The following is a 57,671-nucleotide window of genomic DNA, read 5'->3' on the forward strand; positions in this document are numbered from 1 at the left end:
TGGCAACCAGGATAATGATACAATTTCCGGCAACGCCGATCAAGATACCATCTATGGGGGTGAGGGAAATGATTTACTCGATGGGAACTCCGGGGATGATGTTTTGTTTGGAGACAACGGAGACGATACCCTCGATGGCGGAGAAGGCAATGATCAACTCACAGGCGGAAATGGCAATGATTTGTTAGTCGGGGCAGAAGGTGCGGATACTCTCACAGGTGGGGAAGGGAGCGATCGCTTTGTTCTCGTCGTTGGATATGGTGTTGATCTGATTAATGATTTTGTCGATAGTCAGGATATTATTGTTCTTGATGGGGGTTTAACCTTCGATCAATTAACATTAACCCAGGTTAATAATTCTACAGTGATTGAAGTGAACCGAACCCCTCTAGCTACCCTCAATAATATTGAAATCAGTTTACTGACAGCCGAAGACTTTAGCACTTCTATCTCGTTTGCTTGAGTTTGAGCGAGTAGGGAGAATTCATCAATTACCCCTACTATTCCCCTGCGATGTTTCATATCAAACGATGAATTTTCGAGGAGAGCAGACGGCTTTTAATGTTTATCCACCCGTTAACAAAGTTCTCAAAACTTGATAAATAAAAGTCAAAATCGCAATCCCCACAATCGAGATTAGCAAAATAAACAGCATCAAACCGCCCACTAAAATAATCACAAACAACCGATCAGCTTTTTCTCCCATTTCCGGCGCATTCATGTGGGCTTCTAAGAGATCAACATTTTTAACGTTCGCTTTCCAGGCGACATCAAAAAAATCTCCGAACACAGGGACAGTCCCAACTAGAGTTTCTGTTGCGATATTAGAAGCCATGCGAAGCAGTGTTTCTCTCGGAACACCCAGTTGAAATGCTTGCAAAACAATGTAAGCTGATAACAGACCTCCAGCTATATCTCCACCTCCAGGTATCAGTCCGATAATCGGATCAAGACCAATTCTATAGGTCGTACCCGGAACTCGAATGGCATTGTCGAGGAGATGACTAAATTCGCGCAAATGTTTGACTGTAGACGCTTTAGAGCGATTCTTCATGGAAGGATCAGTAGATTTAGGAGACCGATGCTGATTCATATTTTTGAGAATAATTAGAAAATCGACATTCTTGTGTCAAGTTATGTAACATTAGATTAAAGATTGCCGATCAACTTAACTTCCATCTGAGGTTAGAAGATTGAGTTTCGATCCTGTTCTTAAAATAAAGCATTTAAGGCCGTTATGGAGTGGATAGAAGTTTCTAACAACTGGGTTTTGATTCCCCCCCGACCAAAAGCAATTGTTCACTTTCTGGGGGGAGCATTTGTCGCGACAGCACCACAAATCACTTATCGATGGCTATTAGAGCAAATCGCTCAACAAGGATATGCCGTCATCGCCACCCCTTTTATTAATACCCTCAATCACGGAATTATGGCAAAAAAAGTTCTGTGGACCTTTGAGGATGGCTTAGAGGACTTGTACTCCACTCGGCGTCTGCGTCAGAGGGGTTTACCGATTTATGGATTAGGCCATAGTATGGGGTGTAAACTGCACTTACTGATCGGTTCTTTATTTCCAGTCACCCGCGCAGGGAATATTCTGATCTCTTTTAACAATTATGCGGCGCGTGAGTCGATTCCCCTCGTTGAACAACTTTCATCCATGATGGAGGTCGAATTTACGCCTTCTCCTCAACAAACCAACTGTATGATCAAAGAACGCTATCAAATTCGTCGCAACCTTCTGATCAAATTTACCAAAGATACAATCGACCAAACGTTAATTCTCAATCAGATTTTACAAGGTTGTTTTCCCGGAATGGTTGCACTTCAGCAGTTAGGCGGTGATCATTTAACCCCCATCAATCAAGATATGAGCTGGTCTGTTGGGGAAGTTTTCACACCCTTCGATGCGATCAGTCAATGGATTAAACAAGAAGTTTATCGAGATTTATATCGATTAAAACAAGAAGTTCTCCATTGGCTTGATCCGTTCGCAGCCTAAGAGAAATTGGAATTAATAGTTTTTAACAATCAACAGACAATTTCGGCCATCGCCAGTGGGTTCATAGCTCAAAAAATCAGCAATATCCCGCATCAGCTTCAAACCTCGTCCCCCACCCGCACCTTTATCGATACCACCAGGCATTTGTTGAAGCTTTCCCATCAAATCGAACGGAGGGCCATAATCCCAAATCCGAATTTCAATTTTTTCTTCACAGAGGGCGACTTCGATCTCAACCTTGACATCTGGAGGTTGGTTGCGATGAGCATGACGAACCGCATTCGTAAATCCTTCAGCCAAAGCCAGTTGACAGCGAATCCAGATGGAACTGGGAACCGATGGATGCTGTAATCGACCAAACCATGACAAAATATCGGATAAAGCATCAAGAGTATTAGGAGCCTGAAGCTTGACCTTGCATGGCAGGAGCAACGGTTCTGAACCTTCAAATTCAATCACACTTAGTATGAGAACCTACATCTACGATCAATTTAACACGAGCGATGACTGATGCCACAATCAGTTTAGAGTCCCATCTGTTGGACTATACTCTATTTAAGCGAAGAATTGATTCAAACTCTTGTTGCCGACCCTACTTTATTACCTGAGCGTCCATGTTTAAAATTTTGGTAATTGATGATGACACGGTGATTCGGGAGCTGCTAAGAAGAACTCTTAAAAAGCAGGGTTATGATGTTTCGGTTGCTAGCAATGGTGAGGAAGGGATTCAAAAGGCGCAAGAATTACGCCCTGCTTTGATTATTTGTGATTGGATTATGCCCAGATTAACGGGTATAGAGGTCTGTCGTCATGTCAAACTCAATCCTGAACTCTCCACCACTCAATTCTTTTTACTCACCTCTCTGGGGTCAATTTCTGACCGGGTGAAAGGTCTGGATGCGGGGGCTGATGATTTTATTTCTAAACCCATTGAAATGAACGAGTTGTACGCCCGAGTGAGGGCTGGCTTACGCTTACATCAACTTAGTCAAGATTTACAAACTCAAAAACAACTCCTAGAAGCCGAGTTAGCCGAAGCCGCAGAATATGTACAATCTTTGCTTCCTCTACCGACTTCCACACCCCTCAAAATAGAAGCTAAATTTATTCCTTCCCGTCAACTCGGAGGTGATTGCTTTGATTACCGTTGGCTAGATGCAGATTATTTATCGATTTATTTAATGGATACAGCCGGACATGGTTTGAGGGCGACTTTGCCTTCGATTTCGGTTTTAAATTTATTGCGATCGCGTACACTTCCTAATATAAATTATTATCAGCCCAGTGATGTTTTGAAAGCCCTCAACAGTACCTTTCAAATGTCCTATCAAAATGACAAATACTTCACCATTTGGTATGGCGTGTATAACCGCAAAACCCACAAACTCACCTATGCCAGTGCCGGTCATCCTCCTGCTATTCTGCTTTCGGGTCAACAAGATCAAAACAGTCTACAAGTTAAACGCCTCAAAACCCCTGGAATGCCTGTGGGAATGTTTTTAGAAGCTGAATATAGCGACGACTGTTGCGAGATTAAAAATCCCAGTGATCTGTTTATTTTTAGTGATGGAGTTTATGAAATCCATCAACCCGATGGTTCAATGTGGGGACTTGATGCTTTTATTAATCTTCTGATTGACTGCAATTGCGATCATTCTCTCCCCAATCATCTTGATTCTCTTTTTAATTCGATTAAAGCTTTAAATTCAGGAAATCCTTTTGAAGATGATTTTTCTTTACTTAAAATTCACTTTGAATAGTCATTAAATTCCTATAATTAATACTTAACTGACTGTCCGCAAAGCCTTGAAACTTGTTGATTCAACTGAAAAATATGAGAAGGGAAGAACTCTAGGAATAATGAAAGTATACTCCCCACTTTTCCCAATTATTCACAACTTTTAAGCTGGCTTAAAACTCGGATTAATTGTACAAGTAGAGTCTCCCCATTCCCCTATTCACCCGAATCTAGATCATCCAAGATGAGGTTAAAGATTTAACTGCTTTTTTGAGCAGCATACTTCTCTTCAAACTCTTCGCGATTCTCAAAAATATCGAATACCCGATCCATACTGGTTAGTTCAAATAAGATTTTAATTTGCTCATTAATCGAGCAAACCATCAACTTACTACCAGCAGCTCGAACTGTTTTTAGAGCCAAAACTAAAGCACCTAAACCTGAACTGTCCATAAAGGAGACATCTTTAAAATCTATCAGGATGGTTTTGGCTCCCTTATCCACGAGATTGCTAATCTCTTTACGGAATTCACTTGCTTTCGTTCCGTCTAAAATTCCTTGGGGTTGAAGCACTTGAACATCAGAACTCATAATTTATTAAAAGTGAAGCCTCGACATTGACTCGCCAGTTTCCGCTAGTATAGCCTTGATATGAACTCATCGCCAAATTTTCAATGCAACACCCGTTGTCCAAGGGTTGGCCTCATGGGGTGACGGGCTATTGTTGGCTTTTTTGTAAGGGACTGACTTTAACCCGATACAGAAGTTGACCTCGATATCGATAGCCCGCATAGCGCACTACAACCATTTCCCCGGTTTGAGCGGTTCCTTCTAGAAGCTGGTGCATCTGGGGATTGTAAGCAATCTCTGAACCCACAGAGGCGATCGCTTCAACTCCCCATTGTTGCATAAGCCGTTCAACCGGACGCAACAGAGGCAATAATTTCACCCCCGCCAGTTTAGGGTTCTGTTGAACTTTATAAGCTACTGTCGGCCATTGTAGCAACCAAGCTTCTAAAATGCTTAAACTCTTCCGCTCAAACTCCTCTAACAGCAACTCTCGCTGCTTTTCCATCTCGCTTTGCAAGTGTTGATACTCTTGTTGCAATTCCTTAACCGAAGCCCCAGCATCTTGAGATCTCACCGACTCCGGCGCAAAAGTTGCCAACAATTCAACTAAAGAAATATTTAGTCCTTGACTGATTTTTAGCAAAATCTCCACTCGCATTTGTCGGGCCAGTCCCCGTCGCAGTCGGATAATTTGCCACTGAGAAACCCCCGCTTTTTGACTCAATTCCTTGACAGTAGAAAGCCCCGCCTCTTCCATTAAGCGGTGCAAGTCGGAGCTATAGTCAGGTGATGAAAATGGATTCATTCCCGGATCAATACTATTTCACGTTTGCAGTGGCTTTGGTTGTCGCACTGCTGCTACCATTGGTAACACTACTGTCGCTTCCTTGCAAGTGGGCTTCGAGGAACCACAAGCGCATATCAACGGTCCGTGAGATTTCGGTGTATAAATCCGCAGTATCCGCATCTCCTAAGCCACCCGTTTGATCAATCGCCTCACGAACGTGTTTGGCGTACATCGCAAAGCGATCGGCTAAAGCGGTTACATGATCTTGACCCTCCTGGATATCAAAGGGATATTCTGGCAAAATAGAATCAGTGGCCGCGACCCGAGCAGTCCCCATCGCAAACCCTCCCAAGGCAGTGATCCGTTCCGCAACCAGATCAACATATCCTTCAAGTTCACCCGCCATTTCATCAAACAGTAAGTGTAGAGAATAGAAGTTCATTCCCTTAACGTTCCAGTGGGCTTGTTTGACTTGGGTTTTTAGGTCTAAAGTCGTTGCTAATGTTGCATTCAGAATTGCTGCGATTTCTTGACGAGTTTCTGCGGAAAAATCAATCCGAGAGGGATAAAGACGGGTTTTTAGGTTATTGTTACTCATGGATTTATACTCCTTTTAGGTTGATTGGTTTGAGAATTCAGCAGCTTAATAAATCATTACAAACTATGACCGGATTTTACCCTGTTTTGGTACTTGATTAATCTATCTCAAGCCAGATGCTTTCTGAGGACAGATTGGGGTGCTTTACGCACTTTACAACGAATGGTTTCATAGCCGAGATTGGTACAGGCTTCAAAACGATGACAGCCTGAAAAACCATAGTATTGGCCGTCTACTTCTAACACTTCAATGGGTTCTTGCAAGCCGATTTCTCGAATAGACTCCATTAAAGCTGCGACTTTGGCCGCATCCGTCGCCCGAGGCAGTGGACGCCGAATCTGCTTCAGGGGAATGTCCTGAACTTGCACGATATTTTCTCCTTAATTTTCTCTCTTCTTAAATCATACTCATAACGACTTCGTTTTAACAACTAAAGTCAAGAAACGCTGACATGACTTTTTGGGGTAAGCCCGATTGTCAGAGGCTGATCTTTCCGGATAGCTGTTCAATCGAGTGTAGTATCCCTTGTTCTGTGAAACAGGGAACTATAAATTAAGTCACAGATGTACTCATCGGACAAGCAATCAACAATCACCAGACATTGGACTGTATGACAACGGATAAAAAAGCACAAAGAATAGCAGTATTTGACAGTGGTGTGGGAGGGTTAACGGTTTTAAGAGAGTTATACCGACAACTCCCGAATGAATCGATTCTATATTTTGGAGATACCGCTCGATTACCCTACGGTACTCGAACTCAGAGCGAGATTTTACAGTTTGTTCGTGAAATCATCCTGTGGGCGATGGATCAGGATGTCAAAATGATCGTCATGGCTTGTAATACCAGTTCAGCCCTCGCCCTGGAAACTGTACAATCAGAATTCAAGGTGCCGATTCTGGGAGTCATATTGCCGGGAGCAAAAGCCGCAGTCCGCAAAGGCCAGCGTATTGGGGTGATTGCAACTCCCGCTACAGTCACGAGTAATGCTTATCGCCAAGCCATTGAGGAAATGAATAGTCAAGTTCAAGTCTGGCAGGTGAGTTGTCCTGAGTTTGTCCCATTAATTGAGGAGAATCGTATTCACGATCCCTATACTTATGAGGTGGCACGGGAGTATTTAGCCCCTTTATTGGATCAACACATCGATACCTTGATTTACGGGTGTACTCACTATCCTCATTTAGCCCCTGTTGTGCGATCAATCCTCCCGGCGACAGTGCGGATCGTTGATCCAGCCGTCCATTTAGTCAAAGCCATGACTCAGGAGTTAGAATTGTTGGGACTGCGAAATCCCTATCCCCCCAAACCCACACGCTTTTGTGTCAGTGGTTGTCCCCAACAATTTGCGAGTTTATCTGTGCAGTGGTTAGGGTTTACTCCGACTGTAGAAGCAACGGAATTAGGGGCGATCGAGACATCCGAAACAACCCATCTTTCACTCAAAGAGGGTAGAAGGGGGAGTTAACTTCAACAAGAAAAAACACCTTGACACAGAGACACCAAGAGAAAAATCTTCGTGACTTTGTGCCAAGGTGTTGATTTTCACAAGCCAAAAAATGTCCTTTATATAGAATAATCCCACCCCCCTGTGGGAGTGGGACTATCTCAAATCCGACTAAACACGACAACCTGTGAATTATTTTCCCTTGACACCTGATTTCCACTATGGTAGAGTTTTCAAGCTGCGTTTGGGGCGTTATCCAGTTGCCGAACATTAGCACTCTGTTAGGATCTCGAAATTTTGGCTGTGCGTTTGGCAAGCATCAATAACAAATAAACTGTTAAAACGTAACCTGCGGCCAGAACGGGAATCATCAGTGGAGTTTCTTGGTACATCATAGCGGGTATAGCCAAACAGATAATAGGAGGAGCAAAGGCAAGAGTTTAATACCAGCTACATAGGGCTAGCATACAGAGCTAAGATCTAGCTGCGATCACTTACTTAAGCACTCTCTGGGAACTTCACGTCCCAGAAAACATTGTCAGGACTTTACTTCAATTACAGACCCCCTAACTGAGATATCAGGCTGTACTGAGCAACCTAAATCTCAGGGATCGTCTACTTACATACTGGGGTAGCCTGTTAACTCTGATGAGCTTTGAACTATTTATCAAGTTTCAGCAGAGATCCATTTGCCTACGGATTAACACTGCAACGACAGATACCTAATACTCCGTCGCCAGATCCATAGCCCTGAATGTGTAGAATTGTTTAAACTCTTACTTACTAAAATAACATAAAACTCGCGATTGTGAGAGACTTTAGGGGAAGTTCCTTAATAATTTGATAGACTTCGACCGAGGGGTGGGAGCAAGAGAATTTTCGCTGAGGATGTCCGCCCTGAAAACCCCACTGCTTAACCTTCAGCAATTGGTCAGATTTCCAGGTTGAGTTGAGTTTGATATCCATTTCCCAGAGGGTTAGCTTAAAATACAACTATAATATGTAAAATTTTGTTAAACCCAATTGCCTGAGTCGGCTGATCCATGACCTCTAGCACTCTTTTATTTTCTCCGGTTGAAGCAGACCTGCAACTGTTGACAGACAACTTGAAACAGTTAGTCGGCGCTCGTCACCCCATTCTATATGCAGCAGCAGAGCATCTTTTCAGTATTCACGGGAAACGGGTGCGACCTGCTATCGTTTTGCTCATTTCGCGAACCACCATGCCCAATCAGGACATTACGCCTAAGCATCGGCGACTCGCAGAAATTACCGAAATGATTCATACAGCCAGTTTAGTCCATGATGATGTTGTCGATGAGTCGGATCTCCGGCGAGGAGCGCCCACTGTCCACAGTCTCTTTAACAACCGCATCGCAGTCTTAGCAGGAGACTTTCTGTTTGCCCAATCTTCTTGGTATCTGGCCAACCTGGATAATTTGGAAGTCGTCAAACTGCTATCCAAAGTGATTATGGATCTCGCTGAAGGCGAAATTCAGCAGGGACTGAATCGATTTGATACCGGAATGTCGATTAATGCTTATCTGGAAAAAAGTTACTACAAAACAGCTTCTTTGGTTGCCAATAGTTCCAAAGCGGCAGGTTTATTGAGTGGCGTTTCTGCCGAATTAGCGGAAGATTTGTACAGTTATGGACGCAATCTAGGCTTGGCTTTTCAAATTGTTGATGATATTTTGGATTTCACAGGTTCAACCGAATCTCTCGGAAAACCGGCTGGTTCTGATCTGCAAAGTGGGAATTTAAATGCTCCGACTTTGTACGCTCTAGAAGAAAAACCATACTTAGAAACCTTAATTGAACGGGAGTTTGCACAAGAAGGAGATTTAGAACAAGCCCTCGCCCTAATTCAAGAAAGTTCTGCAATTAAGCGATCGCGAGAACTCGCAGCCCATCATGCTAAACTGGCTGTCGAACATATTTCTAAATTTCCCGATTGTGATTCTCGAAAAGCTCTAATTGAATTAGCTGATTGGAATCTTAATCGATTGTATTAGTCAGAAAATTGGGTCCAAACCAATCGAGAATATTAGCCCTTGAACCCTTAGAAGTGAGACTCATTCAACAGGGATTTAAGCCAGGTTTAAGGTCGAACTTCTTCGGTTGTATCTGAGCTGAAATCTAGACAATCAATGAGCAAATGTTGGTGTTAGATGTCTGTCGTTAGTCCCTAAAAGTGATGACTTCATTTAATAGCGGCAGACACTAACCTGTATGGGAATTAAGCGAAATTGGGAGGAATATTTCGACGAGGAATATTTCGAGGCTGAACCGTCGCCCGATATCGCTCCAAATAAACCCGAATTAAATCTTGAACCTCGCTACGCTTAACTTCTGTTCCGCTTTCCAAATGACCCGGAACTTCAAAGAAAATAATACTATCGAGGGCTTGCAGGGCCACCATTTGAAACAGAATATGAGTAACGGGTAGAGGAGTGGCTTGTACATAAGTCGGGACTGTAACCGGAGAACGATTTGAGGCATCTAGAAGAGTCGGGTAGGCATAAATCACCCGCTTTTGTAGATCAGGTTGATCCAGATGACTCAAAGTTGTGAGTACCCAACTTTCATCCGAGGCTTGCAAGATGTAGTAACAATCATGCTGCAATTGTTCAGCCAGAATTTTCAACGCAGGAGCGATCGCTTGGACGACCCCAGGAGTTGTACCATCTTGAGGTGCATTATCAATTAAAGATTGAATTTGTTGATCTAAATCCATTATTTTGCTGAAAAATCAAAGGTCAGAGGGAAAAACTTAGCGGATCACTGATAATTCATTGTGACAGATGACCTAATTTAACCTGGAGATCCATCACAGTAAACTGGTGATAGTCTCCGGAATTCTCTTGGTTTCGCTCGAAAGGGAATGTTAGGGTCACTGTTACTAAGTATTCAAAATATGGGGGAAATCTGCCAGAGCGAGACTATATATCAACGGCTGTTAAGCGAACTCCAACAGTCCACCCGTGCCTCTGAGCAGAATTGCCGGGATGTTGCCCAACGTTTAACCGAAGAAGCCCTTCGCATCTGTACAGAAAGCAGACGCATTCAGGCTTCTGGCGAAGTCGAAACCTGGGCGATGACATTAGCTCAACATCGCCTTCAGCAATGTCTGCATTATTACAGGCTCGGGTCAAAACAGGCACCTGTGGAACTGCACAGTACCTTAAGTGCAATTGTCTACCGCTATATAACACCTCCGCAAGTCCAATCCAGTTATCAAGCCCGACTGGAGTTGATCAGGGATTTCTTGCAGGCCTTCTACCTGGAAACCTTAAGTGCTTTTCGCAAAGAGGCTCAGTTAGCTGCAACCTATCGTCCTCAGACCATATTGGAACTCGGGGAATATTTAGCCTTCACAGAACGCTATGGGAAAAGACGAATTCCGTTAGCTCGGGGTCGTAGTCAACAGCTTATTATTTTACGCGCCCAGACCTTTTCTCAGCAACAGCCGAAAGAAACCTTTGTCGATTTGGATCAAGCCGCCGAAGGATCATCTCAAGAATCTGATCAGACTTGGAATGATTCAGCAATGCAACAAGTGCGAAATGCAATGGCCTCCGAATCGACAGAACCCGAGTTAGACTCTTTACGCCAAACGGTGGTTGAAGAGTTAATGGCTTACCTCGAAGAACACGAGCAACAAGATTGTGCCGATTATTTTGCGTTGCGATTGCAAGATTTACCGACTCGGGAAATCGAAGAAATCTTGGGATTAACACCGCGCCAGCGAGACTATTTACAGCAACGATTCAAATATCATTTGCTGCGGTTTGCCTTCGGACATCGCTGGGAACTGGTGCATCAATGGTTAGAAGCGGATTTGGAAAAAGACTTGGGATTAACCCCCCAACAATGGCAGCTTTTTCAAGACCAACTGAGTCGAGATCAAGCGGATCTGCTAAGGTTAAAACAGCAGGGTTTATCCGATCACGAAATTTCCCAAACCCTTAACAGTAAGGTCACTCAAATCCAAAAACGGTGGTTTAAAGTATTAGAGTTGTCTTGGGAAATCAGAAATCATTCAGTATCCGGAGCAGGGGCATCTAGCGATGAATAACGAAACATACCGAGATGATCCATCATTCGAGTGCCACTTTTTTGACTGGCTCATGGAAAAGTCACAGATTACTCCGCCGTGCGACGACGGAGACGGCACGGAGCGTTGGTCAGTCAAAAATCCTTCTTCAATGAAGAACGAATCAAACTACACTCCGAATGTTGATGATCAATCCAGGGTGGAGCAAGGAGAGTGGGAAGAACTCGACCCATTAGACTCAGAAGATATCGATGACTCCGACTACCCAAGTCAACTTTTTACATTGGGAGAGATACCAACCGTGAAAAACAGGTTTGAAACGGTCTTGAAAAATCGGTTAAAAGCCGAGATGGAACGAAACCCACCATTATTTCCTTGGGAAACAAAAGCATCTGATTTCGCTTGTTATCCAGACGTAATCGAAGAACGAAGAGTTCCCTGGATGGCTCATAAGCAAAATCTACGTTGGTCTGTTCCGATTCCTGATCCTGTTTTTGCTCAACTGCTGAGTCCCTGTCAAGAGGCGATTCAGTCTTCTTTACGAGAGGGCGCAAAATTAGTTCAAGTCGTAGAAACTCTATTTCCTGGACAATCTGAACCCCTCAATGAGTTAACCCATCGTCTGATGCTGGGTTGGGCTAGGGGACAAAATCCTCTCGATCTTGCACTGCCAGAATACGAAACGGCTAACCCGGAACAGCAAATGTTGATGGCGCTTTTAGCCGCACGAGAGATTATTCAGGCTCTCACCTTAACCTGTAATCTTAATCAACCTGCCATTAAACAACAATGGCTGACCAGTCTGGGCGTACTCACCCTAGAGGCTGAATATACTCAACAAGACGGCCAGAGCGCCTCTTTGAAGGTGATGGGTCATTTGCCCGATGGTGGACATTTGTGGCTCATGGGAGCGGACGCACAAGCCACTGCCCAACGTTGTGATCGCGGCTATATCAAACTGGAGTTGGTTGATCCTCATCTTGATCAAACCTATCAACTCAATGTGATTCTAAACGACCAGGATCAGCATCCCCTCAGTTTTGCGATTGGTCTACAGTCGCCCCGATAACATCACATCTACTGTGCCTCTCAATCGAAGTTGCTGATGTGGCTTGCTCGTCGGAGATCAGGTAAAGTGTTCATAGCACTTGCATATCTTTCTACCGACTGAGCCATGACTCCCAGAATTCCTCTATTGACTCAACTGTGGCATCGGATCGAAGCAATGCCGAAGCCGGAAGCCGAAGATTCCATCAGCCTGCGAGTCTTAGTTCAGTTGCTTGTGATTGTTGGAATTGTCGCCACTGATGTCGCAATTGCAGAACCCCTCAACCTCTGGGCAATTCCTGTCAGTATAGTGGGAGCAACCTGGAGTTATTTTCGCCGTAGCTATCGTAATGTGCCTGTTAAATTTTGTATTGCTATCGGAATGCTTGTGGCACTGGCTGCATTCTTTGGGCGATTGGTTGGGGAACTTAATGATACTCGCCTCGTACTGGCTCAACTTCTGATTCATCTGCAAATTCTGCACAGTTTTGATGTACCCCGCCGCAAAGATTTAGGCTATTCAATGGTAATTGGGTTAATCTTGCTTGGTGTCGCTGCAACCCTCAGTCAAACCCTCACTTTTGCACCTGTTATTCTACTCTTTTTGGCGATCGCATTACCCACTTTAATTTTTGATTATCGCTCCCGATTGGGCTTAACTCAACTCAATTTAAACCCTACCGATAAATCTAAACCCTCTCAACTTTTTTCTACATTAAATGTTCGCTTTTTAGCTTTAAGTTTCCTGAGTGTAGTTGTCTTAGGATTAGCAATTTTTGCCCTCTTACCTCGTTTTCCTAGTTATCAACTCCGGTCTTTTCCGGTTAGTTCTCCGATTGATTTACCTCAAGGGCAATTTGACGGGACTCAAGTCTTTAATCCGGGTTATGTTTCCCAAAATGATCAAGAGAATAACTCTGAAGGGGGCAGTAGTGGTCGTAGTCCCCGTCAAGGTGCAGGTCAACTTGATTCCAATTTTTATTATGGTTTTGATACGCAAATTAACCAAAATCTTCGCGGTCAATTAACGCCTAAAGTCGTGATGCGGGTGCGATCGCAAGCGAGAGGGTTTTGGCGTGTCGTTGCCTTTGATCAATACACGGGTCAAGGCTGGGAAATTTCCCGCAATGATCAAGATGAAATGTTCATGCTGAACCGCCCATCTTGGTCTTATCAATTTTTGCTTTATCCTCAAATTACCCTCAGTGAGACGAGAGAAATTGTTCAAAGTTATACAATTATTTCTCAACTTCCAAACTTACTCCCGGCTATGCCTTGGGCGAAAGAAGTCTATTTCCCGACCCAAGAATTAGCCGTTGATGCGGAACGAAATTTGCGATCGCCTTTAGATTTACGAGAAGGAATGACTTATACTGTTATTTCTCAAGTGCCTTTTCGTAATCGTTCTTTGCTGGGAGAAGCTACTAATAAATATCCTCAACAAATCAAAGATTATTATCTGGAAGTTCCGCAAGAAATTAGAGAAAAAGTTCGCCAAAAAACGGAGGAAATTCTAAAGAACGTTAATCGAGTTGCTCAAAACCCAAAGCCTCTTGATACGCCCTATGAAAAAGCACTCTATCTCGCTCAATACCTCAAACAAAATCCCGTTTATCGTCTGCAAGAAGCACCGCCTTTTTTACGAGAAGATGAAGATTTAGTCGAGGCGTTTTTGTTTGGCTATAAAGACAGTCCACCGGGCGAAAAAGTAACAGGCGGTTATCCCGATCATTTTGCTACTGTGTTAACAATAATGCTGCGTTCTATTGGCATTCCAGCCCGATTAGTTGCGGGATTTGATGCGGGAGAATTTAACCCCTTTACAGGCTTATATGTGGTTCGGAATACCGATGCTCATGCGATGACTGAAGTTTATTTTCCTGAGTATGGTTGGTTTGCTTTTAACCCCATTCCGGGTATGGAATTAATTCCGCCTTCCATTGAAGAAAATCAAACTTTTAGTGCGTTACGGGCATTTTGGGAATGGGTAGCGGGTTGGTTGCCTTCTCCAGTGACGAGTATTTTGCAAACGATTTTTGGTACAATATTTCTGTGGGTAGCTCGTAGTATTCGTTGGTTTTTAACGCTTTTTGCTCAAGGATGGCTGGGTTTATTTACAGGGTTATTGGTTGCGCTGATAGCAGGTTTTCTCGGTTGGTTGGGATTTGATCGTTGGCAAGTTTGGCGTTATCATCGGTGGTTATCTAAACTGCCTCCTGAAGAAAGTTTGTATCAACAAATGCTGAAGCTATTGGCAACGAAAGGATACCCCAAATCTTCTGCACAAACTCCGCTAGAATATGCTCATTCTTTAAGATCCCATCACTCAATTGATGAGGTTGAAGTGATTGAAGAGGTTTCACAGACTTATGTACAGTGGCGCTATGGAGGTCTATCGACGAATTTAAACCAAATGAAAGCCTTGATTAAAAACTTAAAGAACGCTCATCTAAAACCCTTAAAAAGTAAACATTTTAGCCCCAAATTTTTTAGTAAAAAATAATTTTATATTCAAACAGGGTGAGGAGAATAACTCAATGAAACGAATTCTAATTTTAACGGGATTGGTTTTAAGTTGCTGGTTGGCTACACCCGCAAACACAGCGCCGTTTAATCGATTTAGTAAAGTTGAATATGATCAAATTCGTCATGGAATGACCTATGAAGAAGTCAAAGCGATTATGGGAGGAGAAACCGGAGAACGGGATCGCGGTTTTCGGGCTGATTCTGATCAAGAAGGTTCTCCAACCATGTATCATTGGATTAATCCAGATGGTTCATCGATTACCGTTGTATTTAGTGCTGAAAACAAAGTCATCAACCTGGGTTCTTACAACTTGATGCCTCCCCTTCATAATAATTTATCGAGAACCGAAGATAATCGACTGCAAAATTTATCACAGAGTCCGATTACGATTGATTATTACAATAAACTCAAAATCGGCATGAGCTATGAGGAAGTCAAAACCGTCATGGGTTCCGAGGGAAAATCGGATCAAGACTTATATAACTCTAGTCCGAATCCCTCACAAACTCGGTATCATTGGCTAAACCCTAACAACTCTGGTATTGTTGTTACTTTTGATGGCAATAATCGAGTTCGTTCAATTGTGACTCGTAATTTAGATGAATATACGATGGGGGGAAATCCGATACCGTCCCGCACTCCCGAAGGGCCAACACTAGCCACACGTCAACAGTATTACCAATTGCAAATGGGAATGACCATAGAGCAAGTGAAAACGGTCATGGGAACAGAGGGAAAACTTAATCCAAATTTTAACCCGGATGGAGACGAAAATTTTAAAACGTCCTATGAATGGATGAATCCTGATGGAACCGGAATCAAGGTGGTTTTCAATACCGAAGATAAAGTCACAAAAATTTACGGTTTAGGTTTAGGTGTCGGATTGAGATATTAGTCACAAGTCGAACCTCAAAAAAACGGTTTTTTATCGGACAGCAACCCCAACAGGTGTTCATGGTGTCAAGAGTGCGGTATATTACCATAGCAGTAGAGTAATGACTGCATGAAGGTGACTGCAATCACCTGGAATAGATCCATTGCCAATCGGCGTGGAGTTTGTCACGAGATACTTGTCAATGCTGTTTAGATCAGTTGGGAGAAAAGTCTCAATGAAACGATTCGGTCGTTTGTTAGTCCTAGTGGGTTTATTAATAAGTTGTCTGGGATGGGTTGGACAGGAGAATGCTTATGCTGCAAACTTGAGTCTGACTCAGCTACCTATTGTGTCCCCAATTTTGGCAGTTGAAGAACGAAGAAATCGGGCTGACGAAAAGTTAGGCGAATTTGGAGAGAAGATCGATCTCAACAATGGTTCGATTCGACAATTTAGACAATTCCGGGGGATGTATCCCACTCTCGCCAAAATGATTATCGATCAAGCTCCGTTTGATTCGGTTGAGGATGTCCTGAATATGGAGGGATTAACAGAGCGTCAAAAGCAAATCCTGGAAAGTTATTTAGATGAATTTACAGTCACTCCAGTGACTTCTGTTCTACAGGAAGGAGATTTCCGCTTAAACACCGGAACCTACGACTAGACAAACTGAAATTTCAGATTCAGGTGTCCGGTCTGATCGCTCGATTGTTATGATTGATTGCAATTCGTTCGCGAAACGTGCGGTTAGACAATATCCGCTCATAGTTACAATCTCTCGTCAAAACCGATCTCTTACCGTGACCCTGAATTTGAATCCATGACCCATTTTGACCCCTTACCTGCTGCCAACATACCCGACTATTTTGATGTGTTGGTTATTGGAGCAGGAGCCGCAGGTTTATATGCTGCCTTGTGTTTACCGACCCATTTCAAGGTGGGTTTGGTGAATAAAGACATCCTTTCCCTTTCTGCTAGTGATTGGGCGCAGGGAGGAATCGCCGCCGCCATTTCTTCTGATGATTCTCCTGACCTTCATTTAGAGGATACCTTGAAAGCAGGAGCAGGTCTGTGTGAACGGTCGGCGGTTGAATTTTTGGTTTCTCAAGCCCCCGAATGTATTCATCGCTTGGTAGACATGGGCGTTGTGTTTGATCGACACCAACAGAATTTAGCTTTGACCCTGGAAGCAGCCCATTCTCGTCATCGTGTGCTTCATGCCGCCGATACAACAGGTCGAGCGGTTGTCAGTATTTTAGGGGCTAAAGTTCTCGAACGCCCAAATATTCAGCTTGTTTGTCCGGCTTTTGCCTTAAAGTTGTGGCTAAATCCCCAAACGCAACATTGTCAAGGGATTAGTGTCATCTATGATAACCAAGTGCGGTGGATACGAGCATCAGCAGTGGTTTTAGCAACGGGCGGCGGTGGACAAGTTTTTTCTCAAACCACCAATCCCAGTGTGAGTACGGGTGATGGAGTGGCGATGGCTTGGCGCTCAGGTGCGTTACTGCGGGATTTAGAGTTTTTTCAGTTTCATCCGACTGCTTTAAAAATATCAGGTGCGCCTCGATTTCTAATTAGTGAAGCGGTTCGCGGAGAAGGCGCTCATTTAATCGATGATCAAGGAAAACGGTTTGCTTTTGATTATCACCCAGACGGAGAACTCGCCCCCAGAGATATTGTCAGTCGAGCGATTTTTAATCACTTAAAGAAAATGCGCTCAATTCCTGGGGCGCAAAGTGAAAATGTTTGGTTAGATTTACGTCCGATTCCTCCCGAAAAAATCCGTTCTCGATTTCCAAATATTATTCAAGTTTGTCAACAGTGGGGAATTAATCTGTTTGATGAACCGATTCCGGTTTCTCCTGCGGCTCATTATTGGATGGGAGGAATTGTCACAGATTTGAACAATCAAACTTCAATTCCGGGTTTGTATGCAGTGGGTGAAACGGCTAGCACGGGTGTACATGGGGCTAATCGGTTGGCGAGTAATTCTCTGTTAGAATGTTTGGTTTATGGCGCTCAAATGGCTCAACTGAATGGCGATCGCTCAACAGCTTTTGATTTACTCGTTCCTGAAGAAAACCTGGAATTTTCCACTCCTTTAAACTGGCTGGAAGACTATGATCAAATTAAAAGTATTAGAATACAGTTACCGGATTTAGTCTGGCAAAGTGCAGGAATCTGCCGAGATCAACAAATGTTAGATGAAGCGATTACTCAAGTTGAAGCTTGGCGTCATCTTTTCCTCAACTTAAGCGTGAGCAAAGCGTTATTAACTCTTGAACCTGGACAAATAATCAAGTTTGAAAAGACAACAATTGATCCGATTCATTTGAGAATTTGGGGAGAAACTTGTAACTTGCTTGATATTGGATATTTGATTCTCAGAAGTGCTGCTTTCCGAAAAGAAAGTCGAGGGGGTCATTATCGTCAAGATTATCCGCAAATTGATTCAAGCTGGCAAGCTCATACTTTAGTCCAGCAAAATCAAACCTGGAAATCTCCAACGAGTTGTTAACAAATACTAAAAATTATCAATCATTCAGTTAAGCCGCTCAAGTTGATCACAATCACTTAGAATGTAGTTATAGAGGTTGATCAAACCCCTCAAAAATGTCGGTTTTTGATGCCGATTATCGTTTTCGGTAATGTTATACTGTTGGGCATTTAGCGGCTTGGCTATTTTGTACCGGTTAAATGCTGCCAAATTGAAATAGATAGACTCTCAAACATGAAGACACAAACTATCAATAGTGACGAACTTTTAGCCCGCTATGCGTCAGGAGAACGGAATTTTCGCGATGCTGACTTATTTCGAGCTGAACTCAGTAACGCTAACCTCAGTGGTTCTAGCTTATTCCGTGCTAACTTATTTCGTGCTAACTTATTTCGCGCCAACTTGTTAGGCGTGAGTCTGTTTAACGCCAATTTGATCGGAGCGAATTTGTATTGCGCGAACCTCAGTGGCGCGAACCTCAGCGGCGCTAACCTCACAAGAGCGGATCTGACGGGCGCTGACTTGAGTGGTGCTGACTTGCATGGTGCTGACTTAAGTGGTGCAATTTTAACAGGTGCGAATTTGAGTTATGCTGATTTGAGTCAATCGACGCTTTTAAAGGCGGAACTTGTTAACGCGACTCTCGCTCATGCCAATCTCAAAGGCGCAAATCTTAAAGGAACAAATTTAATGGGCGCTATCGTGCATGATGCGGTTTTTATCAAAGCAATGGGTTTAGCATTTGATGTGGCGAGTTCGCTCAAACAGCAGGGTGCTATTTTAGAAGAGGCAAATAGCAAGAGTCGGGTAAACGCTGCGATTTACTAATGTTAGCAGGTTTAATCGTTTCCCCCATTGATGTTTTATCTCATGTCCGATTAATTAATGACTTCAAGCGTAGGGGCGGGTTCAGCCCAGCTCTCTGTCTGATGGTTCAAGAATTTAAATAAACCCGCCCTACTACCCCGATAACAGAATTAATCAACCGGACATAGTATGAAATAATCAGGGGGAATGTGAAACCTCTAGAGTGAGTTTTCTGAGTAAGTTTGAATTATCATTTTTAAAACATATGGCATCTAAGCAAAACTCTAATTCAGCTCAAAATTCCTCAAAAAATCGCGTTATTTATTCAGAATTTGGTCAGAATACTGATTCTGCTGCTCTTGAAAGGGCTAAACCGGATTTACCCCCAGCTCAACAAAATTTGAAGATTGAAGCGTCTCGCAAAGGACGAAAAGGAAAAACCGTAACGGTGATTTCTGGGTTTCAAACCTCTAATGAAACCTTAGAGAAATTAGTCAAACAGCTTAAAACTCACTGCGGTTCAGGGGGAACGCTTAAAGAGGATACGATTGAAATTCAAGGTGATCACGCTCAAAAGTTACTCGAGATGCTCACAAAGTTGGGATACAAAGCTAAAATAAGTGGTAGATAGAATCGTGAGTTGGAGAAGGGTTTGACAACGTTGATGAATGAAATTGCCATCCATGAGACGTTTCAAAATACGATTCAAGGAGAAGGATATTGGGCGGGAACGCCTGTCGATTTTATTCGTTTAGCCGGATGTCCGGTTCGATGTCATTATTGTGATACGGGCTATGCAAACGGGGGTGTGGGTTTACCTCGAAATGTTCGTTCTTTTAACGAATTAATTGCTGAATTGCGATCGCCAAGAGTGGTAATTTCTGGGGGTGAACCGTTTATTTATCCTCAACTTCCCGATTTAGTCCAGTGTATTGAAGCAACTGATCGCACGGTTTCTATTGAAACGTCTGGGTCATTTTGGCAAGCGATTTCTTCATCCGTTTGGGTAACACTAAGCCCGAAAGAACATATTAGTTCTCAGTATCCCGTTGTTGCTCAAATGTGGGAACGAGCTTCCGAAATTAAATTGGTGATTGAAACTGGTTTTGAACTCAAATATTATGCTCAATATTTACCCAAAAAACCTCAAATTCCTGTATTTCTCCAGCCAGAATGGACGCAACGCGATTACACTTTACCTCTCGTTTTAGACTTACTCAAACAATATCCTTACTATCGACTCTCGCTTCAGTTACATAAATATGTGGGTGTAGACTAATCAAAAATGAGCGACTCTCGTTGGCACTATCCAGCCTCTCTTAAACACAGCCAAACGATTCCCTATCAAGGGATAATTTCGCTTGAAAATCAAGTTCATCATCAGCCTGTAACGTTTAATTATACGATTAAAGCAACTCTACGCCGCCAACATTGTAATCCGCCGATTTGGACAAATTTTCATTATCATACCTTTGAAATTATTCTCGAACTCGCTGCTCTTTGTCAGCCCGGAGATTTGTATGGGTTAGATATGGTTGAAATGGAAAATAAACTGTATATTTGGGCGGAACAACTTCCTGAAAAAATTAACGAACATCCGTTATGTCCTCACGGAACCACAGAAGAAATGTGCTTGTATTTTGCTCAGATTCCCGTTGAACCTCATGTTAAACTACTGAGTGTCAGTGTCTCTGAAACCTCCAACCGAGTCACCACCTTAAAGCTTTCTTAGCCTGCCGCTTCTCCCCTCAACTGACGAAAAGTTTGTGCAGTTGAGCCGATTTCGAGATATGATCAGACCTGAAACAATTTAGTCATCATTACGTTAGTAGACTGTTATGGATATTCTCTCATTAGGTTGGGTTGCGGTTTTGGTTGTGTTCACCTTCTCCATTTCAATGGTGGTTTGGGCGCGTAACGGCTTGTAAATTACCGAAATTCCGGGAATTACCCAATTCTCCAGGGGTGGATATTCTGTCCACCCTAAATTATTGCAAAAGTCAATACAAATTTTTAAATGATTATCGGTCTTTTCTATTAAAAAATGGGGTAAAATGAGAATAGATTTAGTCGAGTAAAGGAGGCTTGATTTTGACGATTTTACAAGTAAAAGTTAAACCCAATTCTAAACAACAATCTATTACCAAAGAAGAAGATGGCTGTTTGACAATTCATCTGAAATCCCCTCCCGTTGATGGGAAAGCAAACCAAGAGTTAATCAAACTCTTAGCCAAACAGTTTAATATCCCCAAATCTCAAGTTATTATTAAATCCGGTTTATCCTCAAAAAACAAGTTAATTGAGTTACCTGATTCCTGTATCGTTAGTGAAAGCTGAATGACTGAATAAAATTATCCTTGAATTGAGGAAACTTTTTAGACTAAAATACAATCATCTCATTCAAATAAAGGCGTGAGTCAACATGGCAACTATCGTTGAACATCAAGAAAGTGGAAAGCGTTATATTTTAATGGGAACTGGGTTCGGTATTTATAAATCATCTCGCAGTAGTCCCCCTTGGAATCTAACAGCAATTGAAGAAGAAGACCATTATCATTTAGTGGCAGTTTGCGATCGCAAAGGTAAGATAAAATGGTTTTATTCTGAGGATTTAGTGGTTGTTGAGGTGGATGGGGGTAAACCTTCAGATTTAGTTTAACCCCTATTATTTTATAACCAAAATTGGCGAGTATTTTGACAATTTTCAGAAAAGAAAAAGATTAATTAAGGTTTGCTGAAAAAGTAATGGAAAAGTCCGAGAAAATTGCTTGATGAGTCAATATATAATTAGTTACTTATTCTATGGTCTGATGTACGCTACAAAAAATCCCCCAACTGTTTGTTTAGTGGAGGATTTTTCAGTTAGTTCAAGCGAGAGTTTTAGACTTCGCTTTCAATGTGAATGAACAGTAAACCCATAACGACAACGGGCATTAACCAGCAAACAACTGGAATCAAAATCCAGGGCAAATATGCAGCCGCGTATGAACCTGTCATATTAAATTCTCCTATTTCACAGTAGCCAAATTGTAACCGAAATTGGTCTGAGTTGTTTTAACCCGTGTTAAAGCTTAGTCAAGAAAATTCAACTCAGAGGGGAATTAGTTGTTGACAATTCCTCGGAAAATATCATCGACAACCGAGAAGTTTTCCAGCAGGAAGAAGGCAACAAAAGCGCCGCCCATTGCACCAATAAAGAAGCCACCCGCAAATTGACTCCAGCCTTCATCCGTTTGAAGGAAATCAGCACCTTCAGATTTTTTCTGGAAGGAAACTAACCCATAAGCAGACAGACAAGCGGTAGCAATTAAAATCAGAGCAATTCCTGAAATTAATCCGCCTAAGTTGGCGCTGGCACTATCGCGTAATGGCCCAAATTTAACCCAGGGGCCAATAATAAAATAGCCGTGAGCCATACCAACTTCTAAGCCCCGTAACAGGGGAGAAAGGCCTTTACGATAGGCGGGTAAATTGCCGATAAATGCCCGTGTAAAGTCGGAGTCACTGATAGGTGTAGACAGATGTCCGACAAAGGGATCGCCCTTATAGGGTTGAACAAACCCTGAATCTCTGGCGTCGTCAGCCGCACTCATATTGATTGTCTCCTGTATGTTTGACAATTTGTAGCAAACTTGAGCTTCTATTTTACGCAGGGATGCGTCATCTAGTCGCACAAATCAACAGGAGCGTTAAAAAAGTTCACATCTTTGTTCATTATTGTTTACTTCTGTACCAATTCGCGAGGGTTGAGGGAGAAATGCCCAACAAATAGGCGATAATAATCATTTGATTGATTAACGTTGTCCTCAATACGCCTAACTTTTGCCAGCGTCGTCCCGAAGTTGTCACCGCCACAGGGACAAGGACAATTTTTCCTCGTCGCCGTAACTGACGCACCAGTTGAAAATCTTCCATCAGAGGCAATTCAGGGAAGCCGCCCACCTCCCAAAAGGTACTCGCTTTGAGAAAAATCCCCTGATCTCCATAGGGCATTTGGAGATACTGCGATCGCCATTTTACACCCTGTTCGACCCAACGTAACCCGATCACAGATGCGGCTATTTTAAGTTCAAATGCCCCTGCAATAGTGTTGGGTTCATCGAGTACCTGACGCACCCATTTCTCAAACCTTTCGGGTAATTGGGTGTCAGCGTGTAAAAATAGCAAAATCTCTCCGGTTGCTGCTTTCGCCCCCATATTCATCTGATGGGCGCGTCCTCGAATTGTTTCTAAAATTCGCACTTCAATATTTGTATTTTTCCCGAATTTATCGACGACTTTTATTGTATTGTCTTGACTGCCACCATCTACGATAATCATTTCAAGATTAGGAGTATTTTGCAGCTTTGACAGCACCGAGATGATTGTTTTTTCCTCATTTAAAACAGGAATAATAATAGAAATTATAGCTTCATTCATTATAGATTTTGCGTACAACAAAGGAAATCTTGAATATGCAGTGTTTCTTATTGCTATATATCGCGCTAAAGCGCAACAACGAACAGATTGATATTTGTTTATTGTTGAATAGTTTAATCATCCCGTCTGAGAAATACCCGAAACTTAGATGAAAAACCGATGAGAGATTATTTTAAATCTTCAGGACGATCAATATCGGCTAAGGTTGGCAAAAATACAACTGATAAATTTAGAGTTTCACAAACCGTTAGTGTTTGTTTAAAAACTTCAGAAGTTCCCCAATTAATGCCTAAAAATAATTCGTGGATTAACTGACATAATCCAATTAAATAATAACCCCCATCTTCAGCCCGGCCAATAATAATATCCTGTTTTTGCAACTTCTCAAATGCCTGAGATAAAATCTCTACACTGAGATCAGGACAATCTGTTCCGATGGCAATAACAGCCGATTTACCCGTATTAAAAGCCCCTTGAAAAGACTCTCGCAGGCGATCGCCTAAATCACCAGTTCCCTGCAAATTATACCGCAAATCAACCCCTAACCAATCTTGCATCAATTCCAAATTTCCGCCTGTGTAGCGAATTTCAACTGAAACCGAATGAGATGCGGCAAATTCTCTCACCGTTTTAACTGTTTTTTCAGTCATTAGGCGATGAAATTCAGCCGCACCTTCTGCCCCCAAAGCGGGAATTAATCGAGTTTTCGTTTTCCCCGCTTCAGGATAACGAGTAAAAATAATCAGATGTTCCATTAATCGCAGGTAGATTAACGCAATTCATTAAGCTTAGTAAACAACAAAACCACCTCAGTTGTAAAGTCTCCCCATTGATCAACCGGAAGGTTGTAAGAGTCAAAGCTGCGAATTTCCAAAACTGCACCCTGCTTTCGATGAGTCATAGAAACCCCTTCTGGAGAAATTGTTTTCCATTCGGGGCCAACATATTCCATCGAAAAATCTTGATCCGACCACTGTTGATCTTCGCCATTCAAAACCCCATTTACCCACTCAGAAATAGTTATTTTGGGATTAGCGTCGATACTTCGACCTGTTTCTTTTCCGGCGGTTAAACTGTGAGGAAAAAGCGGCTCATTCGCTTGTTCTTCTGTCATTCCTGCCGCCATTAAAACATAATTCAAGAATTTTTCTTTATTGTTAATTTTAACCTGTTGTCGAATTTCTCCCAGGTTAGTTCGGCTTAAAACGGGAACTAATATTTTACCCGTTCGGATTTTAGGGTTCAGACTCATTTCTGGATTTTGATGGTTGATAAATCGATACTGACCCCCAACATAACTGCCCATCAAAGCAACCAAGCCTTTATATTCCAAAGATTCATTAATTTTTTGGGTATAATTAACAGCCTGAACCATCACAATTTTATCAGCTTTTCCGATCAATAATCCTTGATAATAATCCTGATTATTTTCAAGAGAAGTATTGTTAATTTTGGCAATTTTTTCTAACATCTCAAAAATTCTATCAAGCCTCACTCCTGCTGTCACATGAAATGATCCTGATATTTCATTACCCTTTTGAAAAGGATGCCATCCTACGACATAATCTTCAGCGAGTTGAATATATTCTCCTGTTTTTAAATCTACTAAATTCTCGCTTACCCAGTTTTTTAGGTCTTCTACAATACGAGTTAATCCTTGGGGGCTTTGCGCCTCATCAACGGGATCTGTAATATATTCACAATACCAACTATCCTCGTAACCATCAGGAGTCAGACTCCAAGAGTTACCATTCATAATAGCAGATTGACCTTTTTTAATACATCCATCATTGGCTGAAATAAAGGGTAATTCTCGACTTTTTGTTTTAAAGGGAGAGACTTCTTTTCTTTCCGCTTCTGTTTTAAGAGTCCCTTTTTGTAAATCCATCGGAACTTCTATTTCTAGCCCAATTTTTCTCTGAATAATATTCTGAAATGCTTTAATTATCTTGGGAAAACTGATATAATTTGCTCTATCAATCTTAAATTTATTCGCTCTTTCCCCCATTTTATCCGCTTCTTGTTCTAGAATAATATTATCATTCACGGATGTATTTTGAACCTGCAAAGTAGACTGAACTCGACCCTGCATTTGTTGAACAACGTGCCAAACTTCATGGGGTAAATGTTGTTCCTGACCGGGCGCTATATAAATATCTTGATCTTGAGTATAAGCTAATGCTTCTAACTCGGCAGGTTTAGCAGAATTATAATGAACTTTCACATCATCGATAGAAAAGCCGCAGAGATATTCAATTCCCGCTTTGAGATCATCGGGTATACCCGTTGTATTTTCTGGAGTTGGGAAGATTTGATCAGCTACAGAATTCTCTGTTTCCTCGCCTTGTTTTTTCTGGGGAGAAACTCGGCGGATCACCGTCCACTGACAAAGACAACGACTGCCTTTTGAGTTGGGGTTCGACTGCTGATAAATCATTCAAAAATCCTGTAACTGCTGCTGTGACGAACTCTATGATGTCACTGCTCTAATTTTATTCTCAAACTCGCAGCCATTACTGAAGTCAATTTTACCGTTTCGGGTGAGCATTGCCCACCCTTGAAATTTAACGACTCATTTCTAACATTCGTTGAATAGGCTTTAATGCCGCTAGCCTTATATTTTCAGGAAGGGTAATTTCTGGGGTTCTATTTTTCATCGCCAGATAAAGTTTTTCTAGCGTATTCAAACGCATATGCGGACATTCATTGCAAGCACAACTATTCATCGGTGGGGCAGGAATAAACTGTTTATTGCTGGCTTCTTTTTGCATTTGGTGAATAATTCCCGGTTCAGTTGCTACAATAAATTCTGAACAGTCACTTTGTTGAGCATATTTCAATAATGCTGTCGTTGAACCAATATAATCAGCATGACGCAGAACAGGTTCTTCACATTCTGGATGAGCAATAATTTTAGCTTGCGGGTATTGGATTTTTAACTGCACAATCTTCTTTTCTGAGAAGTTTTCATGCACCATACAAGCCCCATCCCACAGCACTAAATCTCGACCTGTTTCTGCCATCACATAACGGCCTAAATTGCGATCTGGAGCAAAAATAATTGGTTGATCTTCGGGAATTTGTCGCACAAGATCAACAGCATTTGAACTGGTGCAGATAATATCACTCATCGCTTTAATTGCCGCACTACAGTTAATATAAGAGACGACAATATGATCAGGATATTGGGCTTTAAACTGGGCAAATTCTTCAGGCGGACAAGTATCAGCCAGTGAACATCCTGCTTCTAAGTCCGGTAATAATACTAATTTGTCGGGGTTGAGAATTTTAGCCGTTTCCGCCATAAAATGAACCCCCGCAAACACGATCACATCCGCGCTGGTTTCAGCCGCTTGACGAGACAAACCGAGAGAATCTCCGATATAATCAGCAATATCCTGAATATCGGGATCTTGATAATAGTGAGCCAAGACAACCGCGTTTAACTCCCGCTTTAGGTCATTAATAGCGGAAAACAAATCATCAGGGGTTGTTTCAGATTTCGCTTGTCGGTACAGTGTGGTTGTGAACATAAATTGTGCCTTTCCGGTTCAGGAGTTAACAAAACGTAACTTCTAATTATAGTTGATTTCACCAAAATATGCGGCAGATCGAGGTGACTTGTCTGTTGCGATCGACACCACCGTTCAAAAAAAGGTCTGAAATTGCCTATCGTAGAATAAGAGAGGCAAGAGAGTAAGAGATGAATCAAAATTGTAAGCAAAGCATTAAGATTGCTGTTGTCGGTGATGTACATGACCAATGGGAGGAAGAAGACGGGATCGCCCTCAAGCAGTTAGGCGTTGATTTAGTGCTGTTTGTGGGGGATTATGGTAACGAAGCGGTAGAAGTCGTCAGAGCGATCGCCGCCTTAGACCTCCCAAAAGCAGCCGTTTTCGGCAACCATGACGCCTGGTATACGATGACCAGTTGGGGACGCAAACATTGTCCCTACGACCCCGAAAAAGAAAACTGGGTACAACAACAAATGGATCTGTTGGGAGAAGCCCATGTCGGTTATGGAAAGCGAGATTTCCCCGAATTTGGGCTTACAGTGGTTGGTAGTCGTCCCTTTACTTGGGGCGGGCCAGAGTGGAGAGAGAGTCAATTCTATCAAGAATGGTTTGGGGTGAATAGTTTTGAAGACTCCACCCGTCGCATCGTAGAAGCCGCCCAAAGTTCAACCCAGAATACAGTGATTTTTTTAGGTCATACGGGGCCGACGGGGTTAGGAGAAGCAGCAGAAGACCCCTGCGGCAAAGATTGGAAACCGATAGGAGGAGATTACGGCGATCCGGATTTTGCCTCGGCGATCGCTCAAACTCGGGCTTTAGGAAAACAGATTCCCTTAGTTACCTTTGGTCATATGCACCATAATCTTCGCCATACCAAAACTCGTCTGCGGAAATGTGTTGAGGTGGGTTCGGAGGGGACGGTTTATCTAAATGCAGCGAGAGTGAACCGTATTGAGGACAGAGGAACCGATAAGCAACGCAACTTTTCTCTGGTCATATTAGAAGCAGGTCAGGTGTCTGAGGCGAAATTAGTTTGGGTGAACCCAGAGTTTCGCATCGCCGAAGAAGAAATTTTGTATCGCCAATCTCAGCCTGTTGTTGAAGCAGCATCTATGCTATAATCTTAAACTAGCTTTGAAATTAGAGGCAGTATTCGATCTCAAATCGCTGCCCTTTAGATCAAAACTAAATATTGACTGGAGAGGTGGCAGAGTGGTCGAATGCGCTCGACTTGAAATCGAGTAGGAGTTAATAGCTTCTCGTGGGTTCAAATCCCACCCTCTCCGTTTGACAGGGGTTACAGCCTGTCAAAACGAAAAACAGAATTCTACTCTATAGCTCTATAGAGTAAATTTATAGTGCGTTTATAGTGCAAACAAACTATATAACAAAAATTATGTTTAAAGTAATGGTTAAATGCGAAGATGAGGTGTTGGTATAAATCATAAAAACTGAATATGAAAAAATTGAAAACTGGCTTGATATTATAAGAAAATTAAGGAGAAGGGAGATATTATCAAGGGAAGAATTTCATAGTGATTCTTACTTAACTAAGGTTAGTTAAGACAAAAAAAGGCTTCTGTCTAAGAATAGAAGCCTTTTCTGATTATTCACACAATGTCAATTGTCTTATAGAGTAGGAACTGTTAACATTCTTACGTTGACACCCGCATAATGTTTGTGAATAATATTCACTGAGTTGCCAACTAATTTAGCCAAGTCTTTAACAGGCATTCCTGACTCAAGGCAAAGTGTGATGAATGTATGTCTGGTACAATACGGTTTGCGATAAGCTATATTTAACGCGGCTAAAGTAGGTCTCCAAATCTTAGGACGGAAATAACCAGACGGATTAACAGGACAACCCATGAGTGATGTAAACACTAAATTATCACTATTGGTTGCTTGTTTTTTCTGTTCAATTAAAATCTGCCTGAGCTGTTCATTAATTGGGAAAAGTCGTTTTTCCTCTGTTTTTAACCCTTGAACAGTGACACGTCCACCCTTACCGTCAACTATTTCTTTATTGAAGTTGATGTGTGTGCAATTAGGTGTGATATCATCCCAAGTTAACGCCCTAACCTCGCCAGGTCTCGCACCTGTATAAAAACAGAATGCGGTGTAACCGTAATAAATACAACCTTTACTATCTTGTTTAAGATAGTTTAAAATCCTATCCCTTTCTTTTGCTGTAAATGCCAAGTTAGTCCAGTTTTCATCGGTCTTTCTTTGTTTCGCTTCAAACTGTTTCTCTATTTCAGAAAAGGGTGATTTTTTGAGTTTTAATTTACCTAACTTAATCCCCCAGTCGAAACAGGCGTTAAGTTGAACTATCAACCGCTTACCCGTCCCGATTGTGAGGGTTTGACTCGCCCAATCAGCAATTTTTTGGGCGTAGCTAACGTCAGACACATCCAAGACGTTAATATCAAAGTAAGGTGATTTTTTGATGTGGGAAAGGTTAACCAAGTATCCGTTCTTATAAGTTCCTGGTCTAACCCTTCCCTTTTTTGACTCAGTATAATCGCTATAAAGACTACCCAAGCTGTAAACCTCGATAATGCTAGGTGGGTTTAATACCGCTACAGACTTGAGAACACGATAACGGTCTAATGTTGGGTCAACACGTTCATAGAGTATGTCAGACTCCAGTAGTGCTGCTTTAGCTAAAGCTACTTTTCTGTTCTCAGGATTATCAATTAAACCTAAGCTCAAAAAACTGCCAGGCTTACCTGACACAGACTTAGGAACGGTAAGCCTGAGTTTACCTCTTGAACTTGATACACCTACCTTACCCCGATACTTCCCCTGCTTTTGAGTAACTGAACTTGATGTCATCTCAAAACCTTCTAAAGCTACAGTACAGCATGATTATAGCCTATCTATAGTGCATTTATAGAGCAATTTCTGATTTTAAATTGACATGAATTTTATAATGCCTGCTCTATAAAGGTTACAGATTTTAATATGACTCGAGTTTAACTCGAGTGTGCCGAAAGGTACCGGGAGTTAAAATCTCCCCCTCTCCGTTCTTTTAGACAATACAACTTAAACACTAGAACCTTTATGGAGTCTGTTGACTTTGTTTTTGTTCAACAGACTCGATACTTTGACGAGCGGCTTGTTCTCCTTCGGTGTCTCCGGCTTCTTTCAGCAGCACTAACGCTTCGCGGAAACTATTAAGAGCTTGAGAATAGTCTCCCAAATTTTCGTACACTTCGCCAATATGATTCAGTGTTTTACCAATATCGGCTTTTTTGCCAACTTCCTGACGAATTTTTAAGGCTTGTTGGTAAGAAGCCAAAGCCTGAGAATAGTCACCCAAACCTTCATAAGCTTCTCCAATACTGTTGAGTGTTGCTCCGATTTTCGGTTTATTTTCTAGTTCTTGATACAAGGATAATGCTTGCTGATGGGTTTGTACCGCCTGTTGATATTGGCTTTGTTTGTAGTAGGCATTACCGAGTTGATCGAGAGCATTACCCAGTTTTTCACGATCTTCACCCGCTTTGGTGAGTTCAACAGCTTGCTGATAGGCTTTCAACGCATTCTCAGGTTGTTCAAGTGTTTCATAAATGGTACCCATCAAGCCATAAACCCTCGCCGCATTTTCTCTATCTTCGATGATTTCGAGTAAACCCACCGCTTGCTGAAGATGAACTAACGCCTGAGAATTATCTCCAAGTTGCTGATAGATATAACCCATATTACTCAACAATCGTCCAACCCCGGCTTGATCGCCAATTTTACGACGTAAAGCTAAAGCTTGCTGATAAACTCCAATAGCTTTCTCCGTGTCACCGCGACTAAAATAGAGTGCGCCCAAATTATTCAAGGTACGACTTTGATCGCGCAAATCTCCAACCTGTTCACGATAAGTTCTCGCTTCTTCATAATATTCGAGTGCTTGTTCAAATTCACCCTGACGAGTATAAACTGAAGCAATATTATGCAGAGATTCTCCAATATTTTCCGGATCTTGAATCGACTGAGCAATTTTCAAGGCATCTAGATGTAACTTTAAAGCCTCTGAGAGTTTATCTGTATTACTGTAGACAAACCCCAATAAATTCAAGCTGCGACTCACACCTCGATTGACTTCATTACTATTAGAACTTTGCTGACGGTAAAGCGCGAGAGCTTTTTGTATCGCTTTCTCAGCCTCTACATTATCGCCCATATTCGCATAAACATCACCCAAATAATTGAGCGTCGCTGCAACTTCTAGGGGATTATTTTGGCTTTGGCGAATTTCTAATACCTGTTTAAACGTTTCAAGGGATTCACTAAATAATCCCTGGCGAAATTGTTCGACTCCCTTTTCAAATAATTGTTCAGGATCAGACGCAGAATTATTGCGATCGCCAGGTTTCTCGGTCGAGTTTGGACTCTCTGGGGTAGCTTCTCTAGAAGCGGGAGAATTCCTCTGACTTGGAGAGTCTTCAGTCACTCGAGGAGAAGGCGTTTGGGCGAGAACCCTAGAACTTGAACCCTGATAAAAATCTAAGACAAAAATCAGAGTAAAAACCCAACTCAGACTCAAAAATTTAAACGTTAAAACCCGAAAACGTTTGTTAGCCTTCTGAGAATTAGAATGTAAATTCAACATCGGTTTCAAGGGATTGAAAAATGAGTGCATATTTTTAACTCAAAATCGAACACCAAAATCCTAATCATAATTTATACTACAAGCAGGTTTAGAGAAAGGGTTCACACCGGAATTGAAGTATGAGCTTTTTCTCCAAACCCGCCTCAGATGATGCAACTTCCTATAGATGTTGGCTTTTTCATGCTTACTCAAACCATTGATGCTATTTTAAACCGTGCTGTTGCCCGAGAGGATCTTTCAGTAACAGAAGCCGTGGTCTTACTCCAACAAACCGATCCTGCGATCATAACAATCATCCGGGAGATTAGCGACAAGTTACGCCATCAACAAGCAGGAGATACCGTCACCTACGTCATTAACCGCAATATCAACTTTACGAATATTTGTGAACAGCATTGTAATTTTTGTGCCTTTCGGCGAGATGAGGGAGAAGACGGTGCCTTTTGGTTAGATACTGCTCAAATTTTAGAAAAAACAACGGCAGCCGTTGAACGAGGGGCGACCGAAATTTGTATGCAGGGGGGACTCAACCTCAAGGCGAAAGTTAACGGTGCATCTCTGCCCTATTATCTCAAATTAATTGCAACCATTAAACAAACCTTCCCTCAGTTGCACCTTCACGCCTTCTCGCCCCAAGAAGTACAATTCATCGCCCGTGAAGACCATCTCCGCTATGATGTCGTTATTGGCGCCCTGCGAGATGCTGGAGTAGACTCCATGCCAGGAACCGCCGCAGAAGTTCTTGATGATCGCGTGCGTCGGGTGATTTGTCCCGAAAAAATTAACAGCGCGACTTGGCTAGAAATCGTTGAAACCGCCCATCGTTTAGGAGTTCCGACAACCAGTACAATTCTTTGTGGTCATATTGAAACCCCGCAACAGCAGATCGAACATTTGCAACAATTGCGATCGCTGCAACAAACCGCGATTGACCGCAATTATCCCGCCCGCATCACTGAATTTATCGCGTTGCCGTTTGTCGGTCAAGAAGCCCCCGCCTCACTCCGGCGACGAGTTGGACGCGATCAACCTGTGTTAAAGGATAGTTTACTACTCACCGCAGTCGCCCGTATTTTCCTCGGAAATTGGATTTTGAACCATCAACCCAGTTGGGTCAAACTCGGACTTGCAGGGGCGACAGAAGCCCTGAAATGGGGCTGTAATGATATTGGCGGTACACTCATGGAAGAACATATTACCACGATGGCCGGCGCCGTTGGTGGGACTTGTATGGAACCGGAAACCTTACAACAAGCGATTTCTTCCATCGGGCGCCCCTTTCAACAGCGAGATACCCTTTACAGTCATCAGTTATGCAGTGACCAGCTTTTACAGTGACCAGTGACCAGTGACCAGTGACCAGCTTTTACAGTTATCAGTTATCAGTTATCAGTTATCAGTGACCAGCTTTTGCAGTTATCAGTTATACAGTTCTCAATATTATCTGTTCACTGGTTACTGTTCACTGGTTACTGTTCACTGATTACTGGTCACTGTTCACTGTCTCCCTGTTTCCTCTGAGTCGTTAATCTTGTACGATCAATCGGACATTGCGCCGTAATTTACAGACGGATTGAACCTGAATGCAGATATCGCCTGAATCTTCTTCCTCAAAAAAACCTCAAAATTGGCTTCCTCCTTCACCTGTCATCTCGATGATCGTCAGTGCGATCGCCATTTTCTGGATTTGTAGTAGCCTGCGACACCTGCTGTTTCAATCCACTGGCTATGATTTGGGCATTTACGATCAAGTGATTTATTTGATCAGTCAAGGAAAGCCTGCGGTTTCCTCAATTTTGGGTTTTCATCACCTGGGAAATCATGGGGCATGGGCGGTGTATCCTCTAGGATTGTTATACAAAATCTATCCCAGTGTCTACCTGTTGCTGCTAGTTCAAGCGATCGTCCTGGCGTTAGGAATTTGGCCGACTTGGAGTTTAGCACGTCTGGCGGGGTTGAGTGAACGGTTATCGCTGGCGATCGCAGCAATATACATCCTCTATCCGGTTGTTTTTAATATTAACCTGTTTGACTTTCACCCTGAAGTCATGGCACTTCCCGCCCTTTTAGCCGCCGTTTTAGCGGCGAGGTTACAAAAAACTTTTGGGTTTTGTCTGGCGATCCTTTGGGTATTAGGATGTAAAGCGGTGTTGTCCTTAACGATAGTGGCGTTGGGGTTTTGGCTGTTAATCTTTGAAAAACGGCGAATTTGTGGGGCGATCGCACTGGGTTTAGGAATGGCTTGGTTTATCACAGTGACTCAGGTGATTATCCCTAACTTTAGTGGGCGAGAAGTCGAAGGGGTTTGGCGTTACACTTATTTAGGCGACTCGGTTTTAGAAATTCTCGTTAATCTTATATTGAAACCCGATTTAGTATTAGGACGATTGATTTCACTCTCAACCTTAGATTACCTCTATCAACTGTTTTTTCCCGTGATTTGGTGGCTATCTCCCCGTTATTTAACCTCTTTAATTCCCGCCCTTCCGACGATCGCGATTAATAGCTTATCTGATGTTTCCTTTCAACGGAGTCTCGCCTATCAATATTCTATTCCCATTCTTCCTTTTCTGTTGCTGACCGTTATTTCTAGCTTAGAACATCATGCTTCTAATCTCGGAACCCTGATCGCTAAAATCTGGAAAAAAATCAGAAAACCAGAAGATTTACAAGCCTCTGGAAGCTTCTTTTATTCTAGCAAACTCCCTCAATTGATTATCATCTGGTCATTCATTGTTTTCCTGATGTTTGGGAAATATGGTCGGTTTTGGATTTATTTTAATCGACTCGATACCTGGACAGCAACTCGAGAAGCCGTTACCCAAATTCAATCCCAAGGAAATCTGTTAACAGATAATCAACTCGCCCCTCATTTTACCCATCGTCCTGTCCTCAAATTGTTAAGTCAAGTTTCACCCGATTATAATTTAACTGAATTTGATTATATCATTTTAAATTTACGTCATCCTTGGCCGGATACAGCAGAAATCGGTGAAAATCTCGCCAACCAACTCACCCGCGATCCTCGGTTTCAGTCTCTTTATCAACGGGATGATGTGGTGGTGTTTCAACGGACAACAAATTCTCTCAATTAAACCTCCCTGAAAATGCAGAATTTCAATTTTCCGATGAGATGAAAAAGTTGCCATTTCCCCAAATAAAACGATGGAGATGGAGATCATTCAAACTACATCCTCTGGGTGGAATGATTGCGATCGCATCGATGATTTTCTTTTTTTGTAGTAGCTTACGTCATGCTTTATTTCAGTCTACTGCATTTGAACTTGGCATTTATGATCAAATTGTTTATCTGATCAGTCAGGGAAAACCCCCGATTTCTTCTTTCTTAGAAATTCATCATATGGGAAATCATGCGGCTTGGGTGATGTATATCATTGCTCTATTTTACCGCATTTATCCTTCTGTTCATTGGTTACTGTTTATTCAAGCTATTTCTCTGGCGTTAGGGGCTTGGCCAACTTGGGGACTAGCCCGACAAGCGGGGTTAAACCGATCTTTATCTTTAGCAATAGCGGGAGTCTATTTATTATATCCGGTTGTCTTTAATATTAATCTCTTTGATTTTCATCCCGAAGTGATGGCGTTACCTGTATTTTTAGCCGCTATTTTAGCCGCAAACTTAAATCAAATCGGTTGGTTTTGTATTGCGATCATCTGGATTTTAGGCTGTAAAGATGCTTTGGCTTTAACCGTTGCAGCGATGGGAAGTTGGCTATTTTTCTTTGAAAAAAAACGACTCTGTGGGGCGATCGCACTTGGGGCGGGAGTCGGTTGGTTTATCATTGTTATTCAAGGAATTATTCCCTATTTTAAAGCAGGTTTAGGCCCCGGTGGAGTTGGACGTTACACCTATTTAGGCAACTCCGTATTAGAAATTCTTATTAATATTATCATTAAACCTAGACTGGTTTTAGACCGTTTTTTTTCTTTAAAAACCCTTGAATATATCACCTTATTTTTCTCGCCTGTTGTTTGGTGGTTATCGCCCCGATATTTAACCCCTCTGATTAGTGCTTTACCTGCATTAACGAAGAATATTCTCTCAGAAATTGATGCCCAACGAGACTTAATTCATCAATATTCAATCCCGATTTTACCCTTTTTGATAGTCGCCATGATTTCCAGTTTAGCCCATTCAGAACAATATTTAGGCCAATGGGTTTTGAGTCTTTGGCATCGGCAAAACTTGACTTTAAAACTTGTACAACAAAAAAATATCTTACATAAATTAATTATTGTTTGGTCTTTAATCTCCTTTTTAAGTTTAGCAAAATTTGGTTATTTTTGGTCTATCTATCTCCAAGAAATCGATACTTGGAAAGCTAATCATCTAGCCACAAATCTTATTAAAACGACTCCAGGATCAGTCTTGACCACTGCTAATTTAGCCCCTCATCTTACCCATCGTCCGGTTGTGAAATTTACCAATGTTGATGCACCTCCAACCGATCTAATTCAATTTGATTATGTGCTTTTAAATGTTCGACATCCCGGTTGGAAAAGCAACTCAAAATTTGCCAAAAATCTTGTTTATAAACTACAAGAATTACCCCAATTTAAATTAAAATATTCTCAAGATGATGTCTATCTATTTGAAAAAATAAATCCTTAAAATTATTAATGAAAAATTAAAAATAGGTAGGGTGCATCCAAGCCATTACCATTGTTAGACCGGGAAAAGCTATGATGATTTGACACACCCTACTGATACTGAGAAATGATTTCCACGAACAAAAAAATCGGATAGTCAATACAGTTTCCTGTTTTTTCAACCGGATTAATAAGCTAAAATTAATTGTTTTTCCTGCTGTAAAGACATTAACTGTTGAGCAATACCGTCAACGTATTGTTCGCTGTTATATTGTTTTTGGACTAATTCATAACCTCGCTGGGCCTGGGCTTGGGCTTTTTCAGGATTATTCAGTAAATCAAGAATAGCTTGACGCATTCCTTGGGGATCTTTAGCTTGAACTCCTGTAATGATTCCAGCTTCAGCCAACTCTTCTGCTAAACCAGGAGTTCGGGTCATAATTACAGGACGCCCACAAGACATCGCTTCAAATAATGTCGTAAACCCAGCTTGATAGTTGTGAGGCTTGAGGCTAATTACAACAATGTCAGAATCTCGGTAGAGTTGACGTAAGTCTGCCCAATCATAAAATGCCCGTGACATATTTTTGGGCATGACTTCGGGGAAAGTATCTCCTAGCGCTTTGGCGTTGGGAGAAACGGCACAGATTTTGACATCTAGATCTAAATCTTGGGTAGCTTCTGCTAAAGAGCAGTAGTCTCGCTGTTCTAAACCGCCACTACCAATAATTGGACGCTTTTTATCGGCTGAAGCAGGGCCAGGGGTGAAAAACTGGCTATCGGTTTGTTCAGTGACCAGATAAACTCGTTCTGAAGGCAGCCCCAAGTAGTTTTGCAGGAAGTCAGCTTTGACCTTTGTATTGGTCATAAACAGGTCAATGCGATTTCCCAAGTTGAACAACTTGAGTGCCACACGGCTACGGGGGCGATCAGCATTGTGAACAAAAACAGCCATTTTAGGTCGGTTGACCTTCGCACCACAAACAGTGGCGATCGCAAAACCGGAATCTTCACCAATCGAAAAGATGATATCATTCTCATCGACTTGCTCAGACAAAGCACGAGCCATCGCCAAATGCTCAGGTTGACTACCGCCGATCACCTTTGATAACAAGCGATCTGCAACTGAGATGGGATATTGTCCTGGTTCGTGAATGGTTGCTCCCAGTTTTTCAGCCAGTGTCCACATGGTATGTCGAGGACATTTTCCCTCTTGAGCATTTTGGGCAAACTGCTCTAAATCGAAAGGTCTACTTAAAACAACATGATATTTCGGGCTTTTTTCAATCACCATTTGACAACTCAACTTTTGTTTTGATTAAGCCAAATAATAAAACTAATTTTGAGAGAAAAACAATCATTTTTTGTAAAGCTTATAAACTTGATTATAAAGCTTGTGTAAAATTGATAAAATCAGTCTCCGACTCAGTGACATATCCCTGTAGTCTGTAGGACAAAATTAGCCGATTTGGAAGTGTTCTAGCCTAAAATGGTCGAAATAAACTCGATTACGCAGTTAGATACTATCCAAACGGCTCTGTTTATTCATTAACTGATACTCGAATTGTGAAATTTTTATGACAAAGGATTAACGACTTTGATCGGAGGCTGTTGCGGTATTATTCAGCAGACAACGATGGTGACTGCTGTGAAAAATGGTCGGATAAAAGCTCAAGCTAATGCGAAAAAATCTTGACAAAAGTTCATAGATTTTTTCCCAGAGCAAAACTCATATAGCGCTACGCGCTAGGGAACAGGGAACAGTAAACTGTGAATAGGTTTCAGAATTTATAAGTGTTCTAACCTTTATGCGTACTGCTATATGAAATATTTAACAGAAGTTGTAGTCGCTTAGTTCTTGCCATCGCTCTAAAAATGTGTAGAATTAGATTATAGCGGGCCGGGTAATCAACCGCTCTAAAAACCCAGCCTAATGGCACTACGCTGAACCTTGGCAATTGAATCTCTGGGGTTCGACTTGATTGTTCTAGATCCGAATCTAGAAGTAGGTAAAAGATTCTATTGAGCTTGACGAGCAGTATTTTGGGAGTAATCCCAATCCAAGCCAACTTTGAAGGACTCTTCAACTACGGTGGGGCGCACCGAAAGTAACGCTTGGGGAGAGAACCACCTCTGGACTAGACGCTGCAAGGTATCTAATCTAAGTGGACTCGTTGAACGAAGAATTCTCTCGCCTAAAGGCAGAGGAGCGTCAAAAATTAATACCCCCTCTCCGACAAAAGAAAGGGGGCAAGCTGAGATCAAATCCTGTAACTAGCCTTTTATAAGTTTGATATTCTCTCGGTTCCTACAAAAGAGTGGAAGTTCTGATCAACTTGTTGAGACGGCAGAGCCGGGAGTTTTTTGGCTTTACGAAGTGTTTCTGAAAAAATCTCAACAATGCGATCGCATTTGGAGTGCCAGTCAAAATAGTCCTCTCGAACTCGTTGCTTGGCTGCCTCTCCCATTTGATCTCGAAGTTGAGGAGATTCAGCCAGACGGATCATCGCCTGGGCTAAACCCTTTGTAAACTCCTCTGGCGAACTGGGGTCTACGAGAACACCAGAGCGAGAGTCTACAATATAAGAAGGCCCTGCCCAATTCGTCGCGATCGTCGGTAATCCAATCGCCATTGCTTCCATGATCGCATTTCCACCTGCTTCCCGCAGAGAAGGCATCACAAACACATCACATTCACGTAGAAGTTGATTGACTTTGGCAGAGGGCTGCCATCCATGAAAACGGATTTGGTTTTGAAGACCTAACTCTTGAACTCGGTTCTCAAGCTGTTGTTGTAACTGACCATTACCGACTAACTCTAACACCGCGTTGCTGTTCTGATGAGCGACTTGTTGAAAAGCTTCGATCAGAAATTGAACGCCTTTCCAATCAACAAGCCGTCCAACATAGATAAACCGAACGGGTTGATCGGGCTGAGACTGACGGGATTCTCTCGGTGGCCATAGATCCAAATCTACACCGGACTCAATGAGTTGATAGATTTCCCCTTGACAAGCTTTTGGTAAAGCATCAGTAGTCTGTTGGTTAGCAACAATCAAAGCTGATGCTTTAATTTTTCCGGGAATTAACTGATGGAGAATCTCGGAGAAAGAGCGGCTAATATTGATGGAAAGACGGCTAATTTTTGAGTCCATGTACTGAAAAGCCGGAGGAAATTCTAACCCACCGGACAGGGGGCCGATAACCACAGGCACACCCATGTTATAGATGAAACTTAGTCCTTTGGGGGTGATCGGTGCTGGCTCAAAAACCAGATCCATGTTATGAACTTTAATCAGTTTCTTGGCTAACTTGCGGATGTGGTATTGGGTGATCGAATGGATGATTTGACCAAAGATCAAGTCTTGAATGCGGTAGGGAAACAGTTTGCCTATCCGCCAAACCAGAACCTGATACCAAGTATCATCGACAAAATGGATTTTTCGGAACTGTTCGGGATCTTCAGCAAACTCTTGACGAAGCTCTTCACGAACTCGCCCATGACAAACTGCTCGAACCTCAATATTGCGTTCTCGCAAAAGTCGTAAATAATAAAAACTTTTGCCCGCTTCGCCCCCCATTTTCCGAGAGATATTCTCAACGACCATCAGTACACGCATCGATTCTAAATCTTGGCTTTCAGTTCCATTCATAGCAATTTCAAACGTTTCTATTGGTGTGAATTTTCAGGTTGATATAGATTGAGTCAGTGAGCGACGAACTTAACCTAGAAATACAAAAAAAGACTTTTCAGCAAAATACTTTGTGAAACTTTTGGAGTACCTGAGACTCTTCCAAGTTCTGAAGAATACTCACCCAGTATAGAAAATACGGATAACTTTGTTTGAAACAGTAAGGTTCTCACTTAAAATACTGAATAAACACCCCTACTAAACTCATGCTACATCAAACCCACGAGATTGATGTAACTGACATTTGAGTGATCCTGATTAATTTTCAAGTGTTGCTGTTTCTAAAAATTGGGCCGTTGTGTTTTTCAACGTAGTAGATTCCCACTCTTACTTGATCATAGTCTAACAAAATCATAACCCAGCTAGATGACAAACGACAAGATCTATGTGATGCTTGCATCGACAGATTGCTCTTGAAGAGGAAATTTGTACCTTTGATCCAACCGGGAATCAATTTGAGTATTAACTTGCAGTGATCAACTCAAACAAGCCGTCATCCAAATCATACCCCAGCATTTGAGACATAGACTTGAGTCGGGAAATACTCGGAATTCCTTGCTGGGGGAGCCAATCTGCTAAAATAAAAATCTTACGCATTAAAAAAATTTCCAACGCTTCTGGGTTATACTGAATTCCCTCAGTGCGATGGAACTGGTGAGGAACAAGCATGGCGACATAACGAGCCAGTTCCCCCCCTTTCCAGTCAAGTAAAAAAGGCAACCAAGGATAACGAGCATCCAAGCGCACAAACCACAGTCGCACTTCTGGAACTTCAGACAGTTCGCGGGGGTCTTGAGGATCGCGAGGATAATCAATCTCAAAACACATCTGTTGCTCAGAAGCCGTGATCGCGCCTTGTTGGAATAACTGATCAATCGTGATTTGAGCAGGTGACAAGTCCAACTGATGTAGACATTCAGCATTAACCTTGATCGTGATTGTCATGTTTTGTCAACCTTTGTTGATACTGCACCGGATTTCCCCTTTTAGAATTGTAGGTAGCCGGGGTAAGGGATTTGATCCGTTCAAATTGTAGCCTGACTGGGGAGACTTTCTTTACTCAACCCGCTAAAATGCCTAAGATAAAATTGAAGTAGCAGTAAATTTGTATACATACGTTTTACAGCAGAGATAACAGGTCATTTTATAAAAATAGAGGCGTAAGAAGTGAAACCGATCCGTTCATTAGACGATGCACTCCATCGATGTCAGACCCAGGGAATGCGCCTGAGCCGTCAGCGTCGCTTTATCCTGGAACTCCTCTGGGAAGCCCAGGAACACCTCTCAGCTCGTGAAATTTACGATAGACTCAATCAACAGGGGAAAGCGATCGGTCATACCTCGGTGTACCAAAACTTAGAAGCGCTCTCCCGTGAGAATATTATTGAGTGTATTGAACGATCTGAGGGTCGCCTGTACGGACACATCAGTGATTCTCACTCCCATGTGAATTGTTTGGATACCGAGCGAATTATCGATGTTCATATTGAACTGCCCGCTTCAGTGATTGAGCAAGTCGAACAACAAACCGGAATTAAAATCACCGATTATCGCATAGACTTTTTTGGCTACAGTTCATCAGAATCAGTCCATACTGCGGAAAATACCGACTCAACCCCCAAAGCATCTTGATAGAAGCTAAACTCTCTGTACAACACCCAAGAATTCGACCGTTTGACGAGGGGACGTAGGATGGCTAATATGTGTAAAGCTTAAAAAAACTCGATAACATTTTATTGGAAAATCAGCCAAAGTTGTAAAACCGGGCTTAAAACTGTATAAAATCACAGCAGATTCGGTCAGCAATTCCCCACAAACGGAAAAAGCCGAACTGAACAGAAGCAAACCGCTAGAGTGAACCCAAGGTCTGGTCTGCACTCAAAGTTCAAACAGCTTCGGGTCAAGGTTCAACTCATGGCGAACTCGATTCCCGCCGATAGGGAGAGGCAAAACCCAGAATGAATCTAAGGAAAATGGTGAAGTCATGACGACACCCAAAATTAACCCATCTAGCAGCTTAAGTAGCCCCGAAGACAACGCTGTTCCTCAAACCTCAACACCGAAGTTAGAGGCAGAAACAGCCACAATGACCGTCACGCCAACAAAGCACTCACTGAAGTTGCCCAAAGGCTTTTGGGGGTGGCAACTCCTTTGGCTGACGGTTCTGCTTGGGTTTGGAACAATGGGAGCCGGCGCCTTGCTGTGGCTGTTGATTACTCCACCTCCGCCAAATTGTGAAGAAATCTCACCCATATCTCCAGATGGAGATCGGCTCTATTGTGCAGACCAGGGCGCTAAGTCGGGAGAACTCGAAAAAATTCAAGCCGCCTTTAACTTGATCGAAAGTTGGCCAGAGACTCATCCCCTTCAGCCTCAAGCCCAGAAAATGATGGAGCAATGGGCAAAGCTACTGATCGCCTTAGCTGACCAAAAAATTGACGAAGGTAACTTGCAGGGGGCGATCGACTTAATTAGCATTGTCCCTAAAACAAGCCCCGCCTACTCGACTGTAGAAAGTGCGATCACCGGATGGCAAAATGACTGGGATGAAGGGCAACAACTCTACAAAAAAGCGATCGCCGCTTTAAAACAACAAAACTGGGCGCAAGCTTTCAGCCACATCCAGTCTCTCACCAAACTCAACAATGCTCACTGGCGAGAAAAACGCTTCAACGAGCTAGTGGATCGGATGTCGATCGAAAGACAAGGCGATAAGCGACTGCAAGAAGCTCGCGAGATTGCCAAACAAGACAGCCCCAGTAGCTTAGAAGAAGCCATTGATCTAGCTCATCGGGTAGACTCCAAACTATACATCTACTCAGTGGCTCAACAAGAGGTGAAAAACTGGAGCCAGAGATTAGTTGATCTAGCCACACAGGAGTTGAAAGCTAAAAATCGCTCGAATGTCATCAGTATTGCCCAACGAGTTCCTGAATATTCTCCGCTCTATCAAGATGCCCAAAACTTGATGCTGTTGGCGACGGTTCAAGATGTTTCCTTAAATCAAGCCAGCAGTAAGCCCTTCCTGGAAAAGTTGGTCGTACTGTTAGAAGGAAAAGCGGCTGTGGAGAAGGGGAGCATTAAGCAAGCTCTTTATCAAGAAGCCAACATTCCCCCCGATCAACTCGGCGGACAAATTCAAGATCTGATCGATCTACAACTGGCTAATGCGATCGCCAAAATTGGTCATCCCTTTGCTTTGCAATTGGCGATGGATCAAGCTCAAACCCTCAGTCCAAACCGACCTCGACGGATACACGCTCAAACCTTAGTCGCCCACTGGCGCAAAGAAATCGAACGCATTGAAGACCGACCTCATATCGTTCTGGCGCGTAAATTAGCAGAACAAGAAGACGCCAATGGGTTTAGAGCCGCAGTTAAGCAAGCCACTCAAGTGGCACTGGGTCGTCCCTTGCGAGTCGAAGCTCAAACTCTGATCGCGGAGTGGACAAAACGGATTGAAATTATCGAAGATCAACCGATCTTCAATGAAGCTCTGGCTTTAGCCAAAGCAGGAAACTTGAGTGCGGCGATTGATAAAGCTTCTGGAATTGCTTCAGGTCGCGCTCTCCACAGTCAAGCCCGTGACAAAATTAACGAATGGGTGACAGAAGTTCAAATTGCTGAGGATCGCCCCCTGCTTGACAAAGCCTACGGTTTAGCGGATAAAGGCAGCTTGAGTTCAGCCATTTCAGAAGCGTCTCGAATTCGCTATGGTCGCGCCCTCTACTATGAAGCCCAAAATGCGATCGCCCGTTGGGTTGAAGAACGGGATGCTTACTGGGCGGCTCAACAACCTCGACGTTCTGAGCCAACGAGTTCTAGGAGTTCTTCTAGTTCTTCACAAAGCAGCTATTCTAGCTCTGGCAGCAGTTCTTCGAGTTCTTCGTCGAGTGGATACTCCAGTGGTTCGAGTTCAACGAGTGGATATTCGGACTACTCGGGTGGTTATTCTTCTGGCTCGAGCAGTGGATACTCGGGGGGTTATTCCGGCTCAACGAGTGGATATTCAGATAGCTCTTCGGGTGGCTATTCTTCTGGCTCTAGCGGATACTCAGGGGGTTACTCCAGTGGGGGCTATTCTAGTGGTTATTCCAGCGATTATTCAGGTAGTTCTTCGGGCTATTCAGATAGCTATTCGGGTGGCTATTCCGGTGGTTCGAGTGGATACTCCTCATCCGATAGCGTCGCACCCGCTCCGGCTGCGGCGTCGGGAGGTTACGAAGCCCCTGCTGCGGCTCCTGAAGCTCCGGCTGCTGCGCCCACTGAAAGTTATAGTCCTCCAGATGCTAACTTATTTTTGGAGTAGTACAGTTCGTCTAAAAGCATCTAATGGTAAAGTCTGAAGTAGCGGAATTCAGACCTTTCAGACTTCTGTGAATCCATGACTCAATCGACTGTGCGACTTCTGCTTATTGATGATGACCCGATTTTTTGCATGGGATTACGGGCCGCTTGCCAACAGTATCCTGATTTACAGGTCGTTGCAGAAGCCCAAACCGCAGAAGCCGCCTTAGCAATTTTAGAACCTCAACGGGCCGTAAACGAGAATTCCCTCCCTAACATTTCAGCCGATCATGTTATTGATGTCGCTGTTTTGGAGTTGGGGATGGCTAGCCTAAATGCTCCCAACTCGCGGTTGCGTTCTACCACTGATCCGGCGATCGCTTTTTGTCAATCTCTGATGACGAACGACCCAAACTTGGGGATTTTGCTTCTCACTTCCATTCGAGACAATACCCAACTCCAAGCTGCTCAACAGGTTGGGGTTCAAGGCTATTGTCCCAAAGGGGTAGCGATTGAGACGATGATCACTGCAATTCGTCTGATCGCCAATGGCCAGACGGTTTGGGAAAATTTCAGTTCAGATGGGCTTTCAACTCGGACTCAATCCCCCATCACTGGTTTATCTCGATGGAGTCGCTGGCGTTACAAACTCGGGTGTTCTGGACTGCAACAAATTGATGAAACTCTGGCTGAAGTAACAACTCAACTTCCGAACCCCTATGATGTGGAACGGGGAGATCCGATGGCGGTTCTCAACTGGTTAATGATCACAGGTCATCGCCGAGAACTGCTGGCGGCTCGTTGGATTGTCAGTCAACTGTTACCCGCTTCTGTTCGCACTCAAGCCCCTGCAACGGAGGAAAGGAAGTTTACCCCTAATCCCCCCCCAAACGAGCCTCTAACACCCAAAGAATGGCTGGTTGTGCGTTCTAATTCTTCCCTAACCTATCAAGCTCCGGTATTAGCAACGGAGGTGAAATCGGTTTTATTTGATGTTACTTTTGCTAAATTGCAGTCGGGGTTAATCAATCTGACAGGTTCTCCCCTGGAAATTGATATTTTACGATTGACTCAAAAACGGGAACTGATTCGTCTGATTTTGCAACAGTTTGAACAAATGTTAGACGAACTCGGATTTTCCCAAGTGGAATTTGATCAATTATCTGATAAATCTCCGACAATGCTGGTTGATATTTGGAAAGCGTCTGTTACTAATTTTTTTGGGAAATATTACACTTTACAAGTCGGAACTCAACAGATAGAAGTTGTCCCGGTTCTACTGCGAGATGCAGTGATTGTTCAAACTTCGATTCTTGATAAAATTCCCTTAATTCCCGATTTAGTTGCTGATTTATTATTTCAAGTTCCTTTAATCGTTGATAATACTTCTTGTCCGGTGGGAAGTCCTGAAGCGATGCAACGCGCCGAAGCGATTTTACAAAATTTAGTGATTCAAATGGCGAATGCTGTGATTCAACCCTTGCTGAATCATTTTGCTGATGTTGAAGAAATTAAACAAAAATATTATGATCGGCGGTTGTTCTCGACTCGTGAACTGGAGAAATTTAGAAATAATTTGTCTTGGAAATATCGCGTCGATCAATATTTTGGAGAACCTAAAGAAATTTTTGAAAGTTTATATACTTTACGAGTCTTTGGAGAACGGGGAATTCAAAAACAAGAAATTTATTCTCCCCGTAATGAAGAATTGAAAAAGCTTTCTGGCGTTCAACTGGCGGTGAGTTTGGTGTTAGAAACTCGTGATGCAGTCGCTCCCCGAGTTCGAGCAACAATCTCTTTTCTAGGAAGTGGTGTGGTTTATTTGTTGACTCAAGTTGTGGGTCGAGGAATTGGTCTAATTGGTCGGGGAATTCTACAAGGAATTGGTAACTCGTTCCAGGAAAATCGCGTTAATAAAAAAAATGGTCGTCAACCCTGAAAATTCAAAGAGGAGATGGGGAAGTTTGATAACTGGTAGGGGGAATTCATGAATTCCCTTTACGCTCACGGGTGAGTGATTCAAGAATTGCTGGCAGAATTATCTTAACTTTATTTTAATTCCCTCTTAACTATCAAATGGTATGGTTAACTGGGAGGTTATATTTTATGAAACGTCGTCATTTTCTCGGGTATTCTTTATACTTTATTGTAGGATGTAGCACAACAACGACCCGGAACAACGAACTCGGAAGGAATAAACCTGATCTTCTCCGTTTTACCGTAACTGACGAACAAGGACTAGAAGCATTAGAGCAGAATTATGGTCAATTTCGCCAAGCTTTAGAAGAAGTCCTAGAGACAAAAATTGAGTTTGTCCCGGTAGAAAGCTACATCGCTGCTGTGGTTGCGTTTCAATCCAATCAAGTGGATTTAATTCTCACTGGGCCTTCTGAATATGTGGTAATTCACGCTCGGACTGATGCTTTACCTTTGATTGCGATCGCTCGTCAAGATTACTATTCTATCATTGTTGTTCCCGAACAGAGCAATATTCAATCCTTAAATCAATTAAGCGGTAAAACCATTTCTCTGAAAAAACCGGGTTCTACCAGTGGTCATCTTGGCCCAACAAAATTATTACTAGATGCCGGACTGAAACCGAATGTCAACTATAAAGTAATGATGTTAGGATCACAAGAAGGGATGGAAGCACTCGCTGAGGGGAAAGTCGATGCTTGGGGGGGATCAAAAACGGATTATGAGGGCTATAAAATTTCTGGAAAAAGCTTTCGAGAGATTGAACAAAGTTCTCCCCTTCCGAGTGATTTAATTGTTGCGAGTGATTTTTTAGATCCAAAAGTTGTTGCTGGGTATAAAAAACGGATTATCGAAAATAAAGACCAATTAATAGAAGCTTTAGTCTTGGGTGAAGAAACTCAAAAATACAAAGGTTCTCGGTTAGTTCCCGTTGAGGATAGTGATTATGATATTATTCGTGATGTCTATCAAGCGATTGGCGAAGGGGAGTTAATTCGGTAAAATTTCTGGGATGAAAAAAGTTAGCTCACAACCGAGTGAATTAACCTAATATTAACCTAAGAATGCTAAATTAGTACATAAATGCTCTATCCGGTTCTATTATGCTGCTCGGTAAAACAGTTGAGGAAGCTGAAAAAATAAAGAAAACTCTAAAAATTAGCTTCTCTTCAGTTGTTGGAGGATTATCATTCAGTCAATCTAGAAAAATTTTTTCTCGCTTGAGCATTCTAAAAAAGATTAGCTATGGCTATTGTCTGGCGATTGGAATTGGTGTTAGTGGTACAATTGTGGGATTGATGATCGGAGATTCATCTCAACAAAAAGCATTATCACAACTGACTATAGCTTATCAACAACAGAATATCGTTACCCAACTCGAAAATGCTCTGAAATCCTTACAATCTCATCCTCAACAGTTGATTATTGTTTTAGGAGATAATATTTCCTACGATTACGAAGTGGTGAAATTTTATGATAACTTAAATAGAATTCAACACCAAATTTATAAACTCGATACCTTTACAGAACTTCACGCTGAGGATATTGTTGTTGAGCAAAAGGATGTTCAGAAGCTATTCCAAGCTTACAATACTACAATTAAATCCTATGTTGAACTCATGGAGTCTCTCTGGAAAGAAATTAAGCCAGCGACTCTCGTTCAAGAAGAAATTCCCACCGCACAACAACAAATTTGGAACACCCTGCGAGATCAAGAAGCCACTCAAATTAGTCTAGAGTTTGAACGAATTTCCGAACAGTTAACGCGACTGATTACCAAAGCTGAACTTCAACAAAAGCAAGCGGATATTCAACTCCAAAAAGCGAATAATTTGCGAGTTATGATTATTGTAACCAGTTTATTCCTTTCTACAACAATTGCAATTATACTTGCTATTTTAACCAGTCGTGCGATTGCTCTTCCGATTCAAAAAGTAACGAAAGTTGCTCAACGAGTCACTGAAGAATCCAATTTTAGCCTGCGTGTTCCAGTGAGATCTACAGATGAAATCGGAACCTTAGCGGTTTCTCTGAATCAATTAATTGAATGGGTAGAAAAATATACTCAGGATTTAAGACAAGCGATTAAAGATTTAAAAACGGCTCAAGCGCAACTGATTCAAAGCGAGAAAATGTCGAGCTTAGGTCAAATGGTAGCAGGAATCGCCCATGAAATCAATAATCCGATCAGTTTTATTCATGGAAATATTACCCCAGCTTTAGAGCAGATCCAAGATTTACTGAATTTAGTTGATCTCTATCAACAAAATTGTTCCCAGATTTCACCAGAAGTTGAAGCAAAAATCGCCGAAATTGATTTAGAGTTTATCGCGGAAGATTTACCGAAGTTACTCTCTTCGATGAAAATGGGAACACAACGAATTAGAGAGATCGTGTTGTCGCTGCGAAACTTTTCTCGCCTCGATGAAGCGGAAATCAAGCAAGCTGATATTCACGAAGGAATTGATAGTACATTACTGCTTCTGAATCATCGTCTAAAGTCAGAGATTGAAGTCGTGAAACAGTATGGCAATATTCCCCTGATTGACTGCTATCCCGCACAACTCAATCAAGTATTTATGAATATCATTTCTAATGCGATTGATGCTTTAGAAGAGGCAAAGACTCATATTTTGTATGGCGTGGAATTCTCAGAAACATCTCAAATTACCATTCTAACCGAACAGATTAATACTCAACAGATTCAAGTCAGAATCCGAGATAATGGATTAGGAATTCGTCCTGAGATTAAACATAAACTCTTTGATCCCTTTTTTACGACTAAAAAAATCGGTAAAGGAACAGGAATCGGGCTTTCAATTTGCTATCAAATTATCCAGAACCATCAAGGCAAAATCGAAGTCGTCTCGGAATACAAAAAAGGGGCTGAGTTTATCATCACTCTACCGATTATATCAAAAAAATGCCGAAAATGATCAACCCTTTTTCAAGTTTTTACTCCATTTCAACAAATACCGTCACGGCGGCGACTGCAATCAACATTTCATCATTTTTATCCTCAAGTTCGGCGATCGCCCGTCCTTGCACCACCATTCCGCCTGACTCGAGTTTGAGGCTTTTTTGACCAAAAGGCAACACCGCCAACACCTCATCAGAGCGCACTTGTTCAGGATAGGGAACGGCCACCTGTACTTCAACAATCATCTGATTGGGATGAGTTAAACCCGCCACCTCCCAAACTCCGGGTAAAGCATTGTGAGCGATCGCATTGCGAACCGCCCGTGCTGCGGCTACAGTAGGGTCTTGTCCATGCTGATCAATCCCCATCGCCATTTCAATAATTAAGCGTTTACGAGCCATAATTCAAGCTTTAAATGTACTATTGATGAACTTCCCCATTTGGCATAATCGCCCCATGCAACTGTACGCCAACAGTTGTCGCACTGCTAAATTCAACTCGGGTGAGATAAGCATAACTCAAATTCGCATTGCGGAGATTTGTCCTAGCAATTGAGGCATCCGTAAGATCGGCTTGGGTTAAATTCGCATCACTTAAATCGGCGCGGGTTAAATCGGCTCGTACTAGGTTTGTTCGGCTCAAATCTGCACCACAAAGATTAGCATTACTCAGTTTAACATCAGGTAAGATTGAATCACACAAAACCACCCCAGGAAGTTGAGCCTCTGTTAATATCGCTCGTTCAAGTTTTACCTTTCTTAAATTCGCCCCCATCAGTCGAGCGCCGGATAAATCGGCTTCGGTTAAAAACGCCGATTGTAGGTTTGCTTCTGTCAGGTTAGCTTGCTTCAAAATCGCCCCTCGAAACACCGTTTCCCCTAAATTAGCGCCTCGAAGATTAGCACGGGTTAAATCGGCACCTGTGAGGTTAACACCTTGTAAATCACTACCTCGTAAATCAGCCCCCCGCAAGTTCACCCCTTCGTAAATCCGTCGTTCATAACGTAGGTTCGCCCCCCGTAAACAAGCACCTCGCAAGTCAGCCCCTTGGAGATTAACGCCGCGTAAATCAGCTTGAATCAGGTTAGCATCCAGTAAAATAGCTAGAGACAAGTTAGCCTTGCGAAAATCAGCGCCTTGTAAAATTGCTCCGTGAAGATCTGCATCGTTGAGGTTGGCGCCACTGAGGTTAGCTTTATTGAGGTTGGCGCCACTCAGTTTGCTACTAACTAAGTTGGCTCTGGTTAAGTTGACACCATTGAGATAAGCAAGAATTAATTCAGTTCCCTGTAAGTCGGCGTGGCTGAAGTTAGAATCAATTAAATCCGCAGAGTTTAGATTAGCATTTCTGAGATTAATCCCTCTAAAATCTCGCTCTCCTGCTTGATATCGTTTCAGTAGTTCAGTCGCATCCATCTGGTTTAACCTTTGAGTGAATTGTAGGCATATTCTTGAGTCCAAGCAACCGATTTTTGACCAATTTTACGTCCATAGATTTTAATATGATGAATGGATGTGATTTTCAGAAAGATTAGCTTTTTATGAACAAAAGATGCTGTGGGTTCGGGTGAGGGAATTTCTTCTGCTGCAACGACAATGTGTAAACAACCCGCTTGAGATTTGACTTGGGTGTGAATTCCTCTTGTTTGTAAGGATTGATTGATCAAGCTGGCGATCGCTTTGGGATTTCCCTGTCGAGCGAGTTCCATCATTTTTTGTTGTGACGGATCGATAGTTTGAGCTAATTTTATTTCGCTGGTTTCGAGTTCGTTTAAATCCTTTTTTAATTCATTGACTTTGATTTCTATTGTGTTAATTAATTTTTGGAGTGCCTGTTTTTTGAACTGGAAGCGTTCTTCTGAGGTTTGATTTTTTAGACAGAGATCTAAAAGATTTTGTAACTCATCCCAGGTTTGATTAATGGGGTAGATTGTTTTTCTAATACTATGATTAAGGATGATTTGCACCTGAGATTCTAATTGATTGTTGAGATTTTCTAGTTCTTCGGTTCTCAGCCGGGTTGACATTGAGTGATCAGGAGTGAGCAATGTTTCTGATGTTAAAGGATTTTCGGCTAATTTGGGTTCTTGATTTAATAAAAAAGAGTTTACATTTTCTGACTTTTTTTCTTCAATACTCAAAAAATTTTCTTCTATTTTATCATTAATATAACAAGTGTTTACCTCAAGTTTTTCTTCTAATGTATTGCTTGATTTTTCTTTATTTATTGCGTATATTGGCTTTAAAGCATCTAGTAAAACACTGACAGCTTGAGTATTTTCATCGGGATTTTCCAAATAGTCAGCCATTTTCAATAGATGAGATCTTAAACCAGAAATCATTGGAAAATTTTGCAGCAAGTGTCTTAGTAAATCATCCAAGCTATGCAACTTTAACTGTGACCATTCTTGACTACTAAAATTAAACTCTCGTTCTAAAGTCGAAAACAGTAACAGTTTCACTCGTAAGGGATTTGTATACTGCATAATTCTCCATCTGACATCAAACAGGTTAGGAATAGAAGAGAGAGAATTCAACTTCTGATTCGGCTCCGTTGTTTCTACAGCTTGGGAATTCTGAGTCAGAGTCGATTCAGAAAGATTTTGATCGGCTTGGAAATGAGATGGATTTAATTGGTCTTCTAAATAAAGTTGTCCAACTTGATTAATAATCGTATGAATAATCAGAGTGTATTGTGCTTTTTTATTTATTTTCGACAAAATTTGATCTAGAATATTATACAGATTCTCTAGAGTTTGAGTTTTCCAATATAATTCCTGCACTAAATTTCGGGTCGAAATCTTAATCAACAAGTCTTGATTATTTTCCCACTGTCCTCGACAAGCACAAAGCATCACCTTTTTAATCCGATTCAGGTTAACATCTTTTTCTAAATGTTCAACAACTTCGTTCAATTTTGAGGGACTAGACACCTTTTCCTCCTCTGGAAGCAAGAATTAGAAAATAATTTTTATCTATACTGATTTCCCATTCAAAACTCAGACAATGATGCAAAAGTTCAATATAACCCCAAAAAATAGACCTTGAAGCTGATTCAGCGAACGAATTTCATAACAACACCCTATTTCATTTTAAACGGGAATCTTCTCACCGTGCTAATAATAAAGGGTACAGCAACATTTGCTATACCCCACTGTATGACTGGTATGGCTACAAAGTTTAAATCAAATTAGGTACGGCTTTACACGCTAGCCATCACACCCTGATAGACTCGTTCTGTAACCTCAGCCAAACGTTGCATTCCCGCTTCAATTTCCTCATCACTCGCCGTCAGACTCATGCGAATACATTGCTGTTTGTGTGGCCAATCTCCCGACAAACCGGGGAAAAAAGAACTTCCCGGTACACAAATCACACCCACTTGCTTCAATTCTTGATAAAATTCCCAATCAGAAATCGGTAAATCTTCAAACCAGATCCAAGCAAAAATCGCCCCTTCTCCCCGATGCAAATACCAAGGCAAATATGAAGGCATTGAGCGATCCAAAGTCGCCTCTAAAATGGTAAACTTATTTTGGTAGTATGGGCGAATCACCTCAACCGCAATATCCGCTAACATTCCCGAACCAATCGCCCTCGCTGCGATCGCTTGTCCGTACCGAGAAGAATGAATACAAATATTCGTTTGAAAGGCTTGCAGGACTTGAATAATTTCTTCATCACCAATCGCTACCCCCAACCGTTCACCCGGAAGTCCCGCTTTTGATAAACTAATACAGTGAACAATATTTCCGCCAAAAATCGGTTCCATATCGGTAAAATTCAACGCTGGAAACGGAGGCGCGTAGGCTGAATCAACAAAAACAGGTATATTATAATTGGCTGCCATCGCTGCAATTTTTTTCACTTCATCCTGAGTCAATACATTTCCTGTCGGGTTACAAGGACGAGAAAAAATAATCGCACCCACCGTTTCATCAACCGCAAACCGATCAAAATCAGGATGATATTTGAACCGATGCGTCTCAGGAAAAGTCTCTAATTTGGGTTGATAAGCCACCACCGCTTCAGGAAACAGGCTAACGCTACCATATCCGGTATAATCAGGACTCAAGGGTAAAACGATCTTTTTGAGGGTTCCGTCCTCTGTGTAGCCGCCAAAAGCATTAGCAGCAAAAAAATAAATTGATTGACTTCCAGGGGTAATCAAAATATTGCGATCGCTGAGATTTAGTCCGTAGCGTGAGTTAAAATCTTCAACAATTACATCGATAAACGGTTGATAGCCTTGACTCGAACCATACCGACAAATCACCTCGCCATATTCAGGACTAGACAGAAGTTGATCGGTACAATCTCGCCATAACTGTTCAACTTCAGGTAAAATCACCGGATTACCTGCACTTAAATTAATAAAATCTTTACCCTGACCTGATCTGAGGGTTTCAATAATATCTTTCATAATCGCACGCACCCCACTCAAATGGGACATACGATTGCCAAATTTAGATAAAGCCAGATCCATAGTGCAGCAAACGTACTCGATTGACATTGAATTAATCTTAACCACAGTCGGCCAAGATGGGGAAGTCTCAAAAATAAAATTTGACACACTCCCACCAGTAAACTCTTCGAGTTCTACTGGGGGATTCTAAATCTCACGACTTAGATTTACTGCTTTTACGGCACTTATCTGTTCGCTTTCGCTCACCCGACAGTACGCCTACACAGTCAATTTCTTGAACCACGATCTGCCCGACCGCAGCAATACCTCGATTACAAATCACTTGTGCTGCTGCAACATCGCGATTACATTCGTAGTTGCATTCAGGGCATTTATGTGTGCGCTCGGACAGGTCTTTTTTTCCTGTATGCGCCCCACAATGAGGACAAATTTGACTCGTATATCTGTAGTCAACCTTGCCAAAATAAACCCCCCGCTTCCAGCAAACCCAAGCTAATATATTGAAGAACTGACCGAACCCTGCGTCTAAGGTATGCTTGCCTAACATTCCTTTTGCCCAAGCTCTAAAGTCTAGGTCTTCAACAAATATCATTCCCGCTTGGTCGCACAAATGACGCAGCTCATTTAAAGTGAAAGTCTTTTCGGGTATCTGATATTTTTTGATGAAGTCTTGCTATCTTCTGGTTAAGTTTGTGTCGATTAGCCTCACCCAGTTTCTTTAACTTTAATCTACGTTGCAGTAATTTCAACTCGCCGTGTAGCCGTGTTAAAAATTTGGGACGTTCGATCAACTCACCATCAGAGGTTGCCAAGAACTTATCAAGCCCAATGTCAATTCCTATCGGATGCCCGGAAGCTGGAGTATCTGGAATGCTTACAGGGCTTTGTAAAGATAGCATTGCAAAATACCCGCTAGCTTTTCTCACAACCCTCACCTGTTTAAGTTTAAATCCTTCTGGAATTGGGCGAGATAATCTCATCTCCAACCATCCAATCTGAGGAAGCTTTATCCAGTTATTTGAAACTGGATTGCTCTTCAACTGAGGGAACACAAAAGACCGCATTCGATACTTGTTTTTGAAGCGAGGAAAACCATAACCCTGCTCTTTCATGTTGTTGAATGCTCTTTCTAAGGTTTTGAGAACTTGTTGTAAAACTTGAGCATTGATTTTCTTGAGTTCAGGGTTGGTTTTCTTCGCTTTTGTCAAGCTAGCAGATTGTATGTTGTAGTTGGGATACGGAGCATCCGGTGGGACAATGTACTCTTGCTGCAATGAACAAGAGTTAACTGCACACTTTCTACTACTTATCCAGTCTTTTCGCTCTCTCAAGGCGTAATTCCACACCTTTCTACAGACCGCCAACATTTCTTCAATGGTGGCAATCTGTTCTTGAGAAGGAATCAACTTAAATTCGTAGGTTAGTGTTAACATTCTAAAAATATAACACAGTTCTATCTGGATTTTGTACTCGGCTAGAATTTCATCTTAAGAGGGTTGCTGTTGGTCGCAATTCATCTAGCCGTTAAGTCTTCGACTCTAACGGGAGTCCTCTTGCTTCATTTTTAGATAGATTTTTTCACGAAGACTCAGATTGATGATAGCTTTGATCTCAATAGCAACAGCATTTACAGCGATGATTCCTATTATCCCATGTTGATTTGGCAAGCTGACTTTTATCGCCGCCCTCTCGGTGATACCACCGGACAACCCTTGTGGGAGTTGTTGATCTGCGATCCGAGTCGGAATTTTGAATATCTCGCCTTCTGTCCCCAGTCTCAGGTGAATTCAACTTGGTTGACTCAACAGTTACAACAAGCAACCCAAACCGAGAAACCCGATGTGATTTGGGTTTTTCGTCCTCAATCTCTCAGTTTACTGGAAATCGCAGCGACAGCGTTAGGAATTCCTGTTAAACCCAACCGTCGCACTGCTACGCTTAAACAGTGGTTACAGCAACGGGTTGAAGATTATCCAAAACTCGCAGGTTATACCAACGAACCCTACAAACCGATAGATTTGGATAAACCGCCTCCTGTTCCCATTCCTGAGAATTTATGGGGGGATGTTTGGCGGTTTGCAACCTTACCCGCAGGAGAAATTGTTGATGCGTTTTGCGATCGCCCCATTCCCTTTTTAGAAATGCCGGATTTTTTGCATCCAATTCATTTAAAATTACCTTCAACGGTTCCCGTTCCCGGTATTGTGATTAATGGTGGGCGTCAGTCGATGCAATTAGCGCGTTGGTTAGCAGAAAATCAGCCTGTTTCGTTGCATTATATTCCCGGTTCTCTCGATGGATTAATTTTAGAAGCAGGATTAGTAGATCGGTGGGTATTAGCAACCTTTGAAGATGCAGAAGTTAGCGAAGCGGCTAAGATGTTTACCGAACGCAAACAGTTAACCAAAGGATTACATTTTTTGTTAGTTCAACCGGACGATTCAGGGATGACTTATAGCGGGTTTTGGTTGTTAAGAGCGGAGTAAAATCACAAGGTACTGATATCGATTACAATAGAGGGTTAGGAGTTCATCTGTGGCAGCCAAGGATGTTTTTCACCAAGCAGTGAAGCAGGCTCTAAAAAAAGAGCAGTGGGTCATAACAGCAGATCCGCTTGTTGTGAAGTTTGGTAAAGATAAAGTTTTAATTGATCTGGGTGCAGAGAAAATATTAGCAGCAGAAAAAGCGGGTGAAAAAATTGCTGTTGAAATCAAGAGTTTCTTGAATGAATCGGAACTTTTCGACTACCATGCAGCTTTAGGACAGTTTCTCAATTATCGATTAGTATTGCAGCGTACTGAACCGGAACGAATTTTATATCTTGCAGTTCCGATAGAAACATATCGCTCTTTTTTCAGTCGTGACTTGGCGCAAGCGTCAGTGCAAGAATATCAGGTTAAGATGATTGTCTATGATTCTATTAACGAGGTAATATTACAATGGATAAAGTAGAAAAATATCGTCAAATCATTCAAAAAATATTAACAAAATACAGCAACTATCAGCCTGTAGAAGAAGGAATCGAAACTCAGTTAATCTTTGATACCGAACGAGAACATTATCAACTGTTAGAATTGGGTTGGGAAGATTATGACCGAATTTATAACTGTGTGATGCACCTCGATATTAAAGATGAAAAAATTTGGATTCAACGCAATATAACAGACATTCTCATTGCTGAAGAATTAGTAGATATGGGTGTAGCTAAAGAAGATATTATTTTGGGGTTACAACCGCCCTATAAACGACCATTTACTAAATACGGTGAGCATGAACAAGTAATAGCAGGTTAAACTCCGAGCTTAGTTTTTATTTAAGAGTGAATTTCTAAACTGCTCAATTGACAGGGAATAATTATTCTCTTGAATAGCACGATGGATCATGAGGAAATGGCATACAACTAACTTGAATCTAGGAATCAGTAAGAGTATATTTTATAACGGCATTACCTACTACGCAAACTTCAAAGTCCCTCGCCTCGTAGGAGAGGGATTTAGGGAGAGGTTCTTCAAAGTTCCTCGCCTTACCTCCCTTTTTAAGGGGGGCAGGGGGGATTGGAGAGGGATTTAGGGAGAGGTTCTTCAAAGTTCCTCGCCTTGTAGGAGACTGTTAATAAAAGTTGTTAGTTTTAGAGAAGACGGGGTAAAACGGTTTTACCAAAAGTTTCAATAAATTGCTCTTGTTCTCGATTAACGTTATGTAAAATCAACTCATCAAATCCCAGTTCAATATCTTGCTTTAACCATTCAATATGCTGCTCTACGTTCGACGAAACTCGCACATTTTTTTCTAAATCTTCTAAAGTGACAAATTCTCCAATAGCATCAAATTGTTGAGGAGTTTTTAGATCGGATAAAACCTGACTTGCAAAAATATTATTTCGCCATTGATCATAAGCATCTTTTTTAGCAATATTTTCATCAGAATGATAAGATAACTGAACCTTTAAAATCATCGGTTTTCCTTGTCCTCCTCCCCGATGAAATGCCTCCACAACTTCTTTTAATTGTTCAGGAGGACGAGAGGTGGTTATCAGTCCATCCGCCCAACTACCGAGCCATTGAGCGGTTTTTGCGGTGATTGCAGCCCCAATCATTAAGGGATTTGTTTCTGGGCGAGTATAGAGTTTTGCTTCTTCAATAGATACTAAACCTCGATGGGTTACTGTTTCCCCTGACCACAACGCCCGAATAATATCAACACATTCTTTTAAACGGGTATTGCGATCGCTTTTACAAGGCCATTTCTCACCTGTAATTTG

Annotated in this window: 55 protein-coding genes and 1 tRNA gene (2 of these 56 cut by a window edge); 31 read left to right on the top strand and 25 right to left on the bottom strand. The window is 42.1% G+C overall.

The features are described from left to right. Positions 1-463: the 3' portion of a calcium-binding protein gene (locus VB836_RS00255; RefSeq protein ID WP_323217487.1), read on the top strand. It extends 290 nt beyond the left edge of the window; the window shows 463 of its 753 coding nt (coding positions 291-753); its start codon lies beyond the left edge, outside the window; its stop codon occupies positions 461-463. Between the two features lie 102 nt (positions 464-565). Here VB836_RS00255 and VB836_RS00260 read toward each other — a convergent pair whose 3' ends face one another. Continuing rightward, positions 566-1,054: a DUF4112 domain-containing protein gene (locus VB836_RS00260; RefSeq protein WP_323217488.1), complete on the bottom strand. Its 489-nt coding sequence runs from the start codon at positions 1,052-1,054 to the stop codon at positions 566-568. Between the two features lie 183 nt (positions 1,055-1,237). Here VB836_RS00260 and VB836_RS00265 point away from each other — a divergent pair, with 183 nt between their 5' ends. Further along, positions 1,238-2,002, top strand: coding sequence for a DUF1350 family protein (locus VB836_RS00265; protein ID WP_323217489.1), 765 nt, complete (start codon positions 1,238-1,240; stop codon positions 2,000-2,002). 12 nt (positions 2,003-2,014) lie between these two features. Here the strand turns inward: VB836_RS00265 and VB836_RS00270 are convergent, their stop codons facing one another. After that, on the bottom strand, positions 2,015-2,461 hold the full coding sequence (locus VB836_RS00270; RefSeq protein ID WP_046281599.1) for an ATP-binding protein: 447 nt from the start codon (positions 2,459-2,461) through the stop codon (positions 2,015-2,017). Between the two features lie 155 nt (positions 2,462-2,616). Between VB836_RS00270 and VB836_RS00275 the strand changes: the two genes are divergently transcribed. Then, the gene (locus VB836_RS00275; RefSeq protein ID WP_323217490.1) at positions 2,617-3,762 is read left to right on the top strand and encodes a PP2C family protein-serine/threonine phosphatase; all 1,146 of its coding nucleotides are present in this window, start codon (positions 2,617-2,619) and stop codon (positions 3,760-3,762) included. A 236-nt stretch (positions 3,763-3,998) separates the two neighbouring features. Here VB836_RS00275 and VB836_RS00280 read toward each other — a convergent pair whose 3' ends face one another. The 4 genes from VB836_RS00280 to VB836_RS00295 all read right to left on the bottom strand — a co-directional run bounded on the left by VB836_RS00280 (position 3,999) and on the right by VB836_RS00295 (position 6,063). After that, positions 3,999-4,331: an STAS domain-containing protein gene (locus VB836_RS00280; protein WP_323217491.1), complete on the bottom strand. Its 333-nt coding sequence runs from the start codon at positions 4,329-4,331 to the stop codon at positions 3,999-4,001. Between the two features lie 127 nt (positions 4,332-4,458). Beyond that, complete coding sequence (locus VB836_RS00285) at positions 4,459-5,115, bottom strand: helix-turn-helix domain-containing protein (RefSeq protein WP_323217492.1); 657 nt, start codon at positions 5,113-5,115, stop codon at positions 4,459-4,461. Between the two features lie 13 nt (positions 5,116-5,128). Continuing rightward, positions 5,129-5,695, bottom strand: coding sequence for a DNA starvation/stationary phase protection protein Dps (gene dps / locus VB836_RS00290; RefSeq protein WP_323217493.1), 567 nt, complete (start codon positions 5,693-5,695; stop codon positions 5,129-5,131). Between the two features lie 107 nt (positions 5,696-5,802). Beyond that, on the bottom strand, positions 5,803-6,063 hold the full coding sequence (locus tag VB836_RS00295) for a ParB N-terminal domain-containing protein (protein ID WP_046279745.1): 261 nt from the start codon (positions 6,061-6,063) through the stop codon (positions 5,803-5,805). A gap of 242 nt (positions 6,064-6,305) precedes the next feature. On the opposite strand from VB836_RS00295, the gene murI reads away from it, so the two are divergent. Both murI and sds read left to right on the top strand, forming a co-directional pair. After that, positions 6,306-7,163, top strand: coding sequence for a glutamate racemase (murI, locus tag VB836_RS00300; RefSeq protein ID WP_323217494.1), 858 nt, complete (start codon positions 6,306-6,308; stop codon positions 7,161-7,163). Positions 7,164-8,185: 1,022 nt separating this feature from the next. Then, the gene (gene sds / locus VB836_RS00305) at positions 8,186-9,157 is read left to right on the top strand and encodes a solanesyl diphosphate synthase (protein ID WP_323217495.1); all 972 of its coding nucleotides are present in this window, start codon (positions 8,186-8,188) and stop codon (positions 9,155-9,157) included. A gap of 224 nt (positions 9,158-9,381) precedes the next feature. Here sds and VB836_RS00310 read toward each other — a convergent pair whose 3' ends face one another. After that, entirely contained in the window at positions 9,382-9,879 is a 498-nt protein-coding gene (locus VB836_RS00310; protein WP_323217496.1) for a hypothetical protein, read from the bottom strand. Between the two features lie 180 nt (positions 9,880-10,059). On the opposite strand from VB836_RS00310, the gene hetZ reads away from it, so the two are divergent. The 13 genes from hetZ to VB836_RS00375 all read left to right on the top strand — a co-directional run bounded on the left by hetZ (position 10,060) and on the right by VB836_RS00375 (position 21,613). Next, positions 10,060-11,220, top strand: coding sequence for a heterocyst differentiation protein HetZ (gene hetZ / locus VB836_RS00315; protein ID WP_323217638.1), 1,161 nt, complete (start codon positions 10,060-10,062; stop codon positions 11,218-11,220). Continuing rightward, complete coding sequence (locus VB836_RS00320; protein WP_323217497.1) at positions 11,213-12,268, top strand: hypothetical protein; 1,056 nt, start codon at positions 11,213-11,215, stop codon at positions 12,266-12,268. Before hetZ ends, VB836_RS00320 begins: the two co-directional genes overlap by 8 nt. 105 nt (positions 12,269-12,373) lie before the next feature. Then, positions 12,374-14,749: a DUF3488 and transglutaminase-like domain-containing protein gene (locus VB836_RS00325; protein ID WP_323217498.1), complete on the top strand. Its 2,376-nt coding sequence runs from the start codon at positions 12,374-12,376 to the stop codon at positions 14,747-14,749. A 34-nt stretch (positions 14,750-14,783) separates the two neighbouring features. Beyond that, the gene (locus VB836_RS00330; protein ID WP_323217499.1) at positions 14,784-15,668 is read left to right on the top strand and encodes a hypothetical protein; all 885 of its coding nucleotides are present in this window, start codon (positions 14,784-14,786) and stop codon (positions 15,666-15,668) included. 214 nt (positions 15,669-15,882) lie between these two features. Further along, complete coding sequence (gene psbU / locus VB836_RS00335) at positions 15,883-16,311, top strand: photosystem II complex extrinsic protein PsbU (RefSeq protein WP_323217500.1); 429 nt, start codon at positions 15,883-15,885, stop codon at positions 16,309-16,311. Positions 16,312-16,467: 156 nt separating this feature from the next. Continuing rightward, positions 16,468-18,168, top strand: a complete 1,701-nt coding sequence (nadB, locus tag VB836_RS00340) for an L-aspartate oxidase (RefSeq protein ID WP_323217501.1) — start codon at positions 16,468-16,470, stop codon at positions 18,166-18,168. A gap of 228 nt (positions 18,169-18,396) precedes the next feature. Then, positions 18,397-18,975 carry a pentapeptide repeat-containing protein gene (locus tag VB836_RS00345; protein WP_046279735.1) on the top strand — a complete coding sequence of 193 codons (579 nt, stop codon included), beginning with the start codon at positions 18,397-18,399 and terminating at the stop codon, positions 18,973-18,975. Between the two features lie 244 nt (positions 18,976-19,219). After that, the gene (locus tag VB836_RS00350; RefSeq protein ID WP_046279751.1) at positions 19,220-19,585 is read left to right on the top strand and encodes a translation initiation factor; all 366 of its coding nucleotides are present in this window, start codon (positions 19,220-19,222) and stop codon (positions 19,583-19,585) included. 33 nt (positions 19,586-19,618) lie between these two features. Then, positions 19,619-20,233 carry a 7-carboxy-7-deazaguanine synthase QueE gene (locus VB836_RS00355; RefSeq protein ID WP_323217502.1) on the top strand — a complete coding sequence of 205 codons (615 nt, stop codon included), beginning with the start codon at positions 19,619-19,621 and terminating at the stop codon, positions 20,231-20,233. Between the two features lie 6 nt (positions 20,234-20,239). Next, on the top strand, positions 20,240-20,686 hold the full coding sequence (locus VB836_RS00360) for a hypothetical protein (RefSeq protein WP_323217503.1): 447 nt from the start codon (positions 20,240-20,242) through the stop codon (positions 20,684-20,686). A 106-nt stretch (positions 20,687-20,792) separates the two neighbouring features. Then, positions 20,793-20,882, top strand: coding sequence for a cytochrome b6-f complex subunit PetN (gene petN, locus VB836_RS00365; RefSeq protein WP_071941453.1), 90 nt, complete (start codon positions 20,793-20,795; stop codon positions 20,880-20,882). Between the two features lie 163 nt (positions 20,883-21,045). Beyond that, positions 21,046-21,291, top strand: a complete 246-nt coding sequence (locus tag VB836_RS00370; protein ID WP_323217504.1) for a DUF167 domain-containing protein — start codon at positions 21,046-21,048, stop codon at positions 21,289-21,291. Between the two features lie 85 nt (positions 21,292-21,376). Continuing rightward, a complete protein-coding gene (locus VB836_RS00375; protein WP_046279733.1) occupies positions 21,377-21,613 on the top strand; it encodes a hypothetical protein in 237 nt (78 codons plus the stop codon). 221 nt (positions 21,614-21,834) lie between these two features. On the opposite strand, the gene VB836_RS00380 is transcribed toward VB836_RS00375, so the two are convergent. From VB836_RS00380 to nadA, 6 genes are all read right to left on the bottom strand, one after another. After that, entirely contained in the window at positions 21,835-21,951 is a 117-nt protein-coding gene (locus VB836_RS00380; RefSeq protein WP_323217505.1) for a photosystem I reaction center subunit VIII, read from the bottom strand. A 104-nt stretch (positions 21,952-22,055) separates the two neighbouring features. Next, positions 22,056-22,547, bottom strand: coding sequence for a photosystem I reaction center protein subunit XI (locus VB836_RS00385; protein ID WP_323217506.1), 492 nt, complete (start codon positions 22,545-22,547; stop codon positions 22,056-22,058). Between the two features lie 121 nt (positions 22,548-22,668). After that, complete coding sequence (locus tag VB836_RS00390; RefSeq protein WP_323217507.1) at positions 22,669-23,373, bottom strand: TIGR04283 family arsenosugar biosynthesis glycosyltransferase; 705 nt, start codon at positions 23,371-23,373, stop codon at positions 22,669-22,671. Between the two features lie 167 nt (positions 23,374-23,540). Then, positions 23,541-24,128, bottom strand: a complete 588-nt coding sequence (locus VB836_RS00395) for a TIGR04282 family arsenosugar biosynthesis glycosyltransferase (RefSeq protein WP_323217508.1) — start codon at positions 24,126-24,128, stop codon at positions 23,541-23,543. Between the two features lie 14 nt (positions 24,129-24,142). Continuing rightward, entirely contained in the window at positions 24,143-25,810 is a 1,668-nt protein-coding gene (locus VB836_RS00400) for an eCIS core domain-containing protein (protein ID WP_323217509.1), read from the bottom strand. A gap of 127 nt (positions 25,811-25,937) precedes the next feature. Further along, positions 25,938-26,906: a quinolinate synthase NadA gene (gene nadA / locus VB836_RS00405; RefSeq protein WP_323217510.1), complete on the bottom strand. Its 969-nt coding sequence runs from the start codon at positions 26,904-26,906 to the stop codon at positions 25,938-25,940. 170 nt (positions 26,907-27,076) lie between these two features. On the opposite strand from nadA, the gene VB836_RS00410 reads away from it, so the two are divergent. Next, positions 27,077-28,009 (top strand): TIGR04168 family protein, encoded by a 933-nt coding sequence (locus VB836_RS00410; protein ID WP_323217511.1) that lies wholly within the window; start codon positions 27,077-27,079, stop codon positions 28,007-28,009. Positions 28,010-28,086: 77 nt separating this feature from the next. Continuing rightward, positions 28,087-28,174: transfer RNA gene (locus tag VB836_RS00415), tRNA-Ser, on the top strand. 343 nt (positions 28,175-28,517) lie between these two features. On the opposite strand, the gene VB836_RS00420 is transcribed toward VB836_RS00415, so the two are convergent. Together VB836_RS00420 and VB836_RS00425 are read right to left on the bottom strand one after the other, a co-directional pair. Then, the gene (locus tag VB836_RS00420) at positions 28,518-29,726 is read right to left on the bottom strand and encodes a site-specific integrase (protein ID WP_049558035.1); all 1,209 of its coding nucleotides are present in this window, start codon (positions 29,724-29,726) and stop codon (positions 28,518-28,520) included. A gap of 226 nt (positions 29,727-29,952) precedes the next feature. Beyond that, complete coding sequence (locus VB836_RS00425; RefSeq protein ID WP_323217512.1) at positions 29,953-31,527, bottom strand: tetratricopeptide repeat protein; 1,575 nt, start codon at positions 31,525-31,527, stop codon at positions 29,953-29,955. A 150-nt stretch (positions 31,528-31,677) separates the two neighbouring features. On the opposite strand from VB836_RS00425, the gene cofH reads away from it, so the two are divergent. The 3 genes from cofH to VB836_RS00440 all read left to right on the top strand — a co-directional run bounded on the left by cofH (position 31,678) and on the right by VB836_RS00440 (position 36,130). Further along, on the top strand, positions 31,678-32,835 hold the full coding sequence (cofH, locus tag VB836_RS00430; protein WP_323217640.1) for a 7,8-didemethyl-8-hydroxy-5-deazariboflavin synthase subunit CofH: 1,158 nt from the start codon (positions 31,678-31,680) through the stop codon (positions 32,833-32,835). 245 nt (positions 32,836-33,080) lie between these two features. Continuing rightward, positions 33,081-34,592, top strand: a complete 1,512-nt coding sequence (locus VB836_RS00435) for a DUF2079 domain-containing protein (protein ID WP_323217513.1) — start codon at positions 33,081-33,083, stop codon at positions 34,590-34,592. A gap of 38 nt (positions 34,593-34,630) precedes the next feature. Further along, positions 34,631-36,130, top strand: coding sequence for a DUF2079 domain-containing protein (locus tag VB836_RS00440; RefSeq protein WP_323217514.1), 1,500 nt, complete (start codon positions 34,631-34,633; stop codon positions 36,128-36,130). A 165-nt stretch (positions 36,131-36,295) separates the two neighbouring features. Here VB836_RS00440 and VB836_RS00445 read toward each other — a convergent pair whose 3' ends face one another. The 3 genes from VB836_RS00445 to VB836_RS00455 all read right to left on the bottom strand — a co-directional run bounded on the left by VB836_RS00445 (position 36,296) and on the right by VB836_RS00455 (position 40,745). Next, positions 36,296-37,402 (bottom strand): glycosyltransferase family 4 protein, encoded by a 1,107-nt coding sequence (locus VB836_RS00445; RefSeq protein WP_323217515.1) that lies wholly within the window; start codon positions 37,400-37,402, stop codon positions 36,296-36,298. 988 nt (positions 37,403-38,390) lie between these two features. Continuing rightward, positions 38,391-39,761 (bottom strand): glycosyltransferase family 4 protein, encoded by a 1,371-nt coding sequence (locus tag VB836_RS00450; RefSeq protein ID WP_323217516.1) that lies wholly within the window; start codon positions 39,759-39,761, stop codon positions 38,391-38,393. Positions 39,762-40,262: 501 nt separating this feature from the next. Beyond that, on the bottom strand, positions 40,263-40,745 hold the full coding sequence (locus VB836_RS00455) for a CRR6 family NdhI maturation factor (RefSeq protein ID WP_323217517.1): 483 nt from the start codon (positions 40,743-40,745) through the stop codon (positions 40,263-40,265). A 222-nt stretch (positions 40,746-40,967) separates the two neighbouring features. Here VB836_RS00455 and VB836_RS00460 point away from each other — a divergent pair, with 222 nt between their 5' ends. From VB836_RS00460 to VB836_RS00480, 5 genes are all read left to right on the top strand, one after another. Further along, on the top strand, positions 40,968-41,432 hold the full coding sequence (locus VB836_RS00460; RefSeq protein WP_046278095.1) for a Fur family transcriptional regulator: 465 nt from the start codon (positions 40,968-40,970) through the stop codon (positions 41,430-41,432). Between the two features lie 352 nt (positions 41,433-41,784). Continuing rightward, positions 41,785-44,109: a hypothetical protein gene (locus tag VB836_RS00465; protein ID WP_323217518.1), complete on the top strand. Its 2,325-nt coding sequence runs from the start codon at positions 41,785-41,787 to the stop codon at positions 44,107-44,109. A gap of 75 nt (positions 44,110-44,184) precedes the next feature. Then, positions 44,185-46,026: a DUF3685 domain-containing protein gene (locus tag VB836_RS00470; protein ID WP_323217519.1), complete on the top strand. Its 1,842-nt coding sequence runs from the start codon at positions 44,185-44,187 to the stop codon at positions 46,024-46,026. Between the two features lie 167 nt (positions 46,027-46,193). Next, the gene (locus VB836_RS00475) at positions 46,194-47,066 is read left to right on the top strand and encodes a PhnD/SsuA/transferrin family substrate-binding protein (protein WP_323217520.1); all 873 of its coding nucleotides are present in this window, start codon (positions 46,194-46,196) and stop codon (positions 47,064-47,066) included. 101 nt (positions 47,067-47,167) lie between these two features. Beyond that, positions 47,168-49,000 (top strand): sensor histidine kinase, encoded by a 1,833-nt coding sequence (locus VB836_RS00480; protein ID WP_323217521.1) that lies wholly within the window; start codon positions 47,168-47,170, stop codon positions 48,998-49,000. A gap of 19 nt (positions 49,001-49,019) precedes the next feature. On the opposite strand, the gene VB836_RS00485 is transcribed toward VB836_RS00480, so the two are convergent. The 6 genes from VB836_RS00485 to VB836_RS00510 form a co-directional block, all read right to left on the bottom strand. Next, on the bottom strand, positions 49,020-49,385 hold the full coding sequence (locus VB836_RS00485; protein ID WP_046278091.1) for a Lin0512 family protein: 366 nt from the start codon (positions 49,383-49,385) through the stop codon (positions 49,020-49,022). Positions 49,386-49,404: 19 nt separating this feature from the next. Further along, positions 49,405-50,400 (bottom strand): pentapeptide repeat-containing protein, encoded by a 996-nt coding sequence (locus VB836_RS00490; RefSeq protein WP_323217522.1) that lies wholly within the window; start codon positions 50,398-50,400, stop codon positions 49,405-49,407. A 5-nt stretch (positions 50,401-50,405) separates the two neighbouring features. Continuing rightward, complete coding sequence (locus VB836_RS00495) at positions 50,406-51,917, bottom strand: hypothetical protein (protein ID WP_323217523.1); 1,512 nt, start codon at positions 51,915-51,917, stop codon at positions 50,406-50,408. Between the two features lie 269 nt (positions 51,918-52,186). Continuing rightward, entirely contained in the window at positions 52,187-53,470 is a 1,284-nt protein-coding gene (locus VB836_RS00500) for a valine--pyruvate transaminase (protein WP_323217641.1), read from the bottom strand. Between the two features lie 133 nt (positions 53,471-53,603). Then, positions 53,604-54,020 carry an RNA-guided endonuclease InsQ/TnpB family protein gene (locus tag VB836_RS00505; protein WP_323217525.1) on the bottom strand — a complete coding sequence of 139 codons (417 nt, stop codon included), beginning with the start codon at positions 54,018-54,020 and terminating at the stop codon, positions 53,604-53,606. A 10-nt stretch (positions 54,021-54,030) separates the two neighbouring features. Further along, positions 54,031-54,843, bottom strand: a complete 813-nt coding sequence (locus tag VB836_RS00510; RefSeq protein WP_323217526.1) for an RNA-guided endonuclease InsQ/TnpB family protein — start codon at positions 54,841-54,843, stop codon at positions 54,031-54,033. A gap of 219 nt (positions 54,844-55,062) precedes the next feature. Here VB836_RS00510 and VB836_RS00515 point away from each other — a divergent pair, with 219 nt between their 5' ends. Genes VB836_RS00515 through VB836_RS00525 form a run of 3 tightly spaced genes read left to right on the top strand, consistent with a single transcriptional unit; the run spans position 55,063 to position 56,703 of the window. Beyond that, on the top strand, positions 55,063-55,896 hold the full coding sequence (locus VB836_RS00515) for a Tab2/Atab2 family RNA-binding protein (RefSeq protein ID WP_323217527.1): 834 nt from the start codon (positions 55,063-55,065) through the stop codon (positions 55,894-55,896). 49 nt (positions 55,897-55,945) lie between these two features. Further along, positions 55,946-56,362 (top strand): XisH family protein, encoded by a 417-nt coding sequence (locus VB836_RS00520; protein WP_323217528.1) that lies wholly within the window; start codon positions 55,946-55,948, stop codon positions 56,360-56,362. Further along, on the top strand, positions 56,350-56,703 hold the full coding sequence (locus tag VB836_RS00525) for a XisI protein (protein ID WP_323217529.1): 354 nt from the start codon (positions 56,350-56,352) through the stop codon (positions 56,701-56,703). The genes VB836_RS00520 and VB836_RS00525 overlap by 13 nt, the downstream gene beginning before the upstream one ends. Positions 56,704-57,038: 335 nt before the next feature. Here VB836_RS00525 and VB836_RS00530 read toward each other — a convergent pair whose 3' ends face one another. Beyond that, positions 57,039-57,671 carry the 3' portion of a TIGR03885 family FMN-dependent LLM class oxidoreductase gene (locus tag VB836_RS00530; protein ID WP_323217530.1) on the bottom strand. The gene runs 330 nt beyond the window's last position, so only the last 633 of its 963 coding nucleotides appear in the window; the start codon falls outside the window, past its right edge; the stop codon is at positions 57,039-57,041.

Origin of the sequence: Limnoraphis robusta BA-68 BA1 (assembly GCF_034932365.1) — a bacterium.
Taxonomy (GTDB): Bacteria; Cyanobacteriota; Cyanobacteriia; order Cyanobacteriales; family Microcoleaceae; genus Capilliphycus; species Capilliphycus robustus.

Coding starts and splice junctions, on each gene's coding strand:
- psbU (WP_323217500.1), top strand. CDS start 15,883: ATGAAACGATTCGGTCGTTTGTTAGTCCTAGTGGGTTTATTAATAAGT.
- hetZ (WP_323217638.1), top strand. CDS start 10,060: ATGGGGGAAATCTGCCAGAGCGAGACTATATATCAACGGCTGTTAAGC.
- VB836_RS00525 (WP_323217529.1), top strand. CDS start 56,350: ATGGATAAAGTAGAAAAATATCGTCAAATCATTCAAAAAATATTAACA.
- VB836_RS00465 (WP_323217518.1), top strand. CDS start 41,785: ATGACGACACCCAAAATTAACCCATCTAGCAGCTTAAGTAGCCCCGAA.
- VB836_RS00400 (WP_323217509.1), bottom strand. CDS start 25,810: ATGATTTATCAGCAGTCGAACCCCAACTCAAAAGGCAGTCGTTGTCTT.
- VB836_RS00490 (WP_323217522.1), bottom strand. CDS start 50,400: ATGGATGCGACTGAACTACTGAAACGATATCAAGCAGGAGAGCGAGAT.
- VB836_RS00320 (WP_323217497.1), top strand. CDS start 11,213: ATGAATAACGAAACATACCGAGATGATCCATCATTCGAGTGCCACTTT.
- VB836_RS00390 (WP_323217507.1), bottom strand. CDS start 23,373: ATGAATGAAGCTATAATTTCTATTATTATTCCTGTTTTAAATGAGGAA.
- VB836_RS00445 (WP_323217515.1), bottom strand. CDS start 37,402: ATGGTGATTGAAAAAAGCCCGAAATATCATGTTGTTTTAAGTAGACCT.
- VB836_RS00375 (WP_046279733.1), top strand. CDS start 21,377: ATGGCAACTATCGTTGAACATCAAGAAAGTGGAAAGCGTTATATTTTA.
- VB836_RS00385 (WP_323217506.1), bottom strand. CDS start 22,547: ATGAGTGCGGCTGACGACGCCAGAGATTCAGGGTTTGTTCAACCCTAT.
- nadA (WP_323217510.1), bottom strand. CDS start 26,906: ATGTTCACAACCACACTGTACCGACAAGCGAAATCTGAAACAACCCCT.
- murI (WP_323217494.1), top strand. CDS start 6,306: ATGACAACGGATAAAAAAGCACAAAGAATAGCAGTATTTGACAGTGGT.
- VB836_RS00285 (WP_323217492.1), bottom strand. CDS start 5,115: ATGAATCCATTTTCATCACCTGACTATAGCTCCGACTTGCACCGCTTA.
- VB836_RS00360 (WP_323217503.1), top strand. CDS start 20,240: ATGAGCGACTCTCGTTGGCACTATCCAGCCTCTCTTAAACACAGCCAA.
- VB836_RS00440 (WP_323217514.1), top strand. CDS start 34,631: ATGAAAAAGTTGCCATTTCCCCAAATAAAACGATGGAGATGGAGATCA.
- petN (WP_071941453.1), top strand. CDS start 20,793: ATGGATATTCTCTCATTAGGTTGGGTTGCGGTTTTGGTTGTGTTCACC.
- VB836_RS00355 (WP_323217502.1), top strand. CDS start 19,619: ATGAATGAAATTGCCATCCATGAGACGTTTCAAAATACGATTCAAGGA.
- VB836_RS00380 (WP_323217505.1), bottom strand. CDS start 21,951: ATGACAGGTTCATACGCGGCTGCATATTTGCCCTGGATTTTGATTCCA.
- VB836_RS00395 (WP_323217508.1), bottom strand. CDS start 24,128: ATGGAACATCTGATTATTTTTACTCGTTATCCTGAAGCGGGGAAAACG.
- VB836_RS00425 (WP_323217512.1), bottom strand. CDS start 31,527: ATGCACTCATTTTTCAATCCCTTGAAACCGATGTTGAATTTACATTCT.
- VB836_RS00310 (WP_323217496.1), bottom strand. CDS start 9,879: ATGGATTTAGATCAACAAATTCAATCTTTAATTGATAATGCACCTCAA.
- VB836_RS00280 (WP_323217491.1), bottom strand. CDS start 4,331: ATGAGTTCTGATGTTCAAGTGCTTCAACCCCAAGGAATTTTAGACGGA.
- cofH (WP_323217640.1), top strand. CDS start 31,678: ATGCTTACTCAAACCATTGATGCTATTTTAAACCGTGCTGTTGCCCGA.
- VB836_RS00260 (WP_323217488.1), bottom strand. CDS start 1,054: ATGAAGAATCGCTCTAAAGCGTCTACAGTCAAACATTTGCGCGAATTT.
- VB836_RS00480 (WP_323217521.1), top strand. CDS start 47,168: ATGCTGCTCGGTAAAACAGTTGAGGAAGCTGAAAAAATAAAGAAAACT.
- VB836_RS00435 (WP_323217513.1), top strand. CDS start 33,081: ATGCAGATATCGCCTGAATCTTCTTCCTCAAAAAAACCTCAAAATTGG.
- VB836_RS00450 (WP_323217516.1), bottom strand. CDS start 39,761: ATGAATGGAACTGAAAGCCAAGATTTAGAATCGATGCGTGTACTGATG.
- dps (WP_323217493.1), bottom strand. CDS start 5,695: ATGAGTAACAATAACCTAAAAACCCGTCTTTATCCCTCTCGGATTGAT.
- VB836_RS00485 (WP_046278091.1), bottom strand. CDS start 49,385: ATGGCTCGTAAACGCTTAATTATTGAAATGGCGATGGGGATTGATCAG.
- VB836_RS00515 (WP_323217527.1), top strand. CDS start 55,063: ATGTTGATTTGGCAAGCTGACTTTTATCGCCGCCCTCTCGGTGATACC.
- VB836_RS00410 (WP_323217511.1), top strand. CDS start 27,077: ATGAATCAAAATTGTAAGCAAAGCATTAAGATTGCTGTTGTCGGTGAT.
- VB836_RS00350 (WP_046279751.1), top strand. CDS start 19,220: ATGGCATCTAAGCAAAACTCTAATTCAGCTCAAAATTCCTCAAAAAAT.
- nadB (WP_323217501.1), top strand. CDS start 16,468: ATGACCCATTTTGACCCCTTACCTGCTGCCAACATACCCGACTATTTT.
- VB836_RS00325 (WP_323217498.1), top strand. CDS start 12,374: ATGACTCCCAGAATTCCTCTATTGACTCAACTGTGGCATCGGATCGAA.
- VB836_RS00265 (WP_323217489.1), top strand. CDS start 1,238: ATGGAGTGGATAGAAGTTTCTAACAACTGGGTTTTGATTCCCCCCCGA.
- VB836_RS00510 (WP_323217526.1), bottom strand. CDS start 54,843: ATGTTAACACTAACCTACGAATTTAAGTTGATTCCTTCTCAAGAACAG.
- VB836_RS00475 (WP_323217520.1), top strand. CDS start 46,194: ATGAAACGTCGTCATTTTCTCGGGTATTCTTTATACTTTATTGTAGGA.
- VB836_RS00500 (WP_323217641.1), bottom strand. CDS start 53,470: ATGGATCTGGCTTTATCTAAATTTGGCAATCGTATGTCCCATTTGAGT.
- VB836_RS00420 (WP_049558035.1), bottom strand. CDS start 29,726: ATGACATCAAGTTCAGTTACTCAAAAGCAGGGGAAGTATCGGGGTAAG.
- VB836_RS00275 (WP_323217490.1), top strand. CDS start 2,617: ATGTTTAAAATTTTGGTAATTGATGATGACACGGTGATTCGGGAGCTG.
- VB836_RS00330 (WP_323217499.1), top strand. CDS start 14,784: ATGAAACGAATTCTAATTTTAACGGGATTGGTTTTAAGTTGCTGGTTG.
- sds (WP_323217495.1), top strand. CDS start 8,186: ATGACCTCTAGCACTCTTTTATTTTCTCCGGTTGAAGCAGACCTGCAA.
- VB836_RS00455 (WP_323217517.1), bottom strand. CDS start 40,745: ATGACAATCACGATCAAGGTTAATGCTGAATGTCTACATCAGTTGGAC.
- VB836_RS00470 (WP_323217519.1), top strand. CDS start 44,185: ATGACTCAATCGACTGTGCGACTTCTGCTTATTGATGATGACCCGATT.